The organism is Streptomyces sp. NRRL S-920 (genome assembly GCF_000717945.1).
GTDB classification, from domain to species: domain Bacteria; phylum Actinomycetota; class Actinomycetes; order Streptomycetales; family Streptomycetaceae; genus Streptomyces; species Streptomyces alboniger.
Window position 1 is genome coordinate 1 of sequence record NZ_JODF01000001.1, and the last position, 57,671, is coordinate 57,671.

35 protein-coding genes (1 of these 35 running past the window's edge) are annotated in these 57,671 nt (G+C 72.7%); 21 read left to right on the plus strand and 14 right to left on the minus strand.

Translation table 11 applies throughout. The features are described 5' to 3' along the window. The 10 genes from IG54_RS0100005 to IG54_RS0100050 form a co-directional block, all read left to right on the plus strand. Positions 1-11,848: non-ribosomal peptide synthetase (locus IG54_RS0100005; RefSeq protein WP_037895867.1), on the plus strand; the 11,848-nt coding region annotated here is incomplete at its 5' end. A gap of 111 nt (positions 11,849-11,959) precedes the next feature. Beyond that, a complete protein-coding gene (locus tag IG54_RS42745) occupies positions 11,960-23,209 on the plus strand; it encodes an amino acid adenylation domain-containing protein (RefSeq protein WP_234335891.1) in 11,250 nt (3,749 codons plus the stop codon). A 48-nt stretch (positions 23,210-23,257) separates the two neighbouring features. After that, entirely contained in the window at positions 23,258-24,463 is a 1,206-nt protein-coding gene (locus IG54_RS0100015; RefSeq protein WP_030775360.1) for a cytochrome P450, read from the plus strand. A gap of 42 nt (positions 24,464-24,505) precedes the next feature. Next, complete coding sequence (locus IG54_RS0100020; RefSeq protein ID WP_051819150.1) at positions 24,506-25,618, plus strand: cytochrome P450; 1,113 nt, start codon at positions 24,506-24,508, stop codon at positions 25,616-25,618. A gap of 11 nt (positions 25,619-25,629) precedes the next feature. Beyond that, the gene (locus IG54_RS0100025; RefSeq protein WP_030775365.1) at positions 25,630-26,835 is read left to right on the plus strand and encodes a cytochrome P450; all 1,206 of its coding nucleotides are present in this window, start codon (positions 25,630-25,632) and stop codon (positions 26,833-26,835) included. Positions 26,836-26,870: 35 nt separating this feature from the next. Continuing rightward, positions 26,871-27,089, plus strand: coding sequence for a ferredoxin (locus tag IG54_RS0100030; RefSeq protein WP_234335892.1), 219 nt, complete (start codon positions 26,871-26,873; stop codon positions 27,087-27,089). 172 nt (positions 27,090-27,261) lie between these two features. Next, a complete protein-coding gene (locus IG54_RS0100035) occupies positions 27,262-27,858 on the plus strand; it encodes a hypothetical protein (RefSeq protein WP_051819151.1) in 597 nt (198 codons plus the stop codon). Continuing rightward, complete coding sequence (locus tag IG54_RS0100040; protein WP_234335894.1) at positions 27,855-29,201, plus strand: peptidoglycan-binding protein; 1,347 nt, start codon at positions 27,855-27,857, stop codon at positions 29,199-29,201. Before IG54_RS0100035 ends, IG54_RS0100040 begins: the two co-directional genes overlap by 4 nt. Beyond that, entirely contained in the window at positions 29,198-29,941 is a 744-nt protein-coding gene (locus IG54_RS0100045) for an ABC transporter ATP-binding protein (protein ID WP_234335896.1), read from the plus strand. Before IG54_RS0100040 ends, IG54_RS0100045 begins: the two co-directional genes overlap by 4 nt. Continuing rightward, a complete protein-coding gene (locus IG54_RS0100050; protein ID WP_030775375.1) occupies positions 29,938-31,188 on the plus strand; it encodes an ABC transporter permease in 1,251 nt (416 codons plus the stop codon). The genes IG54_RS0100045 and IG54_RS0100050 overlap by 4 nt, the downstream gene beginning before the upstream one ends. Before the next feature lie 150 nt (positions 31,189-31,338). Here the strand turns inward: IG54_RS0100050 and IG54_RS0100055 are convergent, their stop codons facing one another. Both IG54_RS0100055 and IG54_RS0100060 read right to left on the minus strand, forming a co-directional pair. Then, positions 31,339-32,346: an LLM class flavin-dependent oxidoreductase gene (locus IG54_RS0100055; protein ID WP_030775378.1), complete on the minus strand. Its 1,008-nt coding sequence runs from the start codon at positions 32,344-32,346 to the stop codon at positions 31,339-31,341. A gap of 75 nt (positions 32,347-32,421) precedes the next feature. After that, entirely contained in the window at positions 32,422-32,643 is a 222-nt protein-coding gene (locus IG54_RS0100060) for a dodecin (RefSeq protein WP_030775381.1), read from the minus strand. A 262-nt stretch (positions 32,644-32,905) separates the two neighbouring features. Here IG54_RS0100060 and IG54_RS0100065 point away from each other — a divergent pair, with 262 nt between their 5' ends. Continuing rightward, the gene (locus IG54_RS0100065; protein ID WP_030775384.1) at positions 32,906-34,162 is read left to right on the plus strand and encodes an extracellular solute-binding protein; all 1,257 of its coding nucleotides are present in this window, start codon (positions 32,906-32,908) and stop codon (positions 34,160-34,162) included. A 57-nt stretch (positions 34,163-34,219) separates the two neighbouring features. Here the strand turns inward: IG54_RS0100065 and egtD are convergent, their stop codons facing one another. The 4 genes from egtD to egtA are packed head-to-tail and all read right to left on the minus strand — an operon-like array spanning position 34,220 to position 38,614. Continuing rightward, positions 34,220-35,182: an L-histidine N(alpha)-methyltransferase gene (gene egtD / locus IG54_RS0100070; protein ID WP_030775387.1), complete on the minus strand. Its 963-nt coding sequence runs from the start codon at positions 35,180-35,182 to the stop codon at positions 34,220-34,222. Continuing rightward, a complete protein-coding gene (gene egtC / locus IG54_RS0100075) occupies positions 35,179-35,934 on the minus strand; it encodes an ergothioneine biosynthesis protein EgtC (RefSeq protein ID WP_030775391.1) in 756 nt (251 codons plus the stop codon). Before egtC ends, egtD begins: the two co-directional genes overlap by 4 nt. Continuing rightward, positions 35,934-37,277 carry an ergothioneine biosynthesis protein EgtB gene (egtB, locus tag IG54_RS0100080; RefSeq protein ID WP_030775401.1) on the minus strand — a complete coding sequence of 448 codons (1,344 nt, stop codon included), beginning with the start codon at positions 37,275-37,277 and terminating at the stop codon, positions 35,934-35,936. Before egtB ends, egtC begins: the two co-directional genes overlap by 1 nt. Continuing rightward, complete coding sequence (gene egtA, locus IG54_RS0100085; RefSeq protein WP_051819152.1) at positions 37,274-38,614, minus strand: ergothioneine biosynthesis glutamate--cysteine ligase EgtA; 1,341 nt, start codon at positions 38,612-38,614, stop codon at positions 37,274-37,276. The genes egtB and egtA overlap by 4 nt, the downstream gene beginning before the upstream one ends. Before the next feature lie 155 nt (positions 38,615-38,769). Here egtA and IG54_RS0100090 point away from each other — a divergent pair, with 155 nt between their 5' ends. Continuing rightward, positions 38,770-39,846 (plus strand): glycosyl hydrolase family 18 protein, encoded by a 1,077-nt coding sequence (locus IG54_RS0100090; protein WP_234335898.1) that lies wholly within the window; start codon positions 38,770-38,772, stop codon positions 39,844-39,846. A 42-nt stretch (positions 39,847-39,888) separates the two neighbouring features. Here the strand turns inward: IG54_RS0100090 and IG54_RS0100095 are convergent, their stop codons facing one another. Continuing rightward, a complete protein-coding gene (locus IG54_RS0100095; RefSeq protein ID WP_030775410.1) occupies positions 39,889-41,319 on the minus strand; it encodes an amidase in 1,431 nt (476 codons plus the stop codon). A gap of 159 nt (positions 41,320-41,478) precedes the next feature. Between IG54_RS0100095 and IG54_RS0100100 the strand changes: the two genes are divergently transcribed. Continuing rightward, a complete protein-coding gene (locus tag IG54_RS0100100; protein ID WP_030775412.1) occupies positions 41,479-42,513 on the plus strand; it encodes a LacI family DNA-binding transcriptional regulator in 1,035 nt (344 codons plus the stop codon). A gap of 68 nt (positions 42,514-42,581) precedes the next feature. Here IG54_RS0100100 and trxA read toward each other — a convergent pair whose 3' ends face one another. Then, positions 42,582-42,971 carry a thioredoxin gene (trxA, locus tag IG54_RS0100105; protein WP_030775414.1) on the minus strand — a complete coding sequence of 130 codons (390 nt, stop codon included), beginning with the start codon at positions 42,969-42,971 and terminating at the stop codon, positions 42,582-42,584. 162 nt (positions 42,972-43,133) lie between these two features. On the opposite strand from trxA, the gene IG54_RS0100110 reads away from it, so the two are divergent. Continuing rightward, positions 43,134-44,558, plus strand: a complete 1,425-nt coding sequence (locus IG54_RS0100110) for a dihydrolipoyl dehydrogenase family protein (protein ID WP_030775416.1) — start codon at positions 43,134-43,136, stop codon at positions 44,556-44,558. Positions 44,559-44,782: 224 nt separating this feature from the next. Here IG54_RS0100110 and IG54_RS0100115 read toward each other — a convergent pair whose 3' ends face one another. Continuing rightward, positions 44,783-46,102 carry an amidohydrolase gene (locus tag IG54_RS0100115; protein ID WP_030775418.1) on the minus strand — a complete coding sequence of 440 codons (1,320 nt, stop codon included), beginning with the start codon at positions 46,100-46,102 and terminating at the stop codon, positions 44,783-44,785. A gap of 145 nt (positions 46,103-46,247) precedes the next feature. Between IG54_RS0100115 and IG54_RS0100120 the strand changes: the two genes are divergently transcribed. From IG54_RS0100120 to crcB (IG54_RS0100130), 3 genes are all read left to right on the plus strand, one after another. Then, complete coding sequence (locus IG54_RS0100120; protein ID WP_051819153.1) at positions 46,248-47,309, plus strand: Lrp/AsnC family transcriptional regulator; 1,062 nt, start codon at positions 46,248-46,250, stop codon at positions 47,307-47,309. A gap of 146 nt (positions 47,310-47,455) precedes the next feature. Continuing rightward, positions 47,456-47,911, plus strand: a complete 456-nt coding sequence (gene crcB / locus IG54_RS0100125; protein WP_051819154.1) for a fluoride efflux transporter CrcB — start codon at positions 47,456-47,458, stop codon at positions 47,909-47,911. Further along, on the plus strand, positions 47,908-48,282 hold the full coding sequence (gene crcB, locus IG54_RS0100130) for a fluoride efflux transporter CrcB (RefSeq protein ID WP_030775426.1): 375 nt from the start codon (positions 47,908-47,910) through the stop codon (positions 48,280-48,282). The genes crcB (IG54_RS0100125) and crcB (IG54_RS0100130) overlap by 4 nt, the downstream gene beginning before the upstream one ends. A gap of 14 nt (positions 48,283-48,296) precedes the next feature. Here crcB (IG54_RS0100130) and IG54_RS0100135 read toward each other — a convergent pair whose 3' ends face one another. The 3 genes from IG54_RS0100135 to IG54_RS0100145 all read right to left on the minus strand — a co-directional run bounded on the left by IG54_RS0100135 (position 48,297) and on the right by IG54_RS0100145 (position 50,405). Next, a complete protein-coding gene (locus IG54_RS0100135; protein WP_037895873.1) occupies positions 48,297-49,226 on the minus strand; it encodes a glycosyl hydrolase family 18 protein in 930 nt (309 codons plus the stop codon). A 74-nt stretch (positions 49,227-49,300) separates the two neighbouring features. Beyond that, positions 49,301-49,882 carry a dihydrofolate reductase family protein gene (locus IG54_RS0100140; protein WP_030775432.1) on the minus strand — a complete coding sequence of 194 codons (582 nt, stop codon included), beginning with the start codon at positions 49,880-49,882 and terminating at the stop codon, positions 49,301-49,303. A 175-nt stretch (positions 49,883-50,057) separates the two neighbouring features. Continuing rightward, on the minus strand, positions 50,058-50,405 hold the full coding sequence (locus IG54_RS0100145) for a tetratricopeptide repeat protein (protein WP_030775435.1): 348 nt from the start codon (positions 50,403-50,405) through the stop codon (positions 50,058-50,060). A 121-nt stretch (positions 50,406-50,526) separates the two neighbouring features. On the opposite strand from IG54_RS0100145, the gene IG54_RS0100150 reads away from it, so the two are divergent. Beyond that, entirely contained in the window at positions 50,527-51,492 is a 966-nt protein-coding gene (locus tag IG54_RS0100150; RefSeq protein WP_030775437.1) for a pirin family protein, read from the plus strand. Positions 51,493-51,895: 403 nt separating this feature from the next. On the opposite strand, the gene IG54_RS0100155 is transcribed toward IG54_RS0100150, so the two are convergent. Together IG54_RS0100155 and IG54_RS0100160 are read right to left on the minus strand one after the other, a co-directional pair. Beyond that, the gene (locus IG54_RS0100155) at positions 51,896-53,077 is read right to left on the minus strand and encodes an MFS transporter (RefSeq protein ID WP_030775450.1); all 1,182 of its coding nucleotides are present in this window, start codon (positions 53,075-53,077) and stop codon (positions 51,896-51,898) included. 78 nt (positions 53,078-53,155) lie between these two features. Further along, complete coding sequence (locus tag IG54_RS0100160) at positions 53,156-53,758, minus strand: TetR/AcrR family transcriptional regulator (RefSeq protein WP_030775452.1); 603 nt, start codon at positions 53,756-53,758, stop codon at positions 53,156-53,158. Between the two features lie 226 nt (positions 53,759-53,984). Between IG54_RS0100160 and IG54_RS0100165 the strand changes: the two genes are divergently transcribed. The 3 genes from IG54_RS0100165 to IG54_RS0100175 form a co-directional block, all read left to right on the plus strand. Further along, positions 53,985-54,716, plus strand: coding sequence for an alpha/beta fold hydrolase (locus IG54_RS0100165; protein WP_030775454.1), 732 nt, complete (start codon positions 53,985-53,987; stop codon positions 54,714-54,716). A gap of 375 nt (positions 54,717-55,091) precedes the next feature. Beyond that, positions 55,092-56,543 carry a hypothetical protein gene (locus IG54_RS0100170; RefSeq protein ID WP_158708756.1) on the plus strand — a complete coding sequence of 484 codons (1,452 nt, stop codon included), beginning with the start codon at positions 55,092-55,094 and terminating at the stop codon, positions 56,541-56,543. A gap of 443 nt (positions 56,544-56,986) precedes the next feature. Further along, positions 56,987-57,671, plus strand: partial view of an FHA domain-containing protein gene (locus IG54_RS0100175; RefSeq protein WP_030775460.1) — the beginning only. The gene runs 1,682 nt beyond the window's last position; only the first 685 of its 2,367 coding nucleotides appear in the window; its start codon is at positions 56,987-56,989; the stop codon falls past the right edge of the window.

Sequence of the window (57,671 nt, forward strand, 5' to 3'; positions counted from 1 at the left end):
GCGGCACTTGTATGGGCCGACCGAGGTCACGTTGTGTGCGACGTGGCATGTGCTGCCGGTGGGTGTGAGGGGCGGTTCGGTGCTGCCGATCGGGCGGCCACTGGCGAACCGGCAGGTGTATGTCCTTGACGCGTTCTTGCAGCCGGTCCCACCGGGTGTGGCAGGGGAGTTGTACGTCGCCGCTGCCGGGCTCGCACGTGGCTACAGCGGGCGCTCGGGCCTGACGGCGGAACGGTTCGTGGCGTGTCCGTTCGGCGAGGGCGGGCGGCGGATGTACCGGACGGGGGATTTGGTCCGGTGGTCGTCCGGGGGTGAGTTGTTGTTCGTGGGGCGTGCGGATGAGCAGGTGAAGGTCCGTGGGTTCCGGGTGGAGTTGGGTGAGGTCGAGGCGGTCGTGACCACGGACGGGCCAGGTATCGATGTCCGCGAGCTGCTTGCGTACGTATCTGATCGGCTGCCCGCGTACATGGTCCCGGCGGCGATCGTCGTCCTGGATGCCCTGCCGCTGACGGTCAACGGCAAGGTGGACCGGGCCGCCCTGCCTGCCCCCGACTTCGCAACCCGGGTGACCGGACGGCAGCCGCGCACCGAGACCGAGCGCATATTGAGCCGACTGTTCGCCGAAGTGCTCGGCCTGGACCGCGTAGGTGTCGAGGACGGCTTCTTCGAACTGGGCGGGGACTCCATCAGCTCCATGCAGCTCGCCTCCCGGGCACGCCGTTCCGGGCTGGTCGTGACACCTCGGCAGGTCTTCGAGGAGAAGACGCCCGAGCGGCTCGCCACCGTGGCGGAGACGCTGGCGAAAGCCGCCGGGAAGGCGGCCGCCACGCACGACGTGGGCGTCGGCGAGGTGCCCTGGACTCCGGTCATGCGGGCGCTGGGCGAGCGTGCGGCGCAGCCCGGCTTCGCGCAGTGGGTGATCCTCGGTGCCCCGGCCGGGCTGGGCCTCGACGTACTGACCACGGGTCTCGGGGCTCTGTTGGACGCGCACGACATGTTGCGGGCCCGCACGGTCCCCGGCGAACCGAAGCTGATCGTCGGCGAGCGGGGATCCGTCGATGCCGGGAACCTGACCGCGTGCGTGGCGGCCGTGCACGCTGCGGACGACGCCCTGGACAGGATCGCGGAACAGGCGGCACGGAAGGCCGTGGAGCGCCTCGATCCGGGCGCCGGGGTGATGGCCCAGGCGGTATGGGTGGACGCCGGACCGGAACGAATCGGCCGACTGGTTCTCGTGGCCCATCACCTGGTGGCCGACGGGGTGTCCTGGCGGATCCTCGTGCCGGACCTGCGCGCCGCCTGCGAGGCGGCTGTCGACGGGCGGGTGCCACACCTGGACCCAGTAGGGACCTCGTTCCGCCGTTGGGCGGAGCGGCTGGCGGCGGAGGCACGCGACGAGCGGCGACTCGCCGAGCTGGACGACTGGCTGACGCTTCTCGGTGACAGCCAAACCCCGCTGGGTGGCCGGGCGTTGGACCACGACATCGACACCGCGCACACCCTGTGTCAGCGGACGTGGATCGTTCCCCCGGAGCAGGCGGCCACGCTCGTGGGCCGCACGCCGAACACGTACCACTGCGGCATCGACGACGTCCTGCTCGCGGCCCTTGCCGGTGCGGTCACACACTGGCGTGGCGACGGCGACACCGACGTGCTGGTCGAGGTCGAGGGGCATGGTCGCGAGGCGCTGGATGATGGAGTGGATCTGTCACGTACGGTCGGCTGGTTCACCAGCGCGCGCCCGGTGCGGCTGGGCACCGCGGGAGTGGATCTCGCCCAGGTCCGGGCGGGCGGGCCTGCCGCCGGTGCACTCCTGAAGATGGTCAAGGAGCAGGCGCGCGCGGTACCCGGCGACGGCCTCGGCCACGCCCTCCTGCGCCACCTCAACCCCGAGACCGCCCCCGCCCTGGCAGCCGCCCCGACCCCGCAGATCGGCTTCAACTACCTCGGCCGCTTCACCACCGAGACCACCGCCACCGGCGCGCCCACCCCTTGGCAACGGGCCGGTGGTGCCACCCCGATCGGTGGCTCCGTCGACCCCGACATGCCCCTCCCGCACGCCCTGGAAGCCAATGTCTCCGTCCAGGACACCATCGACGGACCCGCGTTGGAGATCAGGCTGAGCTGGCCCGGCGAGCTGATGGAGGAAGCCGATGCGGAGCGCCTCGGTCTGACCTGGGTCGCGATGCTCGGCGGCCTCGCCGCACACACCGAGGAACCCGGCGCCGGCGGACACACGCCCTGCGACTTCCCCCTCCTGAACACCCTGACCCAGGCCGGCGTCGAACGGCTGGAGTCGGCGGTACCGGAACTGGCCGACGTATGGCCGTTGTCCCCCCTCCAGGAAGGGATGCTCTTCCACGCCACCTTCGACGGCGAGGGCCCCGACGCGTACCAGAGTCAGCGTGTACTCGCCGTGGACGGACCACTGGACACGGAGCGGCTGCGCGCGTCGTGGCAGGACTTGGTGGCGCGGCACGACGCACTGCGGGCGAGCTTCCACCGGCTGCCCACCGGCGAGGCCGTGCAGGTCGTGGCGCGGCACGTCGAACTGCCCTGGCGCGAGGCCGATGTCTCCGACCGCCCGGCGGACGAGGCCCTCGCCGAGGCGCGACGGCTCGCCGCGCGCGACGCGGCCGAGCGCCTCGACCTGGCGGCGCCACCGCTCCTGCGGCTGCTCCTGATCCGCCTCGCCGAGGAGCAGCACCACCTGATCGTCACCAGCCACCACATCGTGGCCGACGGCTGGTCGACGCCGCTCCTGCTGAACGAGGTCTCCCAGACCTACGCAGCGGAATCCGAGGCGTATACGGCGGATTCCGAGGCCCGTGCGGCCGGCGAAGCCGCCCCCGCGCGGGCCGCTTCGTACGGGGACTACCTCGCCTGGCTGCACCGGCAGGACAAGGAAACCGCGCGGCGGGCCTGGCAGGCCGAGCTGGCCGGAGCCGACGAGCCGACCCTCATGGCCCCCACGGATCCGGGCGGGGCGCCCGTCCTGCCCGAGGAACGCTCGCTGCGCCTCTCCCGGAGCACGACACACGCCCTCACCGAACTGGCCCGCGCCCAGGGCCTGACCATGAACACCGTCGTGCAGGGCGCGTGGGCGATGGTCCTCGCCCGCCTCGCCCGGCGTACGGACGTGGTGTTCGGCACCACCGTGGCCGGACGGCCCCCGGAGATCCCCGGCGCCGAGTCGATGGTCGGCCTGTTCATCAACACACTGCCGGTGCGCGTTCCGCTCGACGCCCGACAGCCGGTGCTCGCGATGCTCGCCCAACTCCAGGAACGCCAAACGGCACTGATGGCGCATCAGCACGTTGGCCTGACGGAGATCCAGGCGGCCTGCGGAGCGGGCGCGACCTTCGACACCATGCTGATGTTCGAGAACTACCCCCGGAGCACACCCCTGCTTCCCGCACCGGGCCCCGGCCGGGACGACGGCCGCGTCTCGCTCACCCAGGTCGACAGCCGCCTGGGAACCCACTATCCGCTGGCCGTCGGCGTCGTCCCGGACGAGCGCCTGGGAGTCCGCCTCACCTACCGGCCGGACGTCCTCGACGGGCGGCGGGCCCTGCACGTGGGCGGGCAACTGGCGCGCGTCCTCGACGGGATCGCGGCCGATCCGGCGCTCCGGGTCGGCGACGTCGACGTGCTGGAGTCGACCGAGCGCACCATGGTCCTCGAACGGTGGAACGCCACCGACCGGCCCGTTCCCACCGGGACCCTGGGGGAAATGTTCGAGGCGCAGGCGCGCCGCTCCCCGGACGCGCCCGGCGTCATCGCGGCGGACCGGCAGTGGACCTACGCGCAGCTCGCACGGGCCGCCGACCACGTCTCGCACGAGGTGCGGGCGCGCGGAGTGCGCCGCGGTGACCTGGTCGGCGTCGTGATGGAACGCTCGGCCGACGTGGTCGCGGTCCTGCTGGGCGTGGCCCGGGCGGGCGCGGCCTTCGTACCGGTCGACCCGGCGTACCCCGCGGAGCGCATCGCGCACGTGCTGGCAGACGCCCACCCGGCCCTCGTGGTGTGCACGGCCACGACCGAGGCGGTGCTTCCGGCGGGCGTGCCGAGGTGGGTCCACGACACGTCCGACACATCTGACAGGCCTGACACATCTGACACGCCGGACACGTCCGAGAGGCCTGACACGTCCGACACGCCGGGGACGCTCGGGATACCCGAGGACGGCCCGAGCCGCGCGGCAGATCCCGCGTACGTGATCTACACCTCCGGATCGACCGGGGCACCGAAGGGCGTCGTGGTCACCCACGGCGGTCTCGGCAACCTGGCCGCCGGCCAGATCGAGCGGTTCGCCGTACGCCCGGACTCACGCGTCCTGCAACTGGCCTCGTGGAGCTTCGACGCCGCCGTCTCCGAGCTGTGCATGGCGCTCCTTTCGGGGGCGGCGCTCGTCGTGGCCGACGCGGACCGGCTGCCGCCGCACGGCGTACTCGCGGACGTCGCCGCCGAGTTCGGGGTGACGCACATGACGGTCCCGCCGTCGGTCCTCGCGACGGTGGACGCGCTGCCGGACACCGTGGAGACCCTGATCGTCGCGGGCGAGGAGTGCCCGCCGTGGCTGGCCGATCGCTGGGCGGAGCGGCGCCTTGTCAACGCGTACGGCCCCACGGAGGTGACCGTCTGCGCCGCGATGAGCGAGCCGTTGCACACGACGGGGGAGGGCCCGGTGCCGGTCGGCCGCCCGCTCGTCAACACCCGGATCTACGTCCTCGACGACTTCCTGAAACCCGTCGCGCCCGGAACGGTCGGCGAACTGTACGTCGTGGGACCGGGTTTGGCGTGCGGCTACCTCCACCGGCCGGGCCCGACCGCCCAGCGGTTCGTCACCAACCCCTTCCGAGGACCGGGCGACGCGGACCGGATGTACCGGACGGGAGACCTGGCCCAATGGACGGCCGAGGGCGAGTTGCTGTTCGTGGGGCGTGCGGACGAACAGGTGAAGGTCCGTGGGTTCCGGGTGGAGCTGGGTGAGATCGAGACGGTCCTCGCCGGTCACGAGGCGGTCGGCCGAGCGGTCGTGGTGGCCCGTCAGGACGGGCCGGGGGAGCGGCGGCTCGTCGCGTACGTGGTTGCCGAAGCGGCGTACGCGGAGACGGCGGGCGTGGGTACCGAGGTGCCGGCCCTGGACGCGGAGACGCCGGAAATGGACGCGAAGGTTCCGGGCCTGGACGTGAAGGCGCCGGGCGTGGACGCGCGGGAGTTGCGTGCGTACGTGGCCGACCGGCTGCCCGACTACATGGTCCCCGCGGCGATCGTCGTCCTGGACGCCCTGCCCCTGACCGTCAACGGCAAGCTCGACCGCGCGGCCCTGCCCGCACCGGCCTTCGCCGCCAAGATGACCGGACGCGAGCCGCGCACCGCCACCGAACGCACCCTGTGCCGACTGTTCGCCGAGGTGCTGGGCCTGGAACGGGTCGGCGCCGAGGACGGCTTCTTCGAGCTGGGCGGCGACTCGATCAGCTCCATGCAGCTCGCCTCCCGGGCGCGGGAGGCGGGCCTGGTCGTGACGCCCCGGCAGGTCTTCGAGGAGAAGACCCCGGAACGCCTGGCCATGGTCGTGGCGGTGGCGGGGCAGGAGGCCGCGACCGTCGACGTCGGGGTGGGCGAGGTGCCCTGGACGCCGGTGATGCGGGCGTTCGGCGACCGAGCCGCCGATGCCGGCTTCGCGCAGTGGGTGATCCTCGGTGCCCCGGCCGGGCTGGGCCTCGACGTGCTGACCACCGGCCTCGGCGCCCTGCTGGACGCGCACGACATGTTGCGGGCCCGCACGGTCCCCGGCGAGCCGAAGCTGATCGTCGGTGAGCCGGGCACGGTCGACGCGTCGGCACTGGTGTCCCGGGTCTCGGCGGACGCCGCGGAGGTCGGCGAGGTCGCGGAGCGGACGGCACAGGAGGCCGTCCGGCATCTCGACCCGGCCTCGGGCGTGATGGTGCGGGCGGTATGGGTGGATGCCGGACCGGACCATGACGGACGACTCGTCGTGGTGGCGCACCACTTGGTGGCGGATGTGGTGTCCTGGCGGGTCCTCGTGCCGGACCTGCGGGCCGCGTGCGAGGCGGCGGCGGCAGGGGACGAGCCTCGGCCCGCCCCGGTGGGCACGTCGTTCCGGCGCTGGGCGGAACTGCTGGCGGCACAGGCCGTCGACGAGCGACGGGTCGCCGAACTGAATGACTGGCTGACCCTTCTGGGCGAGCCTCAACCTCTCTTGGGCAGTCGCGAGTTGGACCCCGCGCGGGATACCGCGCGGACCTTGCGCCGCACGTCCTGGGTGGTGCCACCGGAGCAGGCCGCCACGCTGCTGGGCCGGACCACGGCCGCCTTCCACTGCGGAGTCGACGACGTACTCCTCGCAACCCTGACAGGCGCGCTCGCGCAGTGGCGGCCGGACACCGCGTCGGGCGTCCTGGTCGACATCGAGGGGCATGGTCGCGAGACGCTGGACGACGGCGTGGACCTGTCGCGCACGGTCGGCTGGTTCACCAGCGCGCACCCGGTGCGGCTGGGCACCGCAGGCCTGGACCCGGTCCAGGTCCAGGCGGGCGGCCCCGCCGCCGGCGCACTCCTGAAGGCGGTCAAGGAGCAGGCACGCGCGGTACCCGGCGACGGGCTCGGCCATGCCCTCCTGCGCCACCTCAACCCCGAGACCGCCCCCGCCCTGGCAGCCGCCCCGAGCCCGCAGATCGGCTTCAACTACCTCGGCCGCTCCACCAACGCCGCCACCGCCACCGCCACCAGGACCGGCAGCACCACCCCCTGCGCGCCGACCCCCTGGCAGCCCGCCGGAGAGACCGCGATCGGCGGCTCCGTCGACCCCGACATGCCGGCCACCCATGTCCTGGAGGCGGGGGCGGCGGTGCGGGACACCCCGGAGGGGCCCGAACTGACGCTCACGCTGACCCGGCCGGGCCTGCTGGTGACGGAGGCCGAGGCCGAGCGGCTCGGCCGGGCCTGGGGGGCGATGCTCGGGGGTCTCGCCGCGCACACCGAGAAGAGCGGCGCGGGCGGGCACACGCCCAGCGACTTTCCCCTCCTGGCCGCCCTGACGCACAACACCCTGACGCAGCACGCCCTGGCGCAGAACGCCCTGACGCAGGACGGCGTCGAGCGGCTGGAGTCGGCCGTGCCCGGACTGGAAGACGTATGGCCGTTGTCCCCTCTCCAGAAGGGCATGCTCTTCCACGCCACCTTCGACGAGGAGGCGCCGGACGTCTACGAAGGCCAGCGGGCCCTGGCCCTGCACGGGCCGCTGGACGCGGCCCGGCTGCGCGCCGCATGGGAGACCGTGCTGCGCAGGCACCCGATCCTGCGCGCGAGCTTCCATCGCCTCGCGTCGGGAGAGGCCGTTCAGGTCGTCACCCGGGACGTCGAACTGCCCTGGCGCGAAGCCGACGTGTCCGGCCTGCCCGAGGCCGAGGCGGACACCGAGGCGGAGCGCCTGGCCGCGAGCGAGCGGGCGCGGCGGATCGACGTGACACGGGCCCCGCTGCTGCGGCTCCTCCTGATCCGCCTCGCCGAGGACCGGCACCGCCTGGTCCTCACCAGCCACCACATCACGATGGACGGCTGGTCCCTGCCGGTCCTGATCAACGACCTCCACGCGGCGTACGAGGCGCACGCCGCAGGTGGCGACGGACGGGACCTGCCGCCCGTGACGTCCTACCGGGACTACCTCGCGTGGCTGGGCCGACAGGACAAGGAGGCGGCGCGGGACGCCTGGCGGGCGGAGCTGGCGGGCCTCGACGAGCCGACGCTGGTCGCGCCCGCCGAGGCGGTACGGGTGCCGATGGTGCCGGACCGGATCCGTTTCGCGTTCCCCGACGAGGTGTCGCGGGGCGTCGCGGAGCTGGCCCTGAGGCAGGGCCTCACCGTGAACACCGTGGTGCAGGGCGCCTGGGCACTGCTCCTCGCGCGGCTCACGGGCCGTACGGACGTGGTGTTCGGCGCGACCGTGGCGGGCCGGCCCGCGGACCTGCCCGGCGCGGAGTCGGCGATCGGCCTGTTCATCAATACCGTGCCCGTACGCGTACCGCTGGTGGCCGGGCAGCCGGTCCGCGAGATGCTCGCCGAACTCCAGGCCCGGCAGGTAGCCCTGATGGCCCATCAGCACATGGGCATTGCCGAGATCGGTCAACTGGCGGGCCCGGCCGCGTCCTTCGACACGCTCGTCGTCTACGAGAACTATCCCCACCCGCCCGGCGCCACGGCCGCCCCCACCTCCTTGCGCATCCGCCCCGACGGGGATCCGCAGGACATGGGCCACTACCCGCTGACGTTCGTCGTCTCGCCCGGGGAGCGCATGCACGGCGACTTCGTCTTCCGGCCAGACGTGTGCGACCGGGCCCGCGCAAAGGACATGGTCGCCTCGCTGGTGCGGATCCTGGAGCAGCTGGTCGCGGACCCGGCGGCGCCCGTGGGCCGGGTGGACGTCGTGGCCGCCGCCGCACGCGACCTCGTCGTACGACAGTGGAACCGGACGCCGGATCCGGCGTCCGGTGCGGCACCGCTGCCCGAGCTGATCGCACGACAGGCGCAGCGCACACCCGACGCGGTGGCAATGATCGACGGCGAACAGTCGGTCACCTACCGCGAGTTGATGGAGGACGGCGGACGGCTCGCCCGCTATCTGGTCCGGGCCGGGGTCGGTCCGGAGCGCCGGGTGGCCGTCGTCGGGGAGCGGTCGGCGACCACCGTGCGCTCGCTCCTCGCCGTGTCGATGGCCGGAGGCGTGTTCCTGCCGGTGGACGCGGACTACCCGGCGGAGCGCATCGCGTACGTACTGGCCGACGCCGCCCCCGCGGTGGTCGTGTGCACCGAGCGGTCGCGGGGCGCGGTGCCCGCCGGATTCACCGGCCGCGTCGTGGTGACCGACGCCCCGCGCGTGGCGGGCGAGGTGCGTCGCTGCGCGGGCGGCCCGCTGCGGGACGAGGAGCGGACGGCACCCCTGCGGCCCTCCAACGCCGCCTACGTCATCTACACGTCCGGGTCGACGGGGGCCCCCAAGGGCGTCGTCGTCACCCACGCGGGCCTCGGCAACCTCGCGCGGGCGCAGATCGACCGCTTCGGGGTCCGGGCTGACTCACGCGTGCTCCAGTTCGCGTCACTGAGCTTCGACGCGGCGGTCTCCGAACTCTGCATGGCGTTCCTGTCGGGCGGGTCGCTGGTCGTGGCCGCCCCCGACGAACTGCCGCCACGGGTGTCCCTGGACGAGGCCGTGCGCCGGGCGCGGGCGAGCCATGTCACCGTGCCGCCGAGCGTCCTCGCCGCCGAGGAGCGGCTGCCCTCGGCGCTGGAGACCGTGGTCGTGGCGGGCGAGGCATGTCCGCCCGGGCTCGTCGACCGGTGGGCGCCGGGGCGGCGGATGGTGAACGCGTACGGCCCCACCGAGACGACGGTCTGCGCGGCCATGAGCGAGCCGCTGGCACCGGGCCGCGACGTCGTGCCCATGGGGCAACCGATGGCGAACGCGCAGGTGTTCGTCCTCGACGAGTTCCTGCTGCCCGCGCCGCCCGGCGTCCCCGGTGAGCTGTACGTCGCGGGCGCCGGGCTCGCCCGGGGCTATCTGGGGCGGGCGGGTCTTTCGGCCCAGAGGTTCGTCGCCTGCCCGTTCGCGGCGGGCGAGCGGATGTACCGCACCGGCGACGTGGGGCGGTGGACGCGCGAGGGCGAACTGCTCTTCACGGGCCGCGCCGACGACCAGCTGAAGGTCCGCGGCCACCGGATCGAGCCCGGCGAGGTCGAAACGGCCCTGACCTCCCACCCGGACGTCGTCCAGGCCGTCGTCGTCGCACGCCGGGACCACACCGACGGCAACCGCCTCGTCGCGTACGTCGTCGCGGACCCCGCCCGCCACAGCGGCGACGCGCCGACCGCAGACGGGGCCGCCGCTCCGCCCGCCACCGAACCGCCCCCGACCGAACCGCCCACGTACATCGCCGACCTGCCCGCATACGTACGGGAGCGACTGCCCGAGTACATGGTGCCGACCGTGTTCGTCCCCCTGGACCGGCTGCCGTTGAACGCCAACGGCAAGGTGGACCGGGCCGCGCTGCCCGCACCCGACCTCGCCGAGCGCGTCACCGACGGGCAGGCGCGCAACGGGACCGAGCGGCTCCTGTGCGACCTGTTCGCCGAGGTTCTCGGCCTGGAGCGGGTCGGGGTCGGCGACAGCTTCTTCGAGCTGGGCGGTGACTCGATCATGTCGATGCAGCTGGCGTCCCGTGCGCGCCGGGCGGGACTCCTGCTGACGTCACGGCAGGTCTTCGAGGAGAAGACCCCCGAGCGGCTCGCGGAGGTCGCGGAGGCCGCCGAGCCCGACGCCGCCGTCGACGACACCGGCGTGGGCGAGGTGCCCTGGACGCCGGTGATGCGCGCACTGGGCGAACGCGCCGCACGCCCCGGCTTCGCACAGTGGACGGTCCTCGGCGCACCGGCCGGGCTGGGAACGCAGACGCTGACGGCGGGCCTCGGCGCCCTGCTCGACACACACGACATGCTGCGGGCCCGCACGGTCCCCGGCGAGCCGAAGCTGATCGTCGGCGAGCGGGGGTCGGTCGACGCCGCCGGCCTGGTCGCCCGCGTGGACGCGACGGGCGCGCGGGACGACGCAGCCCTGGACGAGATCGCGGGCCGCGCGGCGCGCGAGGCCGTGGAGCGCCTCGACCCCGCCGCCGGGATCCTCGTCCAGGCCGTCTGGGCCGACGCGGGCCAAGGCCGCACGGGCCGGGTCGTCCTGGTCGTCCACCACCTGGTCGTGGACGGGGTCTCCTGGCGGGTCCTCGTGCCGGACCTGCGGGCGGCCTGCGAGGCGGCCGCCGCCGGACGCGCACCGGCACTCGACCCCGTGGGCACGTCCTTCCGCCGCTGGGCCGAACTGCTCGCCGCGCAGGCGTCCGACGAGCGGCGCACCGCCGAGCTGGACGACTGGCTCGCCCTGCTGGGCAAGCCCCAACCCCCGCTCGGGCAGAGCGACTTGGACCCGGCCCTGGACACCGTACGCACTCTTCTGCACCGGACCTGGACACTGCCGCCCGAGCAAGCGGCCACCCTGGTGGGCAAGGCCCCGGCGGCCTTCCACTGCGGAGTCGACGACATCCTCCTCGCGGCACTGGCGGGCGCGGTCGGGCACTGGCGGCCCGACACCGCCGCGGGACTCCTCGTCGACATCGAAGGGCACGGCCGCGAACCTCTGGAGGGCGCGGATCCGCTGCGCACGGTCGGCTGGTTCACCAGCGTCCGCCCGGTCCGCCTCGCCGTGGACACTGCTCACTTGGACGACGCTATGGCGGGCGGCAGGGCTGCCGGTAGCTTGGTGAAGGCCGTCAAGGAACAGGCGCGGGCGGTGCCCGGGGACGGCCTCGGTCATGAGCTGCTGCGTCATCTCAACCCCGTGACGGGACCGGTCCTCAAGGCCGCGCCCGCCGCGCAGATCGGCTTCAACTACCTGGGCCGGTTCGCGGCGGGCGACGGTGCGGACGGCGGCACCGGCACGGGTCCGGTCGGGCCGTGGCACCTGGCCGGTGAGAGCGCGATCGGCGGTTCGGTCGACCTGGACATGCCCGCCACACATGTCGTGGACGCGGGCGCGGTGGTACGGGACACCGCCGACGGACCCGAGCTGACGATCACGCTGAGCTGGGCGAGCCGGCTGCTGGAGGAGGCCGACGCGCAACGGCTCGGCACCGCCTGGCTGAGGATGCTCGACGGCCTCGCCGGTCACACGAGCGACCCCACGGCGGGCGGGCACACCCCGTCCGACTTCCGCCTACTCGACCTCGCACAACACCAGATCGACGAACTCGAAGCCGGATTCACCGGCGAGCAGTCCTAGCAGGCCCGAAGCACCTTCAGGCACCGGACGCCGACAGGCACCGGACGTTGTGAGCCGCCAGGCATCAGCCGTTGTGCCGTCAGGCACCAGCCGTTGTGAGGAGACAGCACGATGAGCCGACCCCGATCCCGATCCCTCGTCGAGGACGTGTGGCCCCTCTCGCCGTTGCAGGAGGGGATGCTCTTCCACGCCTCCTTCGACGAGCAGGGCCCGGACGTCTACACCGTGCAGTCGGCGGTGGACGTCAACGGCCCGCTGGACACGGATCGGCTGCGGGCCTCGTGGGAGGCCCTGCTGGCCCGGCACGCCGCGCTGCGGGCCTGCTTCCGGCCGGTCACCGGCGCGCACATGGTGCAGGTCATCCCGCGCGAGGTCGTGCTGCCCTGGCAGGAGGCGGACGTCCGAGGGCTCCCGGAGGCCGAGGCCCTGGTGGAGATCGACCGGCTCGCGGCACGGCAGCGGGCGGAGCGCTTCGACCTCACGGTCCCGCCGCTGCTGCGCCTCCTGCTGATCAGGCTCGACGACAACCGGCACCGCCTCGTCATGACGCTCCATCACATCCTGCTCGACGGCTGGTCGATGCCGATCCTGCTGGGCGAACTGCACGCGACGTACGCGGCGGGGGGCACCACCTCCGCGCTGAAGCGGATCGCGCCCTACGGCGAATACGTGGCATGGCTGGGCCGCCAGGACAAGGAAGCGGCGTCGGCCGCGTGGCGGGCGGAACTGTCCGGAATCGAAGGCCCGACGCTCGTCGCACCGGCGGACCCCGGCCGCGCCCCCGTGCTGCCCGAGCAGGTCCACGCCTCCGCGCCCGCCGAACTCACCGCCTCCCTTACCGAGTTGGCGCGCGGCGAGGGCCTGACGCTGAACACGGTCGTGCAGGGCGCCTGGGCGCTGGTCCTGGCACGTCTCGCGGGACGCACGGACGTGGTGTTCGGCGCGACCGTCGCGGGACGGCCCGCCGAGCTGCCGGGCGTCGAGTCCATGGTCGGCCTCTTCATCAACACCCTGCCGGTACGTGTGCCGCTCGACGGCGGGCAGCGGGTCACCCAGATGCTGGCGCGGCTCCAGGAGCGCCAGTCCGCGCTGATCCCGCACCAGCACGTGGGACTCGCGGAGGTCCAGAAGCTCGCGGGCCCCGCGGCCGTCTTCGACACCCTCGTGCTGTACGAGAACTACCCGCTGCCGCCCGCCGCCCCCGCACCCGGCCCCGACACCATCTCCCTCAGCCCGGCCGGGGCCTCGCGCGACGCCTCGCACTATCCGCTGACGCTCGTCGCGCTCCCGGGCGGCGACCGGATGCGCTTCAAGCTGGACTACCGGCCGGACCTGTTCGACCGCGGCGCCGCGGAGTCGATCGTCCAGCGGTTCCTCCGGGCCCTGGAGCGGATGGCGTCCGACCCCTCCGCACGGATCGGCGACATCGACGTCCTCGACGGGGCCGAGCGGTCACAGGTGGTCGAGCGGTGGAACGCCACGGGACGGCCGGTGTCCACGGGTTCCGTGGTGGCCGCCTTCGAGGAGCGGGCGCGCCTTTCGCCGGACTCGGTGGCGGTGCGGTGTGGCCAGGACGTGCTGTCGTACGGGGAGTTGGAGGCGCGAGCGAACAGGCTGGCCCGCTTCCTGACGGGTCGGGGCGTGGGTCGTGAGGCCAGGGTGGGCCTGTGTCTGCCGCGCGGTGTCGACATGGTCGTCGCCGAGTTGGCGGTGTGGAAGGCGGGCGGCGCGTTCGTGCCGCTGGATCCGGAGTACCCGGCGGACCGGCTCGCGTTCATGATGGCCGACAGCGGCGCCCAGACAGTCCTCTGCGCCGGTGAGCCGCCGACCGTACACCGCGCCGGTGAGCCGCCATTCGACGACGTACGCGTCGTACGACTCGACGACCCCGCCACCGCGCGGGCGATCGCCGCCACGTCGGCCGAACCGCCCGGCGTGACCCTCCTGCCGGACCAGCTCGCCTACGTCATCTACACCTCCGGGTCGACCGGACGCCCGAAGGGCGTGGCCCTCGCCCACCGCGGCGTGGCGAACCTCGCGGAGGCGATGCGCCCCGCGCTCGACCTCGACGCGGGCACGGTCATGTTGCAGTTCGCGTCGTTCGGCTTCGACGGATCCGTCCTCGACGTCGCGGTCACCCTGGCCGCCGGGGCCACCCTGGCCATCGCCTCAACCGAGGAGCGCACCGAACCGGACGCGCTGACCGGGATGATCCGCGACACGGGCGTCGAGTCGGCCAGCGTCGTGCCCTCGGTGCTGCGCGCCCTGGACCCGGCCGACGTGCCCGGCGTACGCAACTGGGTGCTCGGCGGCGAACTGCTGACCGCCGACCTGGCGAGCCGGTGGAGCGCGCGGGCACGCGTGTGGAACACGTACGGGCCCACCGAGGCGACCGTGATGGCCACCGTCGGCCCGGTCGACGCCGGGATCGCCGCGGGCGACCAACCACCGCCGATCGGACGCCCGCTCGCCAACACGCGCACGTACGTGCTCGACGGGTTCCTGCGGCCGGTGCCGCCCGGCGTGACCGGCGAGCTGTACGTCGCGGGACCCGGCCTGGCACGGGGCTACGCGGGACGGCCCGAGCTGACGGCGGAGCGTTTCGTGGCCTGCCCCTTCGGCGCGGGCGGACGGATGTACCGGACCGGTGACCTGGCCCGCTGGACGGCAGACGGCCACCTGGTGTTCGCCGGGAGGGCGGACGAGCAGGTCAAACTGCGCGGAATGCGCGTGGAGCCCGGCGAGATAGAGGCGGTGCTCGCCGCACACGCGGCGGTGGGCCAGGTGGCGGTGCTCGCCCGCGAGGACCTGCCGGGCGACAAACGGCTCGTCGCGTACGTCGTGCCCGCCACCGACACCGCGAGCGAGGCCGAGGGCGTCGGCGGCACGATCGACCCCGAGGCGCTGCGCACCTTCGCCGGAGCGCGCCTGCCCGACTACATGATTCCCGCGACCGTCGTCGTCCTGGACGCGCTGCCGCTCACCGTGAACGGCAAGCTCGACCGGGCCGCCCTGCCCGCGCCCGAACGCGCCGGACAGGGCGGCCGGGATCCGCGGACGCCCGTCGAGGCGGTCCTGTGCGCCGTGTTCGCCGAGGCGCTCGGCGTCGAACGGGTGGGCGCCGACGACTCGTTCTTCGCCCTCGGCGGCGACTCGATCCTGTCGATGATGCTGGTGTCCGGGGCCCGCCGCGCCGGCCTCGCGATCACCGCACGCCAGGTGTTCGAGCACCGCACCCCGGCCGCCCTCGCGCTGGTGGCCGTACCGGTGGACGGCGGGGCCGTCGGCGGCGGCGACCCCGGGACCGGCGAGGTGCCCCTGACGCCCGTGATGCACGAACTGCTGGACCGCGTCGGCGCCGACCAGGTGGGCCGGGTCGTCCAGTCCGCCGTCGTCGAGGCCCCGGCCGGGCTGAGCCGCGAGACGCTGGCCGACGCGGTGCGCGCCGTGGTGGACCACCACGACATCCTGCGCGCCCGCCTCCAGATGGAACCGGAACGGCGGCTCGTGGTGTCGGGACCGGGCACCGCACCGGCCGGATCGTGGGTGCGCCGGGTCGACGCGGCCGCCGTGGACGCCGACGACCTGCCCCGGGCCATCGCCGAGGAGAGCCGGGCGGCGGTGGAGCGACTCGATCCGCGCTCCGGTGTCATGGTGCAGGTGGTCTGGTTCGACCTCGGGCCCGAGACCGCCGGGCGGCTGCTGCTGGTCGTCGACCACCTCGTGATGGACACGGTGTCGTGGCGGATCCTGCTGCCCGACCTGGAGCAGGCCTGCGCGGCCCTCGCCGCCGGCCGCAAGCCCGAACTGGAGCCGGTCCCCACGTCGTTCCGGCACTGGGCGCGCGCCCTGGCCGAGCAGGCGCGGAGCGCGGACCGGACCGCCGAACTCCCGCGGTGGGCGGAGCTGCTCCAGGGCCCCGACCCGCTGCTGACCGCACTTCCCGCGGACCCGGCACGCGACGTGGCCGCCACTGTGCGGCGCGTCTCGGTGACCGTACCGGCCGAGGTCACCTCGGCCCTGCTGACCGGCGTGCCCGCCGCCTACCACGCGGGCGTCGACGACGTACTCCTGACCGGACTCGCCGCCGCGGTCGCGCGGTGGCGCGACGGCGCCGACCCCGAGGGCGGCTTCCTGGTGGACGTGGAGGGCCACGGCCGGGTGGAGCTGTCCGACGGCATGGACCTGTCGCGGACGGTCGGCTGGTTCACCGGCACACACCCCGTACGGCTCGACGCGGGCACCGCCGACCTCGACGAGATCCTGTCCGGCGGACCGTCGGCGGGCGACGCAGTGAAACGCGTCAAGGAACAACTGCGCGCGGCGCCCGGCGACGGCCTCGGCTACGGCCTGCTGCGCCACCTCAACGACGAGACGGCGCGGGAACTCGCCGCCCTGCCCGCCGCCCGCGTCGGCTTCACCTACCTCGGCCGCGTCCCCGGCGCCCCCGCGGACGAGAGCCCGGACACGGCGCCCGATCCCGCGGGCGGGCAGCTCCCCGTCGCCCACCCCCTGGAGGTCTCCGGCGTCGTCCACGACCTGCCCGAGGGGCCGCGCCTCACCCTGAGCCTCGCCTGCCCGCGCCGCCTCCTCGACGAGCAGGCGGCGCGCGCCCTGGTCGAGGGCTGGGCGGCGATGCTCACCGGCCTGGCCGCCCACGCCGCGGACCCCGCGGCGGGCGGTCACACCCCCTCGGACTTCCCGCTGGTCACACTGACGCAGACCCAGGTCGAGAAGCTGGAGGAGGCGGCGCCGGGCCTCGCGGACATCTGGCCGCTCTCCCCGCTGCAAGAGGGCCTGCTGTTCCACTCGATGTTCGCGGACGAGGGCCCGGACGTGTACGTGGAGCAGATGATCGTAGGCCTCGAAGGGCCGCTGGACACCGACGTCCTCCGGGCGTCCTGGCAGTCGCTCCTCGACCGGCACGCGAGCCTGCGCGTCGGCTTCCGGCAGGTCGCGGGGTCCGGGCAGGCCGTCCAGATCGTCATGCCCCGGGTCGCCCTGCCCTGGCGCGAGGAGGACCTGTCGGAACTCGGCGAGGACGCGGCCCGGGAGGAGTCGGACCGGATCGGGAACGAGGAACGGGACAAGGGCTTCGACCTGGACAAGCCGCCGCTGCTGAAGGTACTGCTCGTCAAGACCGGCCACGAGCGGTACCGCATGATGGTGACGCTCCATCACATCGTGCTCGACGGCTGGTCGTTGCCGGTGCTGCGGCGCGAGCTGTGGGCCTGCTACGAAGCGGGGGGCACCGCCGACGGCCTGCCCCCGGTGACGCCGTACTCGCGATTCCTGGCCTGGCTCGGCCGCCAGGACAGGGAAGCGGCCCAGGAGGCATGGGCGGCGGAGCTGTCCAACGCCGAGGAGCCGACGCTGGTCGTGCCCGTGACCCCGGGCGCGACGGTCGAGGCGTCCGGCGTATCGGGCGAGGTCTTCACCGTCGCCGACGAGGCGCTGAACGCCGCACTCGGCGAGCTGACGCGCGCCCACGACGTGACGCTGAACACCGTCGTCCAGGCAGCTTGGGCGCTGGTCATCGGCCAGCTGGCGGGCCGCAAGGACGTGGTGTTCGGCGCGTCCGTCGCGGGCCGGCCCGCCGAACTGCCGGGCATGGAGGACATGCTGGGCCTGTTCATCAACACCGTGCCCGTCCGCGTGGCCTGCGAGCCCGCGCGGACCGTCGCCGAGGTCCTCACCGACGTACAGGCCAGGCAGTCCGTCCTGATGGACCATCAGTACCTGAGCCTGGGCGACATCCAGCGGATCGCCGGACCGGGAGCGACCTTCGACTCCCTCATGGCGTTCGAGAGCTTCCCCACCGGCATGGACGCCCCCGCACAGCCCGGTGAGGGCCCCCGGGAGGCCGCACCGGCCGGCCTGAGCTTCACCGAGGCCGGCATGCGCGAGTCGATCAACTATCCGCTCGGCCTCGTCGTGGACCCGCTCGGCGGGCTGCGGCTGCGGCTCACCTACCGGACGGACGTCTTCGAGGAACCGGCCGCCCGCGCCCTGCTCGACCGCCTCGTGCGGGCCCTGCGGCAGATGGCGGCGGACCCCGGCCTCACCGTGGGCCGGATCAAGCTCTCGGACACCGCCGAGCGGTCGCTGGTGACAGAGCGGTGGAACGCTCCCGCGGTGGCGGTCCCGGACGCGCTGGTGCCGGAACTGTTCCAGCTGCGTGCGGGCCTCTCGCCGGACGCGGTGGCGGTGCGGTGCGGCCAGGACGCGCTGTCGTACGGCGAGTTGGAGGCGCGGACGAACCGACTGGCCCGCTACCTGACGCATCGAGGCATCGGCCGTGAAGCCACCGTGGGCCTGTGCCTGCCGCGCGGGATCGACATGGTCGTCGCCGAGCTGGCGGTGTGGAAGGCGGGCGGCGCGTTCGTACCGCTGGACCCGGAGTACCCGGCGGACCGGCTGGACCATGTGATCGCCGACAGCGGTGCGCGGGTGGTCATCGGGTCCGGCGGCTCCCTGGACGGCCTGTCGATGGGAGCGGCCCGGGCGGTACTGCTCGACCAGGTGGAGACCGGCCGGGCGATCGCGGCGGAGCCCGCCGAGCCGCCCGACGTGACGGTGACACCCGGGCAACTGGCCTACGTGATCTACACATCGGGGTCCACGGGCACCCCCAAGGGTGTCGCCGTGGCGCACGGCGGTGTGGCGAACCTGGCCGAGACGATGCGGCCCGCGCTGGGTGTCGCCGAGGGCGTGTCGGTCCTACAGTTCGCGTCGTTCAGCTTCGACGCGGCGGTCCTCGACGTGGCCGTCACCCTCGCGGGCGGCGGCACGCTGGTCGTCGCCTCGGGGCAGGAACGGGCCGAGCCGGGAGCGCTGGCCGAGATGATCCAGGCCTCGGGCGTCAGCACGGCGAGCGTCGTGCCGTCGCTGCTGAACCTGCTGGACCCCGACGCGGTCCCCGGCGTGGACAACTGGGTCCTCGGCGCGGAGCTGCTGACCGCCGACCTGGCCGGCCGCTGGACCCCGCAGGCGCGGGTCTGGAACACCTACGGCCCCACCGAGGCGACCGTGATGGCCACCGCGGGCCCCGTGGACGAGGACATCAGGCCGAGCGACGGCCCGCCGCCGATCGGCCGCCCGCTGGGCAACATCGGGACCTACGTCCTGGACGGCTACCTCCATCCGGTGCCGCCGGGCGTCATCGGCGAGGTGTACATCGCGGGGCCAGGTGTGGCGCGCGGCTACGTCGGACGCCCGGGCCTGACCGCCGAACGGTTCGTGGCCTGCCCGTTCGGCGACGGCGGACGCATGTACCGGACCGGTGACCTGGCCCGCTGGACGACCGACGGACAACTGCTGTTCGCGGGGCGTGCGGACGACCAGGTCAAGATCCGCGGATTCAGGGTGGAGCCGGGTGAGATCGAGGCCGTCCTCTCCTCCCACCCGCGGGTGCGGCAGGCCGTGGTGGTACTGCGTGAGGACCGGCCGGGGGACCGGCGCCTGGTCGGCTACGTCGTCGCCGACCAGGATGCCGAGGAGCCGGACACCGAGGAGATCCGCGCGTTCGTAGGCCGCACCCTGCCGTCGTACATGGTCCCCGTCTCGGTGGTGGTCCTCGAAAAGCTGCCGCTCACGCGCAACGGCAAGGTGAACCGCAGGGCGCTGCCCGTCCCCGACTTCGCGGGGCGGGTCTCCGGGCGGGAACCGGAGAACGAGACCCAGGCGACCCTCTGCGCACTGTTCGCCGAGATCCTGGACCTCGAACGGGTCGGCATCGACGACAACTTCTTCGACCTGGGCGGCGACTCGGGCCTCGCGATGCGGCTCGCCGCGCGGATCCGCGAGGAGTTCGGCACCGAGCTGAGCATGCGCCGCTTCTTCGGCTCCTCCACCCCCCTCGGCGTCGCCAGGCTGCTGACGTCGAAGGAGCTTCCTGAGCTGCGGCCGGTCGACCACCCCGAGGAGATCCCCGCCACGGCGAGCCAGACACGGACCTGGCGCCTCGAACGGGACAACCCCGGCTCGGCGGTCCGGCGCGTCCCGGTCGCGCTGCGCCTGCGCGGCACTCTGCACCGCGAGGCACTGGAGGCGGCCCTCGGGGACGTCGCCGCACGGCACGACATGCTGCGTACGACCTTCACCTGCTCCGCGGGCGGCGAGCTGTACCAGCACGTCCTGGACGCCGACGCGGCCCGGCCCGCGCTGCCGGTGACAGCGGCGACCGAGGAGGAACTGCCGGATCTCCTCGCCGACCACGCCGGGTACGAGTTCGACCTCACCCGGGAGACGCCGTGGACCTGCCGCCTGTTCGCGCTCTCGGACACCGAGCACGTCCTGCTGATCGTGGTGCACCGCATCGCGACGGACGACGCGTCGCTGACCATCCTGGTCCGCGACCTGGCGGCGGCCTACGGAGCGCGCCGCGAGGGCAGGGCCCCCGAACGCGCCCCGCTGCCCCTCCAGTTCGCCGACTACGCGCTCTGGGAGCGCGAGATGCTCCGGGACGAGCGGGACCCGGACAGCCTGATCGGCGAGCAGTTCGCCCACTGGAAGAAGGTACTGGCGGGCGTGGGCGCGGAGCTGGAGCTGCCGGCCGACAGGCCGCGGCCACCCGTCGCCTCCCACCGGACCGACTCCGTGCCGGTGCACCTCGACGGCGACACGCACGCCCGGCTGAAGGAGGTGGCCGAGGGCGAGGGCGCGACGGTCTCCATGGCGCTGCAAGCCGCGCTCACCCTGCTCCTCTCGGGGCTCGGGGCGGGGCCCGACGTCACCCTCGGCACGGTGCTGCCGCTGCGCGACGAGGAAGGTGACCTGGACGGCCTGGTGGGCCCCTTCGCCGACCCCATGGCCCTGCGGACGGACACCTCCGGCGACCCCACGTTCCGCGAACTGCTCGGCCGGTCACGGGACACGTACCAAAGGGCGGTGCAGAACGCCGACGTGCCGTTCGCACGCCTCGTGGACGCCCTCTCCCTGCCGGCCTCCGCGACGTGGCACCCCGTGTTCCAGGTCCTGCTCGAAGTGCACGGCGACGCCGCCGAGATCTGGGAGTCACCGGCCCTGCCGGGCCTCAGCACCACGCGCGTGCCCGTGGGGACACCGGTGGGCGAACTGGACCTGGCGATCAGCCTCACCGAGCGGTACGGCGTCGAGAGCCGCCCGAACGGCGTCGACGGCACCGTCCGCTACGCGGCCGAGCTGTTCGACCGGTCCACCGTCACCGCGCTCACGCGGCGGCTCGTCCGCGTCCTCGAACAGGTCGCGGCCGAACCGGGGCTGCGCCTGAGCCAGGTGGACATCCTCCTCGACCCGGCCGAACGCCACCACGTGGTGGAGGCCTGGCACGACACGGCGGCGGAGGCACCGGGCCTACCGGGCCGCACCGTCCTCGCACTCCTCGCCGAGCAGGCCGCGCTGCGCCCCGACGCGGTGGCCGTCACGGACCGGCACGGCCTGCTCACCCACGGCGCGCTGGACACCGCGGCCGAGCGGCTCGCCGACCGCCTGGCCGCACAGGGGGTCGGCGCGGAGGACGTGGTCCTCGTGGCGCTGCCGCCCACCACCGCACTCGTCGTCGCGTTGCTCGGCGTGCTCCGGTCCGGTGCCGCCTGCATGTTCGCCGACCCGAACCGGCCCATGGAGGACATCGCCTCGTGCCTGCGCCGGGCCACCCCCGCGGCCCTGGTCTGCGACATGGCCGTGGCCCCGCTCCTCGCCGACGGCATCACGGTGCCGATGCTGCTGGTCGACGGCCCGCAGGCGGCCGCGGCGGGCGGCGGGGACGCCGTCGCCGGGGCGGCCCGACGGCTGCCGCTGCCCGGCCAGGCCGCGCTCGTCCTCGGCTCCACGGCACCCGGCGGAGCCGACGGGTCCGTCGCGGGCGCGGTCATCGAGCACCGGACGCTGCACGACCAGATCACGCACCGCACGCGCGTCTCACCGACGCGCGACGGGGTGAGCGTCCTCGACGTACGCGCCCCCGTCACCGCGTTCCTCACCCCCCTGCTCGCCACCCTGTGCGAGGGCGGCAGCGTCCGCCTCGCAGCGGGCGGCGACGAGGCGGCGCCGAGCACCGCGCCGGACGGTGCGCAGCTCCTCGTCACCACCCGCGAGCTGCTGCCGACGATCCCCGAACCGGCGTCCGGACAGCCGCCGTTCGCCGAGGTCACGGTCGTCGACGACACCGGGGCGACAGCCGTTCAGGACACACGGGACTGGCTGGCCCGCCATCCGCGGACCGCGCTGGTCAGCGTCCACGGCACGGCGGAGACCGCGGGCGCGTGGCTCGATCACAGGACCGCGCCCGGCGAACCCCTCCCCGCGCAGGCCCCCGCGGGACGCCCGGCGCCCCGCACCCGGGCATACGTTCTGGACGACTTCCTGCGCCCCGTCCCGCCGGGCGGCACCGGCGACCTGTACGTCGCGGGCTACCCGCTGGCACGGGGGTACGCGGACGGCCCGCGCCCGACCGGCGAGCGGTTCGCCGCCTGTCCTTTCGGGGCCGAGGGGGAGCGGATGCTCCACACCGGCGAGCGGGCGAAGCGGACGGCCACGGGCCTGCTCGCCCTGCGCGGCAGGAGCCAGGACGCCCAGCACGGTGCCAGGGCGGCCCGCCGCGCCGGCGGTGACCACGGCGACCTGGAGGTCCTGCTGCCGCTGCGCCCGACGGGTACCCGCCCGCCGCTCTTCTGCTTCCACACCGGCACGGGACTGAGCTGGGCGTACGCGGCCCTCCTGCGGCACCTGCCCGAGGACCTGCCCGTCCACGGCGTGCAGGCGCGCGGGCTCGCGGAACCGGAGCCCATGCCGCAGAGCGTGGAGGAGATGGCGGCCGACTACGCCGAACAGATCAGGACCGTCCAGCCCACCGGCCCGTACCACCTCCTCGGCTGGTCCTTCGGCGGCCTGATCGCACACGCGGTCGCCGCCCGCTTCGAGGAGCAGGGCGAACAGGTGCGCCTGCTCGCGGTGATGGACGGCTACCCCGAGGGATCCGGCGGCGCCGACCTCGGCCGCCGGAACGAACCCGGCCAGGACGAAGACCCCCCGCGGAATCAGCGCGGCCAGACCCTGGGCCAGGACGTCGGCAAGGGCATGGACGAAAGCCTGAGGTCGAACATGCAAGCAGTGATCGACAACATCGGCCGTCTCACCCCGCACCACACGCCACGCCGCGTCCACGGCGACCTGCTGCTCCTCATCGCGGCCGAGGACCGGCCCGCGGAACTGACCGCGGCGGCCGCGCGGGAGAGCTGGCAGCCCTTCGTCGAAGGGGACGTCGAGTCGCACGAGATCGCCGCGAGTCACTACACCATGCTCCAGCCCGTGCCGTCGTCGGACATCGGGGCCATCCTCGCGGCGAAACTCCGACAGGCCGACGAGAGCGGCACGAAGTGAAGCCCGAAATCCCCTGACACGGAACACGGATGACGAAGGGACCCCTGGATGTCCAAGCGACTGAAAACCGCGGCGCACACCCGCCGCAACGGCATAGAACCCATGCCCGAACTGGCGAGCATCAGCGCGCGGACACCGCTCGTCAGGGTCGACGCCGAGGGGTCGTTCTCGGGCTGGCACTGGCTCGCCACCGGCTTCGACGAGGTACGGGCGATCCTCAGCGACGACCACAGGTTCAGCATGATTCCGCCGCCCACGCAGATGCACGGGGCCGCGGGGCGCGTCGAGATCGGCAACCTCCTGCGGTACGACCCGCCCGAGCACACCCGGCTGCGGAAGATGCTGGTGCCCGAGTTCACCGTCCGGCGCATCCGCCGCCTGGAACCCTTCGTGACGGAGATCGTGACGGACTGCCTGGACGCGCTGGAGCTGGCCGGTCCGCCCGCCGACCTCATGCCCACCTTCGCCCTGCCCATCCCCGGCCTGGTCGGCTGCGCCCTGCTCGGCGTGCCCCGCGACGACGCGGCCGACCTGGCCCGGCACTTCGTCTCCACCTCCTCCGCCGCCACGGACCACCGCACCGATCCCCGCGAGCGGGAGCGCATGCGGGCGGCGGGCAACGCGTTCGTGACGTACATCAGAAGGCTCGTCCGGCAAAAGCGCCGCGACCCCGGAGACGACCTGCTGGGCATGCTGATCCGCGAGCACGGCACGGACGTCACCGACGACGAACTGACGGGCATCGCCGCGACACTCCTGGGCTCCAGCATCGAGAACGTCGGCGGAATGCTGGCACTGGCCCCTCTCGCCCTCCTCCAGTACCCCGACCAGCTCGCGCTCTTCCTCGACCGGCCGGAGCTGACCGACCAGGCGGTCGAGGAACTGCTCCGCTACGTCTCGTCCGTGCCGAACTCCATACCCCGCTACGCCCTGAAGGACGTACGCGTGGGCGAACACGTGATCAGGACGGGCGAGGTGGTGATGTGCTCCCTGCTCGCCGTCAACCGCGCCCAGCTTCCGGGAGTGCCGCAGGACACCCTCGACATCACCCGCGACAGCAGCGGCCACATGGCCTTCGGACACGGCATCCACCACTGCCTGGGCGCCTCGCTGTCCAGGCTGGAACTGCGGATCGCCCTCCCGGCACTGCTGCGCAGGTTCCCCGGACTGCGGCTCACCGTGCCGGCCGAGCAGCTCCGGTACCGGACCTGGACACCCAACTACGGAGTCGACGTACTGCCGGTCGTCTGGTGACGTCACGCTCCGCCGGACTCGCGCGGGAAAGGAAGACCGCCCATGCCCAAGCCGTTGAAGGAATCCGAACGAACGCCGCTCGTCGAGACCGTCGTACCGGGGACCTCGGACCGTGCCTGGATCGCCAACGGCTACGACGAGGTGCGGGCGATCCTCAGCGACGACAGGTTCAGCACCATGCCGCCCGCGCGGACCCCCGAGGCCTCCCGGCGGCTGATCCAGCCCGGCAACCTCCTCCAGTACGACCCGCCCGAGCACACCCGGCTGCGCAGGATGCTGACGGGAGAATTCACCCTCCGACGGGTCCGCGCCCTCGAACCCCTCGTCGAAGGCGTCGTGAAGGACCGCCTGGACGCCGTGGAGGGCGCCGGCCAACCGGTCGACCTCGTCGCCCACTTCGTCTGGCCGGCCACCAGTCTGATCGGCTGCGCCCTGCTCGGCATCCCCCGCGACGACCAGGCGGAGCTGGTACGCCACCTCGACACCAACCGCCTCGACAACCCCGACCGGGAACAGCGGGACATGGCGGGGACCGCGTACCTCGCCTACCTGGACAAGCTGATGCGGCTCAAGCGCCGAAGGCCCGGCGACGATCTGCTCGGCCGGCTGATCCGCGACCACGGCGCGAGCCTCACCGACGCGGAACTCACCGGCACCGCCGCGACCCTCCTGGCCTCCTTCATCCCGATCACCGGCGGCACCCTGGGCCTCGGTCTCGTCGGGCTCCTGGAGAACCCGGACCAGCTCGCCCTGCTCACCGAACGCCCGGAACTGATCGACCACGCGGTCGAGGAAGTGATCCGCAGCGTCACGATCATCCCGCACGCCTCACCGCGTACCGCCACGCAGGACGTGACCATCGGGGACCACGTGATCAAGGCCGGTGAGTTCGTGGCGTGCTCCCTCCTGGAGGCCAACGCGGCCCGGCCGCCCGGAGACCCGCAGGACTCCCTCGACATCACCCGCGACAACAGCCACCACATGGCCTTCGGACACGGCCTCCACTACTGCATGGGCGCGTCCCTGGCCCGCATGGAGCTGCGGATCGCCATCTCGCGGCTGCTGCACCGCTTCCCCAAGGTGCGGCTCGCGGTGCCGCGCGACGAACTCCGCTTCACGGCACGCTCCGTGGAGACGCTCCCGGTGTCCTGGTAGGGAGGAACGACATGCCGAACGAACCGGCGCCCGTGCCCGTGCACACCCGCCGCACCCGCTTCGATCCGGCCGACGAACTGCGCCGGCTCTCCGCCGGCGGCCCCGTCACCAGGGTCAGCCTGGCACCCGGCGCGGGCGACCGGCCGCTGTGGCTGGTCACCGGCTACCACGAGGTACGCCACGTCCTCGGCGACCAGGTCCGGTTCTCCACCAGCCGCTTCGGCGCCCGCACACCGGGGGGAACCAGCCGGCCCCAGCGGCCCGACGACGGCATCGGGCTGCTCATGGACTACGACCCGCCCGAGCACACCCGGCTGCGCAAGATGCTCACGCCCGAGTTCACGGTCCGGCGGATGCGCAGACTCCAGCCCCGGATCGAGGCCATCGTCACCGAGTGCCTGGACGCCGTGGAACGCGCGGGCCCACCCGCCGACCTCGTCGAACTGTTCGCGGCCGCCGTCCCGGGCCCCGTGCTGTGCGAGCTGATCGGAGTGCCGCGCGACGACCGCGACGACTTCCTGCGCCGCTGCCACGCCCACCTGGAGACCGGCAAGGGACGAGGCGAGCGGGCAGCCGCCGGAACGGCGTTCACCCGCTACCTCGCCGCCCTGGTGGCCCGCCAGCGCAAGGACCCCGACGAGGGCTTCCTCGGCATGCTGGTACGGGATCACGGCGAGGAGTTCACCGACAAGGAACTGCGGGGCATCTGCGTCCTGTTGATGCTCGCGGGCCTCGACAACATCTCCGGGATGCTGGGCCTCGGGACGCTGGCGCTCCTGGAGAACCCCGGCCAGCTCGCGGTGGTCCGCGACGACCCCGCGGCCCTCGACCGGGGCATCGAGGAACTGCTGCGCTATCTGTCCGTGCCGCACGCTCCCACGCCCCGCACCGCGGTGGAGGACATGACGCTCGGCGGCAAGCGGATCAGAGCGGGCGACACCCTCGTCTGCTCGATCCCGCTGGCCAACCGCGACCCGGCGCTCACCGACGAGCCCGACCGTCTCGACCTCACCCGCGAGCCGGGACCCCACGTCGCGTTTGGGCACGGCATCCACCACTGCCTGGGCGCCGCCCTCGCCCGGATGGAACTGCGCATCGGCTACGCGGAGCTGCTGCGCCGCTTCCCCGGGCTGCGCCTCGCGATACCCGCCGAGGACGTGGAGTTCAGGGTCCGGTCGACCGCCTACGGAGTGGAGCGGCTGCCGGTCACCTGGTGAGGACGGGGGCGCGACACGAGGGAGGAAGGGAAGAGATGTCGATGGAGATACGGGTGGACCGGGAGCGGTGCGCCGGCTCCAGTCTGTGCATGAGCTACCTGCCCGCCGTCTTCGACCAGTCGGACGACGACGGCAAGGTGCTGCTCAGGACACCGGTGCCCGGCGCCGACCTGGCCGAGGCGGTGAAGGGCGTGGTCGCGAGGTGCCCCACCGGCGCGATCACCCTGCACGCGCGGGACGCGCAGGACGCGTAGGGCGCGCAGGCCCAGACCCACCGGCCCCGCCCGCGGCGGCGACGGCCACGAGCCCACCGGGCCCGTGGCCGTCCGGCATGCCCGCACGGGAAACCGCTGGTGGTGAGCGCACTGTGCGGACGCCCCGCTTTGTGTCCGCCGTGTGACCGCCGCCCGCGTAGAAGTGTGGTCCATGTTCCTCACACACGAGCGAGCGACCGCGCACGAGCGAGTCGCATCCAAGCGAGTCATCGCCCCCGCCCTCCTGGCCGCCTCCCTCTTCCTCACAGGGGCAGCCCTGACAGGCTGCTCGGGCGACTCCTCCGCCGCGTCGAAGGACAAGGACCCGTCGCCGACGAGCGCCTTCGACCGGGCTCTGGCCTACTCGGAGTGCATGCGGAGCAACGGAGTTCCCGACTTCCCCGACCCGCAGCAGGACACCGGCGGCGTCAAGCTGACCCCGGACGGCGGCGGCGCCGACCCGAACTCCGACGCGTTCAAGAAGGCCGCGGAGGCCTGCCAGGACAAGGCACCGCAGGGCCTCGGCGGCGGCGGAGGCGGCGGCGAGGCCCTCGACTCGGCCAAGGTCACCGCGTGGGCCAAGTGCCTGCGCGAGAACGGCGTACCGAAGTTCCCCGACCCCGAGATCAACGGCGGCACCATGAACATCGACCTCGTCGGCGCGGGCGTCGACCCGCAGAGCGCGGCGTTCACCAAGGCCATGCAGACCTGCCAGAGCAAGTACCCGGGCGGCGGCGTCATGTTCGGGCCCGCCGGGGGTGGGCAGTGACCGCGGACGGCACGGACGAGATGGCGCCGGACAGGCAGTCCGGGGCGCTGGAGCGCCACACCTCGGGGCAGGTGTCGACCAAGACGTCGAAGGACCTCGACACCCCCGCCGGGGAAGAGCCCGCCAAAGAAGTCGACACGGCCGCCCAGGAGGACCCCGCCAAGGACGGTGGGCAACCGGGCAGCGCCCGCAGGCGGCGCCCGCTGCGCACCGCCCTGATCGTGCTCGCCGCGACGGCCGTCGCCGCCGCGGCGGGCATCGCCGCCACCGGCACCCTGGGCGGAGACGGCACGGACTCCGCGAACACCGCACCGACCGGGCCGCCCGCGACGGCCGAGGTGGAACGGACCACCCTGACCGACTCCGAGACGGTCGACGGCAACCTCGGCTACGGCGACGCGCAGACCGTGCAGGCCCCCGCCTCGTCGGCCGACGGCACCGCCGGAAAGGGCGGCGCGTCCGGCGGTGACGGCGGCATCGTCACCTGGCTCCCCGAGGAGGGCGAGGTCGTCAAGCGCGGCGACACCGTCTACCGCGTCGACGAGCGGAAGGTCCCGCTCCTGTACGGCTCCTTCCCGCTCTACCGCACGCTTGAGCCGGGCTCGGAGGGCGCCGACGTCAAGATGCTGGAGAAGAACCTCCGCGCCCTCGGCTACACCGGCTTCACCGTCGACGACACGTACGACTCCGCCACCGCCGAGGCCGTGCGGGACTGGCAGGACAGCCTCAACCGCGAGGAGACAGGCGAGGTCAGGCCAGGGGAGGCCCTGGTCGCCCCGGAGGCCAGGCGCGTCGCGAACGTGACCGCCACCCCCGGCGCGGCCCTGAGCGGGAACCTGCTGTCCTGGACCGGCACCGAGCGCATCGTCGGCATCGACCTCGACGTGCAGTTCGAGGACCTGGTCGACAAGGGCACCGAGGCCACGGTCAGGCTCCCGGACGACACCACCGTCACCGCCGAGGTGACCGACATCGGTACGCCGTCGACCTCCAAGGGCGAGGACTCCTCCGGTTCCGGCGAGTCCGACTCCGGGTCCGGCGGGTCGGGCGGCGACGACGACCCCACTCTGCCCGTCGAGCTGACCGTGAAGGACCAGAAGGGGCTCGGCCGCTACCAGGCCGCGGCCGTCGAGGTCACGCTGAAGGCCGAGACCCGCAAGGACGTCCTCGTGGTGCCCGTCAACGCCCTGGTGGCGCGGAAGGGCGGCGGCTACGCCGTGGAGGTCGTCACGGCGGACGGCACCGAGCTGCGCCCGGTCAAGCCAGGCATGTTCGCCGACAGCAAGGTCCAGATCTCCGGGACCGGCATCAAGGAAGGCACCGTCGTGGGGGTCCCCAAGTGACCTGGGAGGCAACGGGGGCGATCACGGACCGCCCGGTCGTCGAACTGGCGGGTGTGTCCAAGACGTACGGGGATGTCGCCGCCCTGCGCGACGCGGACCTCGTCATCCGGCGAGGTGAACTCCTCGCCATCGTCGGCCCGTCGGGGTCGGGCAAGTCCACGATGCTCAACATCATGGGCACCCTGGACCGCCCGACGCAGGGCACGGTGCGCATCGACGGGCACGACGCGGCGAGCCTGAGCGACCGCGAGCTGTCCGCGCTGCGGGCCGGCACCATCGGCTTCGTCTTCCAGCAGTTCCACCTGGCCTCCGGAGTGCCCGCGCTCGACAGTGTCGCGGACGGGCTGCTGTACAGCGGCAGGCCGCGCGGCGAACGGCGTCGCCTCGCCGAGAAGGCGCTGCGCCGCGTCGGACTCGGGCACCGCCTCTACCACGAGCCGCACCAGTTGTCCGGCGGCGAGAAGCAGCGCGTGGCCATCGCCAGGGCCGTGCTCGGCGACCCGCCGCTGCTGCTGGCCGACGAGCCGACCGGCGCGCTGGACTCACGGTCCGGCGCGGTCGTGATCGAGCTGCTGCACGAGCTGCACGAGGCCGGTACGACCGTGGTCGTCATCACCCACGACCGGGACATCGCCGCCACCCTGCCCCGCGAGGTGCGGGTCAAGGACGGCCGCCTGGAACACGACTCCGGCGGCGCGGGCACGTCCACGTCCCTGGTGCCCGAGGAGGCCGTGCGATGAGCGCGACGAACACGACCGCGGAGCCGGAGCGCGCCGCGCGCCCCGAGCCGCCGCGGCGGCCGAAGCCCGCCCGGATGAACCCGGCCGACGTACTGCGCGTCGGCGGCTCCGGACTGCGCTCACGGCCGATGCGGGTGTTCCTGTCGGCGCTCGGCATCGCCATCGGCATCGCCGCGATGGTCGGCGTGGTCGGTATCTCCACCTCGTCCACCGAGGACCTCGACCGCAGGCTCAAGGCCATGGGGACCAACCTCCTGACGGTCACGCCCGGCCAGTCCTTCGTGGGCGACGAGGCCCATCTGCCCGCCGAGTCGGTCGAGATGATCGGCAACATGGACGACGTGGAGTCGGTGTCCGCCGTCGGCAAGACCAGCGCGAAGGTCTACCGCAACGACCGCACCCCCAAGCAGGAGACCGGCGGCCTCACCGTCGCCGCCGCCCGGACCGACCTGCCGAAGTCCGTCGGCGCCGAGATCGTCGACGGCCGCTGGCTCAACTCCGCCAACAGCCGCTACCCGGCCGCCGTCCTCGGCCCCAAGGCCGCCGAACAGCTCGGCGTGCACAAGGCGGGACCGGACGTGCGGGTATGGCTCGACGGGCGCTGGTACACCGTCCTCGGCCTGCTCGCCGCCAACGAACTCGTGCCCTCGCTGGACTCCTCGGTGCTGGTCGGCTGGACGATCGCGGAGGAGGAGCTGGGCTTCGACGGCTACCCGACGGCCATCTACACCCGTGCCGAGGAAGCCGCCGTCAACGACGTCCAGAGCGTCCTCGGCGCCACCGCGAACCCGGAGACCCCCAGCGAGACCACCGTCTCCCGGCCCTCCGACGCGCTGGCCGCCAAGGAAGCCACCGACGACGCCCTCAGCGGACTGCTGCTCGGCCTCGGCGGGGTCGCCCTGCTCGTGGGCGGCGTCGGCGTGGCCAACACCATGGTCATCTCCGTGCTCGAACGCCGCTCCGAGATCGGCCTGCGCCGCTCGCTGGGCGCCACCCGCGGCCAGATACGCACGCAGTTCCTGGCCGAGGCGCTGCTCCTGTCCGCCCTCGGAGGCCTCGGCGGCGTCCTGCTCGGCATCGCCGTCACCGGCGGCTACGCCTCCTACCAGGGTTGGCCGTCCGTCGTCCCCCTCTGGGCGATGGCCGGCGGGGTCGGCGCGACCCTGGTCATCGGCGGCCTCGCCGGTTTCTATCCGGCCGTACGAGCCGCCCGGCTGCCCCCGACCGAGGCACTGGCCACGACATGACCGCCACCTGCTGAGAGGCACCACCCGAGACCGCGGTGCGCCCGCTGGAACCGTCCCCCGTGCCACGGGGGCACCGCGCCCGCCCGTGCCACCCCGGTCCGATCCCGGCGGACGGTGCGGGCGGGAACTCAGGCGTCCGGGACCAGGGACTCAGGCCGGGCGCAGCTCCGCGACCTCGGCCAGGTGCCGGAAGGAGTCCAGGAGGCCCGTACGGTCGTACGTACTGGTCGTCACCAGCACCTCCTGAGCGCCGCTCTCCTTGATCACCCGCTCCAGCTGGTCCGCGACCTGCTCCCGGGTGCCGTACACATGGCCGCGCAACCCCGACTCGTAGAAGCCGCGCTCCTTGTCCGTCATCGTCAGGGACTCCACGCGCTCGGCGGGCGGCAGCGGCGGGAACGTCCCATGCGTACGGGAGTACGCCATCGACCAGGCCTCCGGGATCAGCAGGCGGCGGGCCTCCTCCTCGCTCCCCGCGACGGCGACCGTGCCCGCGATCATGACGTACGGCTCCGCGAGCCAGGGCGAGGGCCGGAACGAGCCGCGGTACGTCTCGATGCCGCGCAGCATCTTCTCGCGGCCCCTGATGTCCCCGATGGCCAGCGGGAGGCCCGCCTCGGCGGCGATCGTGGCGCCCTCGCCGACCGCGAGGACGTACGGCGGGACGGTGAGGCCCTCCGCCGGGCGGGCCCGCACGCCGGTGGCGGACGTGCCGCGGAACCAGCCGAGCAGCTCGGCCAGTTGCCCGGCGAAGTCCTCCGCGTCGTGCTTGTCGCGGCCGAGCGCCTTGCGGACCCCGTCCGTGAACCCGACGGAACGGCCGAGCCCCATGTCGATCCGGCCCGGGAAGAGCGACTCCAGCACCCCGAACTGCTCGGCCACGACCAGCGACCGGTGGTTGGGCAGCATCACGCCGCCGGTGCCGACCCGGATGGTGCGCGTGGCCGCCGCGACGGCCGAGGCGAGGACCGTGGGCGCGGAGCCCGCGACACCCGGCACTCCGTGGTGCTCGGAGACCCAGAAACGGTGGTAGCCGAGGGCTTCCAGCTCCTGGGCCAGGCGCACGGTGGCGCGCAGGGCCTCGGGCCCGTCGTGCCCCTCACGGGTGCGCGAACGGTCGAGGACGGAGAACCGGGTTGCCGCGATCACTGACTTCACGCACGGTTCAACACCACACGCCCGCGATGATTCCCGCCCGCCGGCCCCGCCGGCCCCGCCGGTTCGCCGCCGCGCCTACGCCTGGTCTCCGTCCTCCAGGCGGAATCCGACCTTCAGCCCGACCTGGTAGTGCTGGATCTCCCCGTTCTCGATATGCCCCCGCACTTGCGTGACCTCGAACCAGTCGAGCGAACGGAGCGTCTGCGAGGCGCGCGCGATCCCGTTGCGGATCGCCTGGTCGACACCCTCGTGCGAGGTGCCGACGATCTCGGTCACGCGGTAGGTGTGGTCCGACATGAAGGGGTTCCTCCTGGACGTTGGCTGACATCACGGAGTGCGTCACTCCACCGTGCACCAGCGCGTGCGGACGCGCGAGACGGCGTACCCCAGGGGGTATCCGGCCCAGTATCCGGCGGTTACCCCCTTGACCGGTTCATTGGTACGGACCAAAATCCAGCCAGTACCCGTTCGAGCCATCCGCTCACCCCCCGCGTCGGGCTGACCTTCCCCTGTCCGCAGGCAGAAAGTGACCCACGTGAAGCCGCACCGCCGCGCCGCCATGCCGCTGGCCCTGGCCCTCTCCTCGACCCTGACGCTCGCCGGGTGCGGGCTGCTGCCCGGCGAGGACGAGCGCCGCACCGTCACCGTCTGGATGATGCAGGGCAGCGCGTCGCCGGAGTTCGTCGAACGCTTCACCGAGGACTTCGAGAAGGAGCACGAGGCCATCGACCTGGACATCCGGGTCCAGGAGTGGACGGGCATCGGCGCCAAGGTCAAGAAGGCGCTCAAGGCGACCGGCGACGACGCGCCCGATGTCATCGAGGTCGGCAACACCCAGGTCGCCCAGTACGTCGACGAGGGCGGCCTGTACAACCTGACCCTGGAGTCCGCGCGCGACCTCGGCATGGACGACTGGCTGCCCGGCCTCGCCGAACCGGGCCGCTACAACGGGGGCCAGTACGGCATCCCCTGGTACGCCGCCAACCGCGTGGTCATCTACAACAAGGACCTCTTCGCCGAGGCGGGCATCACCAGGCCACCACGCACCCGCGAGGAGTGGATCGCCGACACGCGCAAGCTCAACTCCGGGGGGAACCAGGGCATCTACCTCGCTGGCCAGGACTGGTACACGCTCGCCGGATTCATCTGGGACGAGGGCGGCGACCTCGCCAAGGAGACCAAGGAGTCGTCCGGCGACTGGCGCGGCACCCTGCACTCGGCCGCGGCGCTGCGCGGCATGGCGTTCTACCAGCGCCTCCAGTCCCTCGGCCGGGGCCCGCGCGACGCCGACGAGGAACACCCGGCGCAGGCGGGGGTGTTCGCGGGCGGCGATGTCGCGCAGATCGTCGCGGTGCCCGGAGCGGCCCGCGCCATCGAGGAGAAGAACCCCGAACTGAAGGGGAAACTCGGCTACTTCCCGATCCCCGGCAAGAAGGCGGGCAAGCCCGGCGCGGTCTTCACCGGCGGCTCCGACCTCATCGTGCCCGAGCGCAGCGAGGACCACAGGGGCGCCGTCGAGGTGATCGAGGCCCTGGCCGGAAAGAAGTGGCAGACCGACCTGGCGAGGACCATGAACTACGTGCCCAACAAGGCGAAGCTGGCCCCCGCCGTGGCGGGCGAGGCGGGCGTCGCGGCGATGGCCGCCGGCGCGGCGAACGGCCGGGCGACCCCCAACTCGCCGCGCTGGGCGTCCGTCGAGGCCGACAACCCCATCAAGGGCTATATGACCGAGGTCCTGACGGGCGCCGACCCGGCGACGCGGGCCCGCGAAGCCTCCCGCAAGATCACCAGGGCGCTGGACATCGAGGGGCTGTGACGGCGGGGCCGTGCCCGTGCACGGACAGGCCCCGCCCCCCCACAGCGGCCCGGCCCCCTACACAGGCGAACTCAGCGACAGCGCGAAGCGCCCCCGCTCATCCGTCCACCAGTGCGTCAGATCCAGTCCGGACGCGGCCAGTTCGGCCCGCACTCCGTCCTGTCTGAACTTGGCCGAGATCTCCGTGCGCATCTCCTCGCCCGCGGCGAAGTCGACCGCCAGGCCGAGCGCGGGGATCTTCACCGTCTGGTCGGCCGTCGAGCGCAGCCGCATCTCGATCCACTCCCGCTCGCGGTCCCAGACGGCGACGTGCTCGAAGGCGTCGGGGTCGAAGTCCGCCTCCAGCTCGCGGTTCATGACCGCGAGCACGTTCTTGTTGAACGAGGCGGTCATGCCCGCCGCGTCGTCGTAGGCCGAGACGAGCACCGACTCGTCCTTCACCAGATCGGTGCCGAGGAGCAGCGCGTCGCCGGGGGAGAGCAGGTCGCGCACCGAGGAGAGGAACGCCGTGCGCTCGGCGGGCAGGAGGTTGCCGATCGTGCCGCCGAGGAACGCGACCAGACGCGGGCCCGGCGTGCCCGGCAGCGCGAGGCCACGCGTGAAGTCGGCGATCAGGGCGTGCACGTCGAGCGAGGGCCGCCGCGCGAGCAGCGTGTTCGCCGCGCCGGTCAGCGCGCTCTCGCTCACGTCCACGGGTACGTAGGTGTGCAGGGAGGGCATGGCGTCGATCAGGTGGCGGGTCTTCTCCGAGGAGCCCGAGCCCAGCTCGATCAGGGTGCGTACGCCCGTGACCTCGGCGATCTCGGCGGCGCGGGTGACCAGGATCTCGCGCTCGGCGCGGGTCGGGTAGTACTCGGGCAGGGTGGTGATCTCCTCGAAGAGGGCGCTGCCGCGCGCGTCGTAGAACCACTTGGGCGGCAGGGTCTTCGAGGCGCCCGTCAGGCCGTGCCGTACGTCGGCGCGCAGCGCGGCGCCGGTGGCGTCCTCGGGCAGGGTGCGGGTCAGCAGGAACGGGCTCACGCAGTGGGCTCCTTGAGCGGTGTCAGCAGTATGTCGGTGCGGCTTGCGGCGAGCAGGGTGCGGTCGGGCACCTCGCGCCAGTGCGGATCGTCGTCGTAGGGCTCGGAGGCGACCACCGTGCGGCGGCCCGGCTCGGCGAGGTACCAGAGGGTGTCGCCCCAGGCGGTCGCGGTGATCGTGTCGCCGTTGGTCAGCAGGAGGTTGAGGCGCGAGCCGGGGGCCGCCGCGGCGACGTCGAGGACGGTGTCGGCCAGGGCCTGCCCCTCCTCGTCGCCGTCGCGCAGCCGGTGCAGGACGAGCGCCCACACCAGCGCGGAGTCGCAGCGCGCCTCCATCGAGAGCAGCTCGGCCGGGGGCAGCGCCTCGGCGAGGGCGGCGAGCGATCCCGGCCAGCCCCGCACCGCGCCGTTGTGGCTGAACAGCCAGGGCCCGGAGGCGAACGGCGCGGCCGCGGCCTCGCCGTCCGCGCCCGCCACCGTGGCGTCCCGCACCGCCGCGAGCAGCGCCCCGGAGCGGACGACGCGGGCGAGGTCGGCGAAGGACTGGTCGCCCCAGATCGGCCCGGAGCGGCGGTAGCGGGCGGGCACACGATCGCCGTCCGCGTACCAGCCGACGCCGAAACCATCGGCGTTGACCGTGCCGTACCGCTGCCGGCGAGGCGCCCACGACTGGCGGTACAGGCTGTGCGCGGGCTCCACGAGGACCGTGCCCAGCGGCTCCGGCGGGCCGAGGAAAGCCAGGTGACGGCACATCAGACCGCCTCCGGGGCCGGGGTCTCCGTCGGACCGGCGTCCCGTGCGGTGCGGAACCCGGAGAAGATCTGCCGCCGCACCGGATGGTCCCAGTTGCGGAACGTGCCCCGGCAGGCCACCGCGTCCACGGAGAACGCCCCGCCGCGCAGCACCTTGTAGTCGCCGCCGAAGAAGACGTCCGAGTACTCGCGGTAGGGGAAGGCGGCGAAGCCGGGGTAGGGCAGGAAGTCGCTGGACGTCCACTCCCACACGTCGCCGATCAGCTGCCGCACGCCCAGCGGTGACTCACCGGCCGGATAGCTGCCCGCGGGGGCCGGGCGCAGGTGCCGTTGCCCCAGGTTCGCCCGCTCGGGCGTGGGGTCGGCGTCGCCCCACGGGTAGCGCGTGGAGCGGTCGGTCACCGGGTCGTGCCGGGCGGCCTTCTCCCACTCCTCCTCGCTGGGCAGGCGCCGGCCCGCCCAGCGCGCGTAGGCGTCGGCCTCGTACCAGCTCACGTGCAGCACCGGCTCGTCGGCGGGCACCGGCTCGACCGAACCGAAGTGGCGCCGCAGCCACTGGCCGCCCTCGCGGCGCCAGAACAGCGGTGCGCGCAGGTTGTTCTGCCGCACCATCGCCCAGCCCGCGGGCGACCACCAGCGCATCTCCTCGTAGCCCCCGTCGTCGATGAACCGCTGGTACGCGGCGTTCGTCACCGGTGTGGTGTCGATGAAGAACGGCGGGACCAGACGGCGGTGCGCGGGGCGTTCGTTGTCCAGGGCCCACGGTTCGGTGGAGGTGCCCATCGTGAACGGGCCGCCGGGGACCAGGACTTCGTCGGGACCGGCGAACGGCGGGAACGGCTCCGGGTCCGGCGCGGTGAGCGAGGTGGGGCCCGACCGCAGCTGGTGCGTGATGAGCATCGTCTCGTCGTGCTGCTGCTCGTGCTGGGCGATCATCCCGAACGCGAAGCCCGCGTCGGTGAGCGGCGTACCCCCGAAGGGCGTCTTCTCCAGCACGTCGAGAGCGCGCCCCCGCACCTCGGCCGCGTAGCCCCTGGCCTCGGCGGGCGCGAGCAGCGGAAGGCTCGGCCGCTGTGAGCGGGGGTGCTCGAAGGCGTCGTAGAGCGGGTCGATCTCGGGCCGCATCGCGTCACGGCCCGCGACGGCGCGCAGCAGCCACTGCTCCTCCTGGTTGCCTATGTGCGCGAGGTCCCAGACCAGCGGTGACATCAACGGCGAGTGCTGAGCCGTCAGTTCGGCGTCCTCGACACACGTGGTGAGGAGGGTCGTGCGGTCCCGGGCGGCCAGCAGCGCGGCGAGCGCACGCTCGCGCAGGGCTTCCGGGTCGGTGGTGGGGCCGTTCATCGGCGGGCGTCCTTCCCCGTGGTCTCCTGGTGTCCATGCGCGTCGCCGAGGCCGTCCAGCAGGTCGTCGGCCGGGCAGCGGCCCCGCGCGACATACCGGTCGGCGTACGTCGCGACCGCGTCCCGTACGGACGCGTCCGCGCCCATCCGGGGCAGCGCGTCGACGGCGGCGGCGAAGCAGACGGCGGCGGCGTCCCGCAGCTCGGTGTCCGCCATGCCATGGCGTGCCGCGTCCAGCCACAGCGGGCTGTGCGGCGCGGCGGGGGCGCCCGGCGGCCCCTCCCGCTCGGCGAGCGGCTTGACGGCCCGGTAGGCGGTCTCGGCGGCCTCCGGGTCGTCGAACAGCGCGCTCGTCACGGCGAGCGGCACGATCCAGCCGTCCTCGCCCGGCTGCGCGTCGACCATCCGCAGCTCCAGGTGGCCGCGCGGGCGGACCGGCGGGAAGAGCGTGGTCAGGTGGTAGTCGAGGTCGTCGCGCGTCGGCGGCCGCGGCACGCCCGAGCGGGCCCAGGACCGGAACGTCAGCCCGTCCGGGGCGCTCCAGGGACCCTCGCCCGGCGGCCTCTTGACGCACATGACCGGCGCGTCGAGCGCGTGCCGCGTCCAGGTCTCGCGCGGCTCGCCCTCCAGCGGCGGGGCGCCGGACCTGCCCGGCTCGATGCCCGCCCACACCGCCTGCCGCGTGGAGCGCCAGCCGGTCGGGCGGCCCTCCTGGAGCGGGGAGTTGGCGAAGGCGGCGACCAGGACGGGACCCAGCAGATGCGCCAGCCGCCAGCGGCGCGCGTAGCCGAGCGGGCCCGGCTCCTCGTACCCGGCGTCCAGACAGATCTGCACGGAGGCCGTCGAGCACATCATGCGGCGCCCGGCGGGGCCGCCGCGGTCGAGGCAGGACTCCAGCGCGTCGTAGCGCGGCTCGCGCAGGATCCGCGACGGCGGCCGCCACGGGTCGGCGCCGAGCCCGCTGAGGGTGAGGCGATGGGGGAGTAACGCGTCACGGACGAGGCCGAGATCGGCCCGCATGGCCGAGACGCACTCCGTCAGGGAAGCGGCGGGCAGCGAGCTTAGCTCCAGCTGGCCGCCGGGTTCGACGGTGACGGACGCGTGCAGGGGCAGGGCCCGCAGAGCGGCATAGGCCGCTTCGAGACGGGCGGTGGGGACGGGCAGATGGGCCAGTCCGGGCTCGTGGACGAGCCATTCCAGCTCGACACCGGTGAAGCGGGGCGGCCCTGTCTTGAAGCAGATGCCGCGGACCAGCGCCTCCACTTCCGCCTCGGTCACCGGGTCCGGTGCCTTGGCGTGTGGCGGTATCAGGTGCTTCGTACAGTCTCCCTCGGGCATGCGGGGATCCTTCCAATCGTAGGTGCTCGTCACACCCAAAACCCTCAAGGCCGTTCGCACAAGAGTGCCCCTGAAGCCGTTCTCGTACCGGGCCGCGGAACCTGTCCGGCCCAACCCGCGCGGCACAAGCCCCCGGCGCCCCGCACGCTCGGTTAATGATGCTTCGTCACCCGCGCCGCGCCCGCGCCCTCGTCGCCCTCGCCGCTCTCGCGACGGCGGCAGCGGCGCTCCCGTCGGCCCGGGCCCTCTCCGACCCGGTCCCCCCGCCCGCCCCGGCCTCGCCGCCCCGCACGGCCTCCGCCTGGCTCCCGTACTGGGACCAGGACACCGCGTACGACACCGCCCTGCGCCACGCGGACCAGCTGCACACCGTCAGCCCCTTCTGGTACGAGACGAAGTCGGCCGGACGGGTCGACCCGCACCTCCACGCGGAGGAGCGGCGCGTCATCGACGGGCTGCACGGCGCCGGCATCAAGGTCGTGCCGACCGTCATGGAGAGGATGCCGCGCGACGCCCTCGCCGGCGTGGTGACCGACCCGACCCGCCGCGCCACCCACATCGAGACCCTGCTCGACGTCGTACGAAGACGTGACTACGACGGCCTCGACCTCGACTACGAGACCATCGCGCCGACCGGCGACGCCACATACGAGAAGGTCCGCGACGGATACGCCACGATGGTCACCGACCTCTGCGACCGGCTGCACGCCCTGAGCAAGCAGTGCGTCATCACCGTCTCGCCGAAGACCGCGGGCACCGGCCGCGTCTGGGACTACAAGCGGCTCGGCGCCGCCGCCGACCGGCTGCGCATCATGGCGTACAACCTCCACTGGGCCGAAGGCGCCCCCGGCCCCCTGTCCAGCCCCGCCTGGTACGACGAGATCCTGCGCCGCGCCACCGCCGAAGTACCGCCCGCCAAACTGGAGATGGGACTGCCCGCCTACGGCTGGGACTGGGCCGTCGGCACACCCGGGCGCGCCCGTGCCGTGACGTCCAGACAAGCGGAGGCGCTGCGCCGCAAGGTCGGCGCGCCCTACCGCATCGACCCCGCCTCCAGCACACCCCACTTCACCTACCGGGAAGGCGGGACGACCCGGGAGGTCTGGTACCAGGACGCGCGCGGGACCGCCGCCCACCTGCCCGTCCTGCGGCGCCACGGCGTGGCCCACACCGCGCTGTGGGCACTCGGCTTCGAGGACCCGCAGCTGTGGCGGACGCTGGCGGAGTTCTGAGAGCCGACGCCGGCGCCCCGGCCGGGCGGGCGCCGCGCCGGGTCATGCCGCCCGTTCCGCCTCCTGGGCCGGCGCCGGCCACTGCTCGTACCACCGCTGGTCCGCCTCCAACTGCGCGGCCAGGGATACCAGCAGCGGCTCGCTGCCCGCGGGGCCGAGCAGCTGGGCGCCGACCGGCAGAGAGCCCGCGACCCGCCCCGCGGGGACGTTGACGCCCGGCCAGCCGAGGACGTTCCACGGCCAGGCGTAGGGGCAGGCGGCGATCATCGCCTGGTCGGTGCGCCAGCCGCTCATCTCCGCCAGCGCGCCGATCCGCGGCGGGGGAGTGGCCGTCGTCGGCGCGATCACCACGTCGTACGTGGAGAAGACCGCCCCCACCCGACGGTGCAGCGCGGCCTCGGCGCGGCGGGCCAGGCGCAGCGGCGCGCCGCCCAGCAGGCGCCCCATACGCGCCGCCTCACGGGTGCGCCGGTCGAGGAGTGAGCTGTCGGGGACGTGCCGCGCCCACTCCGCGATGCCCGCCGTGGCGCGCGGCACGAACGCCAGCCCTATCCGACCGTAGTCCGGGTCGGCCTCCGCCACGTCGTGCCCGAGCGCGGCGAGCCGGTCCGCCAGCGCGACGACCCGCTGCCGCACCGCCGGATGCAACCGCTTGGGCGTCGCCGTGAACGGCATGCGCAGCGACAGCGCTATCCGCAGCCGCCCCGGGTCGCGGGTGGCGGCCTCGGCGGCCCGAACCGCGGGCGGCCGGTGCAGATCACCCCGGTGGCTGCCGCTCGCCGCGTCGAGGAGCAGCGCGGCATCGGCGACCGTCCTGGCGAGCGGGCCGTTGACGGTGATGCCGTGGAACGCCTCGGGCCACGGCCACGTCGATATCCGGCCGCGCTGCGGCTTGATGCCGACCAGATGGGTCCAGGCGGCGGGTATCCGTACCGAACCCGCCCCGTCCGACCCGAGCGCCGCGGGGACCAGGCCCGCGGCCACCGCGGCCGCCGAGCCGCCCGACGAACCGCCCGGCGTATGACCGGGATTCCACGGATTGCGCGTGTCGCCGAAGCCGGGGCCCTCCGTGAAGGGCCACTGCCCCAGCTCGCACGTATTGGTCTTGCCGACGATCACGGCACCGGACGCCCGCAGCCGCCGCACGGCCTCGCAGTCCTCGGACTTCGGCGGGAAGTCACCCCTGCATCCGAACGCGGTCGGCTCACCCGCCACATCCATGTCGTCCTTGACGGCCAGCGGCACCCCCAGCAACGGCCGCCCCGGGAACGGCCCGCCCGCGGCCAACTCCCGGTCGGCGGCGTCCGCCTCGGCGAGCGCGGCCTCGGCCCGCACCCGCTTGAAGGCGTTCAGCGAGGGCTGCGCCGCCTCGATCCTGGCCAGCGCCCGCTCGGTCAGCGCACGGGAGGACACCTCCCCCTCGGCCAGCGCGCGAGCGGTACGGGTCAGGCCTTCGGCACGGTCGGCACTCATGTGGGGACACCTTCGGTCGACGACACGTGCCCGCACGTTAACCGGCGAGTAGCCGGCCGCGGAACGACAGCGGAGGGGACAAGACCGAACCGTGGCAGGGAAATTCACCCGGTGCCCGCCGTTGGGCCGCCCACCGCCGTCTGCGAGGATGCCGACGTCATGGTGCAGATACCGAACCAGCAGCCGGCCAAGCGCTCGGTGCCGACGAGCGCCGACGTCGCACGCCTCGCGGGCGTCTCCCGCGCGACCGTCAGCTACGTCCTCAACAACGCAGGCACCGTACGGATCAGCGAGCCCACCCGCCGCCGCGTCCACGAGGCCGCGAGGGAACTGGGATACGTCCCGCACGCGGCCGCCCGCAGCCTGCGCGCCGGACACAGCCGCATGGTTCTCATGCCCACGTCGGAGATCCCGATGGGCCCGCTCTTCAGCCGGTTCTTCAACGAACTGCAATGGGCGCTCAGCCGCCTCGACTACACCGTCGTGCAGTACGCGAGCCTCGGCATGACCGGCGAGGACGCCGCCCGCGCCTGGGCCGAGCTGCGTCCCGTGGCCGTCCTCGCCCCCGACACCTCCGCCCTCGGGCCGCACGGCGTGACGGTCCTGAAGCGGTCGGGCGCCAAGGCGGTCTTCACGCTCGGCCCGCAGCGCGTCGAGGGCGCGCACGCGCTCCTGATGGACGGACGCCGGGTGGGAGAGGCCGCCGCCCGGCACCTGCTGGCCCAAGGGCGGCGCCGGATCGGCGCCGTCGTCCCCGAGGAGCCCGGCCTCGACCTCTTCTCCCGGCCCCGCGTCGAGGGCCTTCGCGCCGCCGTCGCGGACGCGCACATCGCGGGCGCCTCGGTCACGGAACTGCCCCTCGCCTACACGGAGGGGTCCGCCGCCGGGCTCGCGGCGCGCTGGCGCGCACTGGGCCTCGAAGGCGTCTTCGCGTACAACGACGAGTACGCGATGCTGCTGATGCGGGCTCTCCAGGACGAAGGCATCGCGGTCCCCGAAGAGGCGGCCGTCATCGGCTCCGACGACCTCATGCTCGGCAGACTGCTGAGGCCCCGGCTCAGCACCGTCCGCATCGAGCTGCCCTCCGGCCGCGGTCTCGCGGAACTGGTCGACCGCGTGGTGCGCGACCCGGGCGCCGAACCCGAGGTGCACGACATGCTCGGAGCGGCCGTCGTGCACCGCGAGTCCAGCTGAGAGCCCGCGCCGGGCTCCGGGGCCGGACCTCGGCGGCCCGGCCCCTGATCTCCTGAACTACCGGTGGCTCACTGCTCCTGTTCCTGCTGCTTGGACTGCTCCTCGGCGACCTGCTTGCGCACCTCGTCCATGTCCAGGTTCCTGGCCTGCCCGATGACGTCCGTCAGCGCCGCCTCGGGCAGCGCGCCCGGCTGGGCGAAGACCGCGACCTGATCGCGGACGATCATCAGGGTCGGGATGGACTGGATGTTGAAGGCGGCGGCCAGCTCAGGCTGGGCCTCCGTGTCGACCTTGGCGAAGACCAGGTCGGGGTTGGCCTCGGCGGCCTTCTCGTAGACCGGGGCGAACTGCTTGCAAGGACCGCACCACGAAGCCCAGAAGTCGATCAGAACGAACTCGTTGTCCGTGACCGTCTGGTCGAAGTTCTCCTTGGTCAGCTCCAGAGTCGCGTTGCTCATGGTGTCCCTGCTTCCTGTATGGGGCATGGCCGCTGTGCACAACGGCCGATGGTGCGAACGTATTCCGCCCGTCCGCGCGCGGAACTGATCCGTGCGCGCACGGGCGTGTTCCGCGCGCTTACCCATGTGGCCACGGCGCACACCTGCCGACAGACTGTCCCCATGACGGATGCCAAGACGTACGACGTAGTAGTCATCGGTGCGGGTCCCGTGGGGGAGAACGTCGCGGATCGGGCCCGCGCGGCGGGGCTGAGCGCCGCGATCGTGGAGAGCGAACTCGTCGGAGGCGAGTGCTCCTATTGGGCGTGCATGCCCAGCAAGGCCCTGCTGCGCCCCGTCATCGCCCGCGCGGACGCCCGCCGCGTCCCCGGGCTGCGCCAGTCCGTCGGGGGTCCGCTCGACGCGGCCGCGGTCCTCGCGCACCGCGACGACTACACCTCGCACTGGAAGGACGACGGCCAGGTCGGCTGGCTGGAGGGCGTCGGCGTCGACCTCTACCGGGGCCACGGCCGCGTCGCGGGCCCCCGCCAGGTCACGGTCACCGGCACGGACGGCACCGAGACCGCGCTGCGGGCCCGCCACGCCGTCGCCGTCTGCACCGGCACCCGCGCGGCCCTGCCCGACCTGCCGGGCCTCGCCGACGTCAAGCCGTGGACGAGCCGCGAGGCGACCGCCGCGGACCACGTCCCCGACCGCCTCCTGGTAGTGGGCGGCGGTGTCGTCGCCGTGGAGATGGCCACGGCCTGGCAGGCGCTCGGATCGAGCGTGACCGTGCTCGTGCGCGGCGGGGGCCTGCTGCCCCGCATGGAGCCGTTCGCGGGCGAGCTGGTCCAGGAGGCCCTGAGGGAGGCGGGCGCCGAGATCCGCTCCGGGGTCTCCGTCACCGCCGTCACACGCGAGAACGGCACGGTCACGGCGACCCTGGACGACGGCTCGACCCTCCGGGCGGACGAGATCCTCTTCGCGACGGGCCGCGCCCCGCGCACCGACGACATCGGCCTGGAGACGGTGGGCCTGGAGCCCGGCTCGTGGCTGCCGGTCGACGAGAGCCTGCGCGTGGCGGGCAGCGACTGGCTGTACGCGGTGGGCGATGTGAACCACCGCGCGCTCCTCACCCACCAGGGCAAGTACCAGGCCCGCGTCGCGGGCGCCGCCATCGCCGCCCGCGCCCAGGGCGTCCCCCTCCTGGAGACCGACCGCTGGGGCGCCCACGCCGCCACCGCCGACCACGCCGCCGTACCCCAGGTGGTCTTCACCGACCCCGAGGCGGCCTCGGCGGGCCTGACCCTCGCCGAGGCCGAGGCCGCGGGGCACCGGGTGCGGGCCGTCGACTACGACATGGCGGGCGTCGCGGGCGCGGGCCTCTACGCCGACGGCTACCGGGGCCGCGCCCGCATGGTCGTCGACCTGGACCGCGAGATCCTCCTCGGCGTCACCTTCGTCGGCCCCGGCGTCGGCGAACTCATCCACTCGGCGACGATGGCGGTGGCGGGGGAGATCCCCCTGGACCGCCTGTGGCACGCGGTCCCGGCCTACCCGACGATCAGCGAGGTCTGGCTCCGGCTCCTGGAGACCTACCGCGGCTGAACCTCACCCGCGGGCGACCCACTGGAGCAGTGCGCGCCGGTCCTCGCTAGGGCGTGTCCGTAAAGTCCCGCCTGCGTCGCGACGCCCCGGCACGCACTCTCGCCGCGTCGGCCGAAAGCCCGAGTACGCCCAGTACGAGGGCTTCCGGCCGGCACGCCGAGAGCACGCACCGGACGCCGCGACGCCCGCCCTGCGGGCGAACGACGGGACTTTCCGGACACGCCCTAGGGCCTGCGGTTCGCCTCGGCCGTGTCCGTCAGCCACTGCGCCGCCGCCGCGAGCAGCGCCGTCACGCCCACCTCGATGGCGGGGCCGGGCAGCGGCGCGAACAGGGCGGAGTGGTTGGCGGGGATGGTGGGCGGCATCCCGTCCTCCAGCAGGGCATCGGGGTCCAGGCCCGCGAACAGGGCGGGGTCGGCGCCGCCGAAGTGCCAGAAGACGGAGGGGACTTCGAGCGCGGTGCCGAAGGCGCCGAAGTCCTCGCTGCCGATCAGCGGCCGCGGCAGGGTGAACACGTGCCCCTCGCCGAGGGCCGCGGTGAGGGCGGCGTGGACCGTGGCGGTGGCCGCGGGGTCATTCACGGTGACGGGGAAGGAGTTCAGCTCCGTGATCTCCGGCTCCCTGGGGGCGCCGGACGCGGCCGCCTCGGCGCGGATGATCCGCTCGACGGCGGCGAGGACCCGTTCCCGTACGGCGGGGGTCGTGGAGCGGATGTTGACCTGGAGTTCGACCATGTCCGGGATGATGTTCTCCTTGGTGCCGCCGTGGATCGCCCCGACGGTCACCACGGCCGCCTGCGCCGCTCCCACCTCTCGCGAGACCACGGTCTGGAGGCGCAGCACGACCGCGGCCGCGAGCACGACCGGGTCCACGGTGCTCTCGGGCATCGAACCGTGCCCGCCGCGCCCGAAGAGCCGCACCCGCAGACTGTCGGAAGCCGCCATCAGCGGCCCCGGCCGGGTGCCGACGAAGCCGACGGGCGCGGGCGCCACATGCTGGCCCAGGCACACCTCGGGGCGCGGGAAGCGCTCACGGAAGCCGTCCTCGATCATCGCCGGGGCCCCGCCCACCTCCTCGGCCGGCTGGAACACCGCCACCACCGTGCCGCGCCAGGCCTTCCGGTTGGCGGCCAGCTGCGCGGCGGCGCCGAGCAGGCAGGCGACGTGCAGGTCGTGCCCGCACGCGTGCATCACGGGGACCTCCTCCCCGTCACTGCCGACCGCGGTCCGCTCGGAGGCGTACGGGAGTCCCGTCTCCTCCTTGACCGGCAGCCCGTCCATGTCGGCGCGCAGCAGCACCACCGGCCCCTCGCCCGCGGTGAGCACACCGACCACTCCCGTACCGGCCACCCCTTCGGTGACCTCCCAGCCCTGCTCCCGCAGCCGCGCGGCGGCGACGCCCGCGGTACGCACCTCCTGGAAGGACAGCTCGGGGTGGGCGTGCAGGTCCTCGTAGAGCGTGCGCAGACCGGGCAGCCGGCCGTCGAGGCCGGACAGTAGCGGGGCCACGGGTGCGGGCGTGCGGATGTGATCGGCAGATGTCATGAGTGCTCCAAGGTGGACAGGGCGACCAGGGGGGGGCGGGCGCCGAGCGGACACGGATACGGCACTCCTCTCGACAGGGGCCGATACTGGGCGTCGGCCGGCACGTACCCCCACGATCCGGCCCGGGCACGAAGGAGGAGCGAAATTGCCGGAAAGCGTCTCCCCACGCGAGATCGCCCCGGATTCCGACACCCGGTTCTCCGAGCTGGACCTCGCGCTCGTCGACGCCCTGCAATCCGCGCCCCGCGCCCCGTGGACCCGCATCGGCCGCGCGCTCGGCGTGGACGCGACCACCGCGGCCCGCCGCTGGGAGCGCCTGCATACGGGCCGCCTCGCCTGGATCACCGCCCACGCCTCGGCGAAGCTGGCGACCGTCGCCTACGTCGAGGTGCGCTGCCGTCCGCGCTCCCTGCAAACGGTCGTCGCCGCCCTCGCCGAACTGCCGTGGGTGTTCAGCATCGACGAGACGGCGGGGGACTTCGACCTCTTCGTGTCCGTCGCCGCCACCGACCTGCCCTCGCTCGGCCGCTCGGTGCACGGCGCCATCGGCGGCCTGCCGGGTGTGCGCTCCACGCGCACCCGGCTCGGCATCAGGCTCTACGGCGAAGGGGGCGACTGGCGGATCCGCGCGATGGAACCGGCGGGCCGCGCCACCCTGTCCCCGCCGCGTGCCGTGCGGCACACCACTCACACCACTCGCGGCACGGACGCGCACGGCTCCCGGGTGGCGGACAACCAGGACCTGGTCAGGGTCCTCGGCGGCGACGGCAGGCTCGGCTACACCGAACTCGGCGCGGCGACCGGCATCAGCGAGCACACCGCCCGGCGCAGGCTCCGGCGTCTGATCAACGGCGGCGACATCACCTTCCGCTGCGACCTCGCGCACCCCCTGGCGGGCCTCTCGACCATGGTGATCTACCGTGCGACCGTCCCGCACGCCGACCTCGACCCCATCGGGAACGCGCTGGCCCGCATGGAGCAGGTCCGCATGTGTGCCTCCGTCAGCGGCCCGCACAACCTCCTCGCCATCGTCTGGCTGCCCGGCCTGGACGCCGTCGCCCCCTTTGAGTTGGCCCTCACCCGGCGCTTCCCGGCGCTGGAGGTCAGGGACCGCACGGTGGGCCTCCACTCGCCCAAGCGCATGGGGTGGCTCCTCGACGCCCACGGCCGCGCCACGCGCCATGTCCCACTCGCCCTGCCGGGTTAGCCTGGTACCAGCGGCGATCTTGCGTCTTCGCGCCGCGCGGCGGTGGGGCCCGCCGTACCCGAACCGCGGCGAACCGCCGCCGACGGTCCCTCCTTGCGGACGAGCGCGCCTGCCGACGGGCGACGGCGAGTAGGAGGCGTACACCCATGGAAGCCCGGCGGCCCGAAGCGACCGGCGAACCCACAGACGGGCGGTCACGCGGCGGGCAGGGTCAGATCGTCGCCGCCGTGGCGGTGGGCGGCGGCATCGGGGCGTCGGCGCGCTATGGCGTGTCCCTCCTGTGGCCGGTGGCGGCCCATGACTTCCCCTGGGCGACACTCGCGGTGAACGCCCTCGGCTGCGCGGTCATCGGCGTCTTCATGGTGCTGATCACCCACGTGTGGGCCGCGCACCGCCTGGTGCGGCCGTTCTTCGGCACGGGCGTGCTCGGCGGCTTCACCACCTTCTCGACGTACGCGGTGGACATCGAGCGCCTCGCGAGCGGCGGCCACGCCCGCACGGCGCTGGCCTACCTGGCACTGACCCTGCTCGTCGCGCTCGCCGCGGTGGGGAGCGCGGCGTGGACGACGCGCCGGCTGGTGATGTGGAGGCGGTCGTCGTGAACTGGCTGATCGTGGTCGCCGGCGGGATGATCGGCGCGCCGCTGCGCTATCTGACCGACCGCGCCGTCCAGGCACGCCACGGCACGGACTTCCCCTGGGGGACCTTCACCGTCAACGTCGTGGGGAGCCTGGTCCTCGGCGTGCTCACCGGCGCCACCGCGGCGGGCGCCGCGTCCTCCCAGGCGCAGCTGTTCCTCGGCACCGGACTGTGCGGGGCCCTGACGACGTACTCGACCTTCTCGTACGAGACGCTGCGGCTCGCCGAGGAGGGGGCGCGGTTCTACGCGGTCGCCAACGCGCTCGGCAGCGTCCTCGCGGGCCTCGGCGCGGCCTTCGCGGGGATGACCGTCGCCGAGGCCTTGTGGCTGTGACCTGTGTCGGGGTGTCAGCGCTTCAGTACGGAGGAGACCTCGGCCGCCCACTTCCAGGGCGCGGCGGTGCCGCCGGGCGCGGAGTTGAAGTACTCCCAACCGGCCACGCCGCCGAACCCCCGGTGCTTGGCCGCGAGCGCGCGCAGCGTCGACTTGAGCGTCGTCATGCCGACATAGCCGCTGCCGCCGTTGGCCGGTGAGGTCAGCGTGCCCGCGACCACCTTGGACGCGGGAATCAGGCCGCGCGCGATGATGGCGTCGTAATCGGCCGTGGAGTTCATACGGCCCCAGCCGTTGTAGAACTGCGCGTTGAACCACGCTATGTCACCGCCGCGGCTGCGGTAAAGGTCGTCGTAGTCGAACCCGGAGAGATTTCCGCCGCCCTTCAGCGCGCTGCCGACCGGCGCGAGCGTAATGAGGAAATCGGGACCGAAGTCGGCGCGCAGCGCACTGATGACGCGCTCGATTCCGGCCAGCGACATCTCCTCCTCGACATCGAGGTCGACGCCGTCGAGGTCGTACTGCCGGATGAAGTCCCGCAACAGCGGGTAATACGTGCTGAATTCGTTGTCGAGCCGGGTGAAGCTCCCGGGAGCCGCGCCACCGACCATCGCGAGCACGTGCACGCCCTTGCCCTGCAAGGCCTTCAGATCGCGCCACATGCGGTCGTACCTGGCCGAGTGGGGCGGATCGTCGTTCAAGTGCACCGGGGCGTAAGGGCCGTTGAGGTCATTGAGGTGCACCGCGGCCACCAGCACGTCCGTCACGCCGGTGTTGCGTTCGGTGAGCGCGAGCGGTGACACGTACGTGCCATTCGTGTACTGCGTCTGGTAATAGACGACTACGCGCTTGTCCGACGCGGAGGGTTTCCGCGCCGCCATCGCCGTACCGCCCGATGCGGCGGTGGCCGCCAGTGCCGCGAGCAGAACGCTGCGCCTCTTCATGCTCATCTCTCCCCTGGGTCGAAGTCGCCGCAATTCTTACGGGGGTTGCGGCGGATCGCTAGGGAGAGACGGAACTAATGCGCATTAGTTGGGGAGCCGGCGACTTGGTGGCGAAGCTGTACGACGCCGCTGCCGAAGGTCCGTGTCCCGGCGAGCCGGAGGTCGGCCCGCACGTCCGGCGCCAGGAACATGGGCTTTCCGCGGCCGATCACGACCGGGTGGACGTAGGTGTGGATCTCGTCGATCAGCCCCAGGCGCAGGAAGGTCGCGGCGAGTTCGGCCCCGCCGAGGGCGAGGTCACCGCCCGCCTTCTCCTTGAGCGCCCGGATCTCCTCCGGGACCACCTCACGCAGGATCGTGGTGTTCCAGCCCGCCTGGCGCAGGGTGCGCGAGAAGACGTACTTGGGTGTGTCCCGCCAGATCCCGGCGAACCGCGCCTCGATCTCGCCGCACGACGGATCCTGATCGGCGGTCGGCCAGTAGGCGTCCATCAGCTCCCAGGTCACGCGGCCGTCCAGGAACGCGCCGAGCGTTGCGCACCAGTCGTTGAAGTGGCGGTGCAGCTCGTCGTCGACCCGGTGCCAGTCGATTTCGCGGTTCGGCCCCTCCATGAACCCGTCCAGGGACACCGACATCGTCCAGATGATCTTTCGCATGGCGGTCCTCGCAGTGGTCGTGAGGGCGGCGTGTGTGGGCGACACGTATTGGCGACACGCTATGCCTGTTTGTGACGATACGCCGGGGATCGCCGCGGGGCGGTGCGCGGGAACGGGCCGCGCCCGACGGACGCCGGGCGGGCGCCCACGCGGCGATGCTGACGCCCGCCCCGCCTCACGACTCGGCGAAATCACCGCTCAGCGCCGCGGCCAGCCGCAGCTGGGGTGCCGCGTCGGCCGTGCGGCCCTGCCGCTCCAGCGTGCGCCCCAGCATCAGCCGGGCGTAGCCTTCGACCGGGTCGAGCTGGATCACCTTGCGCAACTCGCGCTCGGCGCGCAGCAATTGGGCCGAGTGGTAGTAGGCGCGGGCGAGCAGCAGCCGCGGGGCGACCTGCTCGGGCACCTCGTCGGCCAGGGCGTCGAGGATCCCCGCCGCCGTCACGTACTCCTTGGCGTCGAAGAACTGCCGAGCGCGCTCCCAGCGCTCCGCCGCGGTCCCGTGGTCGTAATACGTCATCTCCACTGTCTGCCTCCTTCGGGCGCTGCAACACCCCCAAGTGGTTGAATATTCCACTACACCCTGGCGTGGGCGATGCACCGACGGGGGACTGACGTGCGGCGCCCCCGGGGCTAGGTTGTGCGGCATGAGCAATCTTGATCGCGAGGCGGTGCCGAGCCGGTGCGGCGGCCGAGGGTTCGTCGTCGCGGAACCGGTACGGGAACTCCTCAGCCCCCGGCGGGTGAAGCTCGGCGAGTCCACCGAGGTCCGCCGACTGCTGCCCAACCTCGGGCGCCGCATGGTCGGCGCCTGGTGCTTCGTCGACCACTACGGCCCCGACGACATCGCGGACGAGCCCGGCATGCAGGTGCCGCCCCACCCGCACATGGGCCTCCAGACGGTCAGCTGGTTGCACGACGGCGAGGTCCTGCACCGCGACTCCACCGGCAGCCTGCAAACCATCGGCCCCCGCGAGCTGGGCCTGATGACCTCGGGCCGGGCCATCTCCCACTCCGAGGAGAGCCCGAAGTCGCACGCCCGCTATCTGCACGGCGCGCAGCTGTGGGTCGCCCTGCCCGACAGCGACCGCCACACGGCCCCGCACTTCGAGCACCACGCGGAGCTTCCCCGGATCACCGCGCCCGGCCTGAGCGCGACGCTGATCCTGGGCGCCCTCGACGGGGCGACCTCACCCGGCACGACGTACACCCCGCTCGTCGGCGCGGACCTCACACTGGCCGACAGCGCGGACGTACGCCTCCCGCTGGAGGCGGACTTCGAGTACGCGGTCCTGTCCATGTCCGGCGAGGCCCACGTCGACGGCGTCCCGGTCCTCCCCGGCTCCATGCTCTACCTGGGCTGTGGCCGCACCGAACTCCCCCTGCGCGCCGAGTCGAACGCGTCCGTGATGCTCCTGGGCGGCGAGCCGTTCGAGGAGGAACTGGTCATGTGGTGGAACTTCGTCGGCCGCTCCCACGAGGAGATCGAGGAGGCGAGGACTGCCTGGACGACGGGCACCCGCTTCGGCGAGGTAAAGGGTTACGACGGCCCGGCACTCCCCGCCCCGGAACTGCCACCGGTGGCGCTGAAACCGCGGGGACGGGTGCGCTGAACTGGGGTTTTGTGTCTGGGCAGGTGGGCGGAAGGTCTCTCGGGAGAGGTCGTTATCGCTCGCGGCGGGCGTAGCGGAAGGGTTGGGCAGATCGCCGCCATGTTTCGAGCGGTGGTAGCGCCATTGCTTCGCTTGCCGGCCGACGGCCATTTCGTGGCGAGCGGCGTGGACTTACGATCACTACGCTGCTCGGCGCCCTGCTTACCCCAAACCACGCATCGAGCCGGGGCACACCACTGAGATGTACGGGTTGTTGCGCGAAAAACTGGTCCGGGGCGGTCTTGCGGGGGAACCGGCGAGTGGGGGTGAGGTCGCGCCGGGCTGAGGCCCTCACCCCCTTGTCAGTGCATCTGCTGCGTGATCATGTGGCAGGAGTCGACATGAGCGCGACGGATACGCCGAGTCAGTTGTGTGCGGGCTGAAGGCTCGTGCGACGTCGCTTGGAGCCGATGGTCTGCGCGCCCAGGACGCCGGCTGCGAGGACGGCGAGGGTGGCACCGGTCCACATGGCGGGGGCCGAGCTGCTGTCGCCGGTGCCGCTGATAGCGGCGCCGCCGATGGCGCTGCCGGCCACTACGCCCAGGGTGATCACGGATGTGTGCACGGTGTTGACCAGGTTGCCCGCGCCGGAGACGTCGACGACCCGGACGACGAGCGCGGGGTTCATCGTGACGCCGACGAGGCCGACCAGGAGCACACCGGGCAGAGCCGCCCACGGCAGGTGGGCGCAGAGTGCAAGGAGCACCAGCGAACTTGCCAGGACGAGGTGGCCGATGCGGAGCAGGGGCACCGCGTGGCGGTCCGCATAGCGGCCTACCAGGTTGTTGCCGATGACGGTGCACAGACCGTAGCCGAAGAGGATCGCGGTCGTCGCGTTGGAGGTGAAGCCGGCGTCCTGCTCCAGCAGGGGAGTGAAGTAGGAGAAGGCGCCGTAGGTCGCGCCGATGGTCAGCAGGCTGACGAGGAAACGGCTCCACAGTCGGGGCGAGCGGAGTTGCTGGAGTTCGTCGGCGGTGGTCTGCGCGGAGGCCGCGGGCAGGGCGGGCAGGGTGCGGACGTCGAGCAGGACGATGAGCAGGCCTGCGGCACCGAGGATGACAAAGCTCGTCTGCCAGTTCCACGCGGTGGCGATGGCGTGGCTGATGGGCAGACCGAGGACGGCGCCGAGCATAAGCCCGTTGAGCACGATGGAGATCGAGGACGCGATGCGGTCGGGGGTGGGGGCGAGCCGAGCGGCCATGGTCAGGGTGAGTCCGAACACGGCGCCACCGAGCGTTCCGGTCAGCAGGCGGAGGGCTGCGACCCACCAGTAGTTGTGGATCAGCGGGACGGCGGCTTCCAGTATCGCGTAGGCGGTGACGACACCCAGGAGCGCGGCCTTGGGTGGGACTTGACGCAGAACCCAGGCGATGAGCGGTCCGCCGATGGCCATGCCGAAGGAGTAGATCGAGATGAAGGCACCGATCGCGGCGGTCGAAGCGCCGAGACCACGGGCCATATCGGGCAGCATGCCCATCGTCTGCAACTCGCTCATGGCGACGAGGAGCAGGGTGAGCATGAGCCAGTAGAGAGGTCGTTTGTTCATAGCAAGAGCGTCTTTCTGTATTCTAAAGTCCAAAATTTGGGCAAGCGAAACCACGGAGCAGCTGCCGCACTTGTGCTCTCAGGCCAGCAGAGAGCGAAGGCCGTCGAGAGCGATCCGGTGCAACACCTCGGGTGTGACACCGCTCTGCGCTGTCACCCGGAGGCCCGCGATGAGGGCGTTGATCAGGAGCGCGCCTTCACTGGCGTCAGCACCCTCGGGAATGCTCCCGTCCATGCGGCCGGCCTGGATGGCGCCTTCCATCATGTCGAGTCGTTCCCGGAGGTCTCGTTCGAGGATGCGCGCGATGCGTTCGTCGCGCGCCCTCAAGTCGGGATTCATCAGGGCGTGTACACCCATGCAACCGGCGGCACGTCCCTCGCTGCGAGCCGCCCGCTCCTCGCCGACGATCGCGCCGATCAGCTTCTGGATCCGTTCGGCGCCAGTGAGGGAGGTGTCGGTCAGGATCGATTCTTGGTGTCCGCGCATGGTAGCTGCGTAGTGCCCCAGGGCCTGTACGAAAAGCTCGTCCTTGGACTTGAACGCGTTGTACAGGCTGCTGCGCCGAAGACCGGCTGCTTCGCAGAGCTGCTCGGTCGACGTATCGGCGTACCCGTGAACACGGAACTGCGCCGCCGCTGCGTCGAGGACCGCACTCTCGTCAAAAGCGCGTGGTCTGGCCATATGCGGACGCTAGCACGTTTTGGATTTCATAGTCCACAAGTGGCGGCTTCTACCGGCACCTGCTCTGACCTGCGCATCCAGCACGACACCCCGCCGAGGAATGACCGCAGCGGTGGGTCCCTGCGCGGACACCAGCACCATCTGGGCCGCCGCCAGGTCCGCGTCTCAGGGCCGGGATGGCCCGCCGGTAGAGTCGGTCCGAGGAGAGCGCTGATCTGGGGGACTCATGACGGCAACGGGTGCACCGCCCATCATCTTCGTACACGGGACGCGGTTCAACGCGGGACAGTGGAGCCCACAACTCGCCGCACTCCAAGAGGACTTCCAGGTAGCCGCTGTTGACCTACCAGGCCACGGCGCCCGCTCTGCTCAACCCTGGAGCCTGAACGCGGCGGCGGAGATCATCGCTTCCGCGGTGGACTCGCTCGCCGGCGGACCGGCTCTGATCGTCGGGCACTCGCTCGGCGGATACGTCTCGTTGGAGTTCGCGCGGCGCTGCCCCGAGCAGGTGCGGGGGCTGGTACTTGCTGGGGCCAGCGCCTCAACTCGTGGCCCATGGGCAACGCCGTATCGGTGGGTCGCCGGACTCGTCCCTCGCCTACCGGCGGAGCGGCTGGCCCGGTGGAACGACCGGTTGCTGCGCCGGCTCTATCCTCCGGAGGTGGTTGAGGCGACCATCCGCTCCGGCTACGCCTTCCACACCCTGCCAGCCGCCTGGGGCGAGGTGCTGGGCCGCTTTGACGCGGGTGCGATGCGTCATGTGGCGGCTCCCGTGCTCATCTTGAACGGCGAGAAGGACGCCGTCTTCCGGTCCGGCGAGATGGACTTCGCCCGCGCGCATCCGCACGCCCGCGTCGAATTGATCCCGCGGGCAAGACATCTCGCGAACTTCGACGATCCAGATGCCTTCACCGATGCTGTCCGCCGCTTCGCCCGGCAGCTACCTGTTCGCAGCTGAGCGCGCCTCGGACACCAGAGGCAATTGCCACCGAACTGCTGGTCCTGCGCGTTCCCCTGCCTGTTTGTGTCGTAGGCGGCGAGGAGCTTGTACGCGGCCAGGCGGTGCACCGCTTCATCGGGAAGCCATGTGGCTTGTACGGCGTGGGTGAGAGCCCAGTGTGGGCGCCCGTCGCTGCCGGACTTCACCGGTTTGTAGTTACAGCCCGCACGCAGAGGAGTCGATCGAGCAGCGCGACCAGTCAAGTTCTGCGCGGGCCGCCGCCCTGCGGGCGTAGGACGAAGACGTCAGAAGGAGCGACCTCTAATCGCCCCATCCGTACCCGAGCCGGTCCATCTGCCGTGCCACGCACCGACGTTGGTACAGTCCGCGATCATGGCGAGAAACACCTGGTTGACCAGGACTTCGGGCGGGGGCGCGCTGCTGTTCGCAGTGCTGGCGATTTGGACCCTGCTGCTGCGGGCGGGCATGTCCGTGTACCGGCCGGACGTGGCCGTACTCGGGGCCGTGGCTCTGGTCCTGGCCGCCGTATGGGTGTGGTCGGGTTCCCGGCCGGTCCGCGTCACGGCCCCCCGGCAGACCGACCCCGTGCCACCGCCCGCATGCCTGCCCGTTGAGCCGCGGTGGATGCGCCGCATCACACCCTGGCTGCTGGGCGTGGCCGTGATACTGCCCGCCCTGTCCGTGGCGACCGAGCTGGCGATCCGGCCGGACGGCGACGACCTCAGGCGCATCGCCGCGATACAGAAGGCCGGCGCCGAAACCGCCGAGGGCACGATCGTCGCCGTTCACCGGCTGACGAGAGACGACCCGAAAGTCGCGAAGTTCAGCGGTGATGTGACGGTCGAAGTCCCCGTCCTCGCCCCGGATGGTCAGCGGGTCACCGGGCGGGTCGTTGTGCGCAACGGCCACTTCGCGATGCAGGGAGGAAGCAGGGGCAGCCGGCCCAGACCCACGATCGTCCTGTACGCCCCCTCGGCACCCGAACTCGGCGGCGTGGTGGACTACTCCGGCCAGCTCGGCCGGTACGCGGAGACCGACTCCCCATTTGCGTTCTCCCTGCCGCCCTATCTCACGGTGACCGCCTTCATTCCCGGCGGCCTCCTGCTGTGCGTCTGGGTGCTGCGCGTGATCCGGTACGCCCCGAAAGTCGACGCTGCCGCCCGTTCCCTCCGCGAGGACGCGGCCGGCGGATCGGCCCTGCCCGCCGTCCGTGCACGAATCACCTCGGCCCGGCGCGGCGATCACGTGTCGCTCGGAGATGTCGACGGCACCGTCCGCGTGACCTCGGACCACAAGCTGTGCCTCGCACTGGAGGACGGCTCCGAGGTGCTGGCCGCCAACCGCGGCGGCCCGCCCCACGCGCTCGCCCTGATCGCGGCCACCATGGGCGAACGGCCGGGCTGGCTGTGCGGTGCCCGTAACTGGCGCCTGATCAGGAACAACCAGCCGGTCGTCTTCGTCACCGACGAAGGCGTGGTGGCGTGGCTGGAAGTAGAGCGCGCCGACTTCGAGCGAATCCTCGCCCCTGCGCCCCCCGTACAGCCCGACCCGAACCGCAGTACCGTCCTCGCCCCCACCCCCACCACCGTGCTGCCGGGCGCCCATTGGCCCTGGCTCGGCGGCCTGCTGCTGTCCTATGCCCTTGCCATCTACGTCCTGATGGTCCCGATGTCCTGGGGGGCCGCACTGTCCACGACCGCAGTCGCCGCGATTGCCGCCGTCGCCGCCTTCGTCTTCCTGGCCCGCCGCCGAGCGGCCCTCACGGACCGCCTGGGCCACTGGGAGGTCATCGAAACCCGCGACCCGGAACTGGGTCCGGCCTAGTACTGCAACTGCGGTTGTGGTGACGAGGTCACACCCGCCGGAGGCACTACAGGCAACAAGGCCAGCGACCTCCTGGGCTGGATGCCCCTGCTCGCCCCCACCGGCCAAGCCCGCGGATAGGAGCCCCGCCGCCTGCGGCTGGAGCTGCTCTCCGCGGTCGCTCAGCTCATCACCACCGGACGCCACCGCATCCTCCACCTCGCCGAGCACTGGCTCCAGACCGGCGTGATCACCGACGCCCTGCAACGGTTCACGGCCCTGCCGAACCCCGGCTGACCAGCAAACTTCCGCCCTTACGAGCAGTACTACCGACCGGAACCGTGGAACCCGGCGCCCACCCGACACGACAGCAGGCCGTCAACCTCCCCAGAAGCAGAAAACTGCGTGGAGGCCGGTGGTGGCGACCTCAGGCGGAGATTCGGGCGAATGGGTAGAATTCTGGCATGGGGAAGCGGCCTGTGGCGCCGACTGCGCCCGAACTCGTGCTGGAGACCGACACCGGCTCCACGGTGATGAGTCCGAGCCGGGACTATCACGTGGGCCGCGACCCGCTGAGCGACATCGTCATCAACGACGCCCGCGTCTCGTGGCATCACGCCGTCCTCCACGCCGAACTCGATCACTGGACCATCGAGGACGAGCACAGCACCAACGGAACGTACGCCGACGGGCGGCGCGTCGAGGAGGGGAAAATCGGGCCGGGCAGCGTCATCCGCTTCGGCAGCGTCACCGACGGCCCGCGCGCGGTGGTCGTCGGCCGCACTCCGCCCGAACCCCGCGCTCCCGAACGCCCCTCCTCCGTCAGCACGCCCTCGGCCACCGGCACCTTCCGGCAGCCGACGACCGTGCGCCCGCTGCCCACCCGCACCGTCCGCATCGGCCGCGCCGACGACAACGACGTGGTCATCGACGATCTGGTCGTCTCCCGCCGGCATGCCGAACTGAGGGTCCTCCCGGACGGTACGTACGAGATCGTCGACCTCGGCAGTCACAACGGCACCTACCTCAACGGCCAGCCGGTGGACCGCGCGCCCGTCGCGCCGGGGGACATCGTCGGCGTCGGCCACCGCGCGTACTGCCTCGTCGGCGACCAGTTGCAGGAGTACGTCGACACGGGCGAGGTGTCTC

Coding starts and splice junctions, on each gene's coding strand:
- IG54_RS42745 (WP_234335891.1), top strand. CDS start 11,960: ATGAGCCGACCCCGATCCCGATCCCTCGTCGAGGACGTGTGGCCCCTC.
- IG54_RS0100015 (WP_030775360.1), top strand. CDS start 23,258: ATGTCCAAGCGACTGAAAACCGCGGCGCACACCCGCCGCAACGGCATA.
- IG54_RS0100020 (WP_051819150.1), top strand. CDS start 24,506: ATGCCCAAGCCGTTGAAGGAATCCGAACGAACGCCGCTCGTCGAGACC.
- IG54_RS0100025 (WP_030775365.1), top strand. CDS start 25,630: ATGCCGAACGAACCGGCGCCCGTGCCCGTGCACACCCGCCGCACCCGC.
- IG54_RS0100030 (WP_234335892.1), top strand. CDS start 26,871: ATGTCGATGGAGATACGGGTGGACCGGGAGCGGTGCGCCGGCTCCAGT.
- IG54_RS0100035 (WP_051819151.1), top strand. CDS start 27,262: ATGTTCCTCACACACGAGCGAGCGACCGCGCACGAGCGAGTCGCATCC.
- IG54_RS0100050 (WP_030775375.1), top strand. CDS start 29,938: ATGAGCGCGACGAACACGACCGCGGAGCCGGAGCGCGCCGCGCGCCCC.
- IG54_RS0100060 (WP_030775381.1), bottom strand. CDS start 32,643: ATGTCGGACCACACCTACCGCGTGACCGAGATCGTCGGCACCTCGCAC.
- IG54_RS0100065 (WP_030775384.1), top strand. CDS start 32,906: ATGCCGCTGGCCCTGGCCCTCTCCTCGACCCTGACGCTCGCCGGGTGC.
- egtC (WP_030775391.1), bottom strand. CDS start 35,934: ATGTGCCGTCACCTGGCTTTCCTCGGCCCGCCGGAGCCGCTGGGCACG.
- egtB (WP_030775401.1), bottom strand. CDS start 37,277: ATGAACGGCCCCACCACCGACCCGGAAGCCCTGCGCGAGCGTGCGCTC.
- egtA (WP_051819152.1), bottom strand. CDS start 38,614: ATGCCCGAGGGAGACTGTACGAAGCACCTGATACCGCCACACGCCAAG.
- IG54_RS0100090 (WP_234335898.1), top strand. CDS start 38,770: ATGATGCTTCGTCACCCGCGCCGCGCCCGCGCCCTCGTCGCCCTCGCC.
- IG54_RS0100095 (WP_030775410.1), bottom strand. CDS start 41,319: ATGAGTGCCGACCGTGCCGAAGGCCTGACCCGTACCGCTCGCGCGCTG.
- IG54_RS0100100 (WP_030775412.1), top strand. CDS start 41,479: ATGGTGCAGATACCGAACCAGCAGCCGGCCAAGCGCTCGGTGCCGACG.
- trxA (WP_030775414.1), bottom strand. CDS start 42,971: ATGAGCAACGCGACTCTGGAGCTGACCAAGGAGAACTTCGACCAGACG.
- IG54_RS0100110 (WP_030775416.1), top strand. CDS start 43,134: ATGACGGATGCCAAGACGTACGACGTAGTAGTCATCGGTGCGGGTCCC.
- IG54_RS0100115 (WP_030775418.1), bottom strand. CDS start 46,102: ATGACATCTGCCGATCACATCCGCACGCCCGCACCCGTGGCCCCGCTA.
- crcB (WP_051819154.1), top strand. CDS start 47,456: ATGGAAGCCCGGCGGCCCGAAGCGACCGGCGAACCCACAGACGGGCGG.
- IG54_RS0100135 (WP_037895873.1), bottom strand. CDS start 49,226: ATGAAGAGGCGCAGCGTTCTGCTCGCGGCACTGGCGGCCACCGCCGCA.
- IG54_RS0100140 (WP_030775432.1), bottom strand. CDS start 49,882: ATGCGAAAGATCATCTGGACGATGTCGGTGTCCCTGGACGGGTTCATG.
- IG54_RS0100150 (WP_030775437.1), top strand. CDS start 50,527: ATGAGCAATCTTGATCGCGAGGCGGTGCCGAGCCGGTGCGGCGGCCGA.
- IG54_RS0100155 (WP_030775450.1), bottom strand. CDS start 53,077: ATGAACAAACGACCTCTCTACTGGCTCATGCTCACCCTGCTCCTCGTC.
- IG54_RS0100160 (WP_030775452.1), bottom strand. CDS start 53,758: ATGGCCAGACCACGCGCTTTTGACGAGAGTGCGGTCCTCGACGCAGCG.
- IG54_RS0100165 (WP_030775454.1), top strand. CDS start 53,985: ATGACGGCAACGGGTGCACCGCCCATCATCTTCGTACACGGGACGCGG.
- IG54_RS0100170 (WP_158708756.1), top strand. CDS start 55,092: ATGGCGAGAAACACCTGGTTGACCAGGACTTCGGGCGGGGGCGCGCTG.